Source organism: Vibrio sp. bablab_jr001 (genome assembly GCF_016464285.1).
Lineage (GTDB): Bacteria > Pseudomonadota > Gammaproteobacteria > Enterobacterales > Vibrionaceae > Vibrio > Vibrio fluvialis.
The window spans coordinates 1-57,671 of sequence record NZ_JACDWZ010000027.1; the positions used below are offsets into that span (position 1 = coordinate 1).

The window sequence follows — 57,671 nt, forward strand, 5'->3', positions numbered from 1 at the left end:
GCATCGATGTGCAAGGCAGTGACCTTGTGGCGGATGCGGACAGCACCATCGTGGCGAGCGTGAGTGGCACCGATGAAGCGGGCAACGCGTTCACGGCGACGACCGAGGCGAGCGGTGACCATAAAGACGGTGGTTATATAGTGGCCCCTATAGCCCAAGACGATACATCAACCAGTAACCACTGCTTCTCGGGTAAATATTATGCGTACGACGAGCGGACTGGTGGTTTGGGTAACATGGATTCGATAGCAGATGCTCTGGATCTTATTGCTAAAAATCAGCCGGACGTGACGTTTGATGTGTCTAACATTGATTACCAGTTAAGCAACGGGAATCAGAATGGTGGGTTAACGTCCAATTCGCAGCTGCAAGATTTCTTAGGTTCTGACGCGAGCTCGATGAAGGGTTCTGTACCGAGCAACACCACCGATGGCGTGATGTTGCTGACTGGTGCGGTTTACTTGGCTGCAGGGACTTATTCGCTGAAAGTGAATGCGGACGACGGTTACTTTATTAAAGTCGATGGTCAAGTGGTTGCTCAGTACGACGGTATTCAGTCTACGACCGAGCGTGTCCATGACACTTTTACATTGAGTTCTGATGGTTACCATAACGTTGAAATTGTGTACTGGGATCAAGGTGGCAATGCTGTTCTGGATGTTGCGATTGGACAGTATGAAGATGGCGCTTTGGTCGGTGGCTTCTCTCCACTGCTTGATGCGCCGGTGTTGGGCGATGAGTTATGTATGGTTCAAGACGGAAGTCTGACTATCGATCCTTCAGTCTTGTTGGCAAACGATTCTGACCCTGACGGTGACACATTGGAAATCACGTCGGTCGATTCTCCATCGACGGGCACTGTGACATTGAATGATGATGGCTCTATTAGCTTTAAGCCTGCGCCAGGTTTCGATGGCGACGCCACGTTTACTTATACCGTTAAGGATAGTGATGGGTTGACGGATACTGCTACCGTAACTGTCCACGTTGCGCCTATTTCTGATGGTCTATTGGTAACTGCGTCGCTCAGCAATAGTGACCATTACGTGTCCGATTACATTGAAAGCATTATCGCGAATAACCCAGATGCGGGAACGACTGGTACATCAGGCAACGATATCCTGATTGGAGACGACTCAACCCAACAGATTTTCGGTCATGAAGGTTCGGATATTTTGATTGGTGGCAACGTTACTAACTTAGTGATGTACGGTGATGAGCGTGGCAGTGGTGATGATGTGTTGATTTCTACTTCGATAGAAGCCACAACAACATACTATGGCGGTGAAGGAAACGATACGGCTTATTTGAATGCTTCATTGTCGGATCTTGTCTTTATTGCCCAAGGCGACAACCCGCTAGCACCACAGGCAGATTTTACCTTTAAGTATAAAGGTAACGATGCGTATCACGATTTTTATAGCATCGAAACTCTGTACCTCAACGATGGCAAGTACGAAATTCATGATGGTACTCTGACTAAAGTTACTGATTTTCTTGAATTGAACATCGATGTTGATCTTAACGATGCTGATGGCAGCGAAGTGATCACGGAGGTTATTGTATCCGGTGTGCCTGATGGCGTGACGTTGTCTATTGGTGAGGATCTTGGTAACGGCCGCTGGAGTATTCCGGCAAGCGCATTGGATTCTGATGGTAAAGTCACGCTAGTCGTAGAGGCTCCAGCGGGTACTTCTCCAGATCTTTCAGTTACGGTTGGTGCTCAGGAAGTCGATAGCAACGGCCAAGCTGCGGATCTGCCTAAATATGCTTCAACAGACATTGGTACCGTTGGCCTGCCGGATAGCGCACCTAACGGTGATAACACTGTAAATGGTGGCAAAGGCGACGATGTCCTGATGGGCGATATTGGCGGTTATGTTGTCAGCGTTCAGCCTGGTGTGGATTACAACATAGCGCTGGTCATCGATACATCGGGCAGTATGGATGACTCGATCGATGGTGGGTATTACAGCAAATCACGTGTAGATGTCGTTAAAGAAGCGTTGGTGAATCTGGTTGAACAGATCAGTCAACACGACGGAACAATCAACCTTAAGCTTATTGGTTTTGATTACTATATTGATGTGTCTTTTGAAGTCAGTGACTTGCAACCGAACACACAGGGCTACACTGACCTCATCAATCAGATTACGACTCAACTCAATGCGGATGGCGGTACTGATTATTATGTTGCGATGAAAGCTGCGAATGATTGGTTCGATAGCTTAAGCAATGACGGCCAGAATCTGACTTTCTTCCTGACCGATGGTGAGCCTAATAGCAGTACCCTACAAAGCGCTTTGGATGAATTCGCAGAGTTGAGTAGCAAGTCGACAGTCATGGCAATCGGCATTGGTGATAATATTTCGCAAGATACTTTGAAGTTCTTTGATAATACCAATACGACAGAAATGCAGAGTGTAGATAGCCTTGCTTCTACGAGTTTCCTCTACAAATTTAATAACTCTATAGAAGGCTATGTGGTTAGTGGCGATGGTAATGGTGAAGTGTACAAAGGACACAACAGTCTTGTTATGTCGGATATGGATACTAATGACAACACTATTCCCGTTGTCTATCGTTCGACTATCAAATATCTGGATGACGGCGAATCGGAAATTAAGTTTGACGTAAAAGTCGTAAACAGTACATTTGGTTGGAAACTCTATAATGACTCTTATCAGTTGGTGGCTTCAGGATCTCTTGACTCTAGTGGTAGTGTGTCAGTATCCGATCTGGCAAAAGATGGATACTTCTTCGAATTTTCACTAGACGGTCATATTACATGGCAGAGTGCTTGGGCTGAAATTGACAATATATACTCTGTATCTCCGACTTATGCGTTGGCTGGCGAAGTCCAAATTGTAAATTCAGCCGAGGATCTTCAGGCTGCTCTGCAAGGTGGTAAAACCATCACTGATATTGCGGAGATGGGCAACGATACGGTCAACGGTAACGAAGGTAACGATATCCTGTTTGGCGACTCAATTAATACTGACGAGCTACCATGGGGGCAAGATGGTAACCCGGATAAACCTTCCGACTTAGCCGATGGTGCGGGTTATGACGCTCTGGTGACATTCCTTGAGTTGCGTGATGGTTCTACACCGTCTCAGGTTGATATCTATGAGTTCATCAAAGACAACCATGAACTGTTTAACGTCGCCGGTGATAGTCGTGGTGGTGACGATATCCTAAATGGCGGCGATGGTAACGATATCCTCTATGGCCAAGGTGGTGATGACACACTAAACGGTGGTGCGGGGAATGACATTCTCATCGGCGGATATGGCAACGACATTCTGACGGGTGGTGATGGTGATGATCTGTTTGTCTTCGGTGGTGAAGGTGCTGCCAAAGCTGAAGATCAATTTAAGACCCATATGGATGTCATTACTGACTTCCATTCTGGCGATAAGATTGACTTGTCACAGATGCTGGACGAGACATCTTACAGTTCGATGGAAGATCTGTTGTCACACATTGAGGTAAAAGTCGACGGAACTGAGCTTGAGCTTAAAATTGAAGGCAATAACTATACTCAATCGATTGTATTGAATAATGGCGCGACCGAATTTGGCATCAGTGATAGCTCTTCAGGTACACAGATAACGAATCTGCTGCACGATATTATCAAGCAAGATAATAACTGATAGACAAAGCCCACCCATTGGTGGGCTTTTTTTTTCCCGATTCCTTCAGAAAATCAGGCTTAACATCTTGTTTAATAGCAGGTTGTGGTTGTTGTCTAATCAAACAATTGACATTAATTTTTCATAGCAATGGTCGTTTAGGTTATTATTGTGCGCAACGAAATCGGTGAGTGATAATCAATGCAGCTAAGTGCGAAGAAGACTGCACAATTTTTTATATCTAACGAATATCATCAAGTTGAGCTTGAAGATGAGCTGGTTGTGCTCTCGTCGCACCTCAGTGAAGAACGTATTCCGTTTAACGTCTGGAATGGGCAGATTAAAATTCATCGCGGGCTCGTTTGGGGCGCGCTTCAATTCTACGCCCACGAAGAACTCGGTGTGCAACGCTCTTGGTTGGTACAGGGATTACCTTGGCCGGAATGTCGCCAGTTTGCGCATAAGCTGGTTGCTATTTATCAGCAATGGCATAACCGTCAATGCGAGCAGCTCAGTCACTACTTACCGAAATGGCAAAATGAACTGATTCATTTGCAGCGTTTACCGTCATTTCTCCCCCATTCTTTGGTCGACAATTGGGTGACGTCTGTTTTTGACGATCTGGCAACCATGGGCATGACTCTCGAAGAGGCGCACAAACGCCTGCCAGAGCATATTGAACATCTCTCGCCCTGGCTGCTTGATACCAGTGAATCGCTGTTAGAGCGTAACCACCGCTGGATTGAAAACGAGCGGCTGAACTGGGAAGTGCTGTTCTCCAAACTGGAATCGTCACCGCTCAATGTGTCGCAGCAGCAAGCTGTATTGCTCAATGACGATCACAACTTGGTGTTGGCTGGTGCCGGCTCAGGAAAAACCAGCGTATTGACGGCAAGGGTTGCGTATTTGCTGCAAAGCCATCTGGCCAATGCGGAAGACATTTTGTTGGTGGCGTTTGGCCGCGATGCAGCAAAAGAAATGGAGCAGCGTCTGAGCGATAAGATTGGCTTGGCGGCTGAAAAGGCACGTGTTAACACTTTCCATCAATTGGGACTGTATATTCTTAATCAGGTGGAAGAGCAAAGCGTGGTGATTTCCCCGATTGCACTGGACGATAAGCTCAAAAAGGCGTGGTGCATCGATTGGCTCAAACGCCATTGGATGACGCCAACCAACTTCAAACGCTGGCAGAAGCATCTGGCGAAATGGCCGATTGCTTATCTGGCTGGAGACGATGAGCTGGGCAGCCATGTCGAGAACCCGAAACTGATTGCGTGGCTGGAAAAACAGTTGGATCAGTTGGCGCAGCTTAGTATCGGTAAGAAAGAGATATTGCAACGGTTGGTTGAACATCCTGATTACGCTCGGTTGAACAGCGAACTGTCGCTGACCTGGCCTTGTTATCAGGCCTGGCAGCAAATGCTTAAAGAAAGCAATCAGATCGATTTCAATATCATGATCAGCCGCGCAACGGATTACGTCCGAAAAGGCAAGTTCAATAGTCCGTGGAAGTTCATCATGATTGATGAGTATCAGGATATTTCGCCGCAGCGTTTAGAACTGATTCAGTCTCTTTGTGAGCAGAAACCGGATGCTACTAACTTGTTCGCCGTTGGTGATGACTGGCAGTCTATTTATCAGTTTGCCGGTTCTGATGTCAATTTGACGACGGGGTTTTCTGCGCGTTTCCCGCATTCGACGATCCATCATCTCGATACCACTTATCGATTTAATGACCAAATTGGCAGCGTTGCCAACCGGTTTGTGCAGGAAAACCCCAGTCAACTGCCGAAAGAGCTCAACAGTTTCAAAACCCAAAAACAGAAAGCGGTGTATGTGGCGCCAAGCAATCACGTCGAAAAAGTGCTCGATCAACTTAACCGCCAAGCGAGCGGCATGAAAACGGTCCTGCTGCTTGGCCGCAATCACTACCACAAACCAGAATTATTACGTGACTGGCAAAACCATTACCTGTCGCTGCGCATTGAGTTTATGACTTGCCACGCCAGTAAAGGCAAAGAGGCCGACTATGTGATTGTGTTGGCGGTTGATGAGGGACAGTTCCCGGCCAGAGTGAAAAGTTTACATCTCGACGGCGCACTGACGCAGTCTGATGATAGCTTCCCTTATGCAGAAGAGCGTCGCCTGTTTTACGTCGCGATGACTCGTGCGAAAGAGAAAGTATGGATAACGCACAGTGGCAATGGTTCTGCGTTTGTGCAGGAGCTCTTGGCCAGCGACTATCCGGTGGTGAAACAGAAATAACGTACATCTTTATCAAATAAGGACACATGATGAGCAAGACGCTGATTTTAGTTGATGTGCAAAATGATTTTGCGCCGGGTGGGGCATTGGCTGTGCCAGAAGGTGATGTAATTGTCCCTGTGATAAACCGGCTTTTGCCTCACTTTGAACACGTTATCGCGACGAAAGACTGGCACCCAGCCGGGCATGCCAGCTTTGCTTCCGTGCAAGGCAAATCGATTGGTGAAGTGGTTGATCTTAAAGGTGTCAGCCAAATCATGTGGCCGGATCATTGCGTACAGAAAACACCCGGGGCGGAGTTTATTCCCGGTTTGAATACCGACGCGATTGATTACGTGGTTTACAAAGGAACGAATCCGGATATCGACAGTTACAGCGGCTTTTTTGATAACCAACGTCTGCAAAGTACAGGGTTGGAGGATTACCTGAAAGATAAAGGGATTCGTGAAGTCTACATCGTTGGCTTAGCGACAGATTACTGCGTGAAGTTCACGGCACTGGATGCGGCATCACTCGGTTTTCAGACCTCAGTGATTGAAGATGCATGCCGCGGCGTGAATATGTCGCCGCAAGATTCTGAGCAAGCTTTGGCTGCGATGAAAGCGGCAGGCTGCCACGTGATCACTTCCATTGAGTTTCTGGCGCACTGCTAAACAAAAATCCCCTCAATTGAGGGGATTTTCTTATGTGCGATCAGCCAGGTAAGCTTGGTAATCGGGAATTTCAATGTCGACGTCTTGTGCCATCAGTTCAGAGTTGAACAGGAACTTGGCGGTGGCACGGTTGGTGGCAACCGGAATGTTCCACACACTGGCGATACGCAAAAGCGCTTTGACATCCGGGTCGTGCGGTACCGCGTTGAGTGGATCCCAAAAGAAAATCAGCACATCGATTTTACCTTCAGAAATCAGTGCGCCAATCTGTTGGTCGCCTCCCATCGGACCACTGATCATACTGGTGATCGCCAATCCGGTCTCTTTGCTTAACATGTGACCCGTGGTGCCCGTTGCGTACAACGAATGTTTCTCCAGTTTTTCGCGGTTTTCTTGCACCCAGCGCAGCAGCTCGCCTTTGTAGTTATCGTGAGCAACCAGTGCGACGTGTTTGCTCGCCGCCATCGTGCGCGTTGTTTTTTTCATTGGTTCCATTCCTAATGTTTCTTATCTTGGTGTGTAATAACCAAAAGCGCTTGGCTATTCAACGACTTTTACTTCAAAAGTTGGCCTGAACTCTGATGGAGATAACGATTCAGCAATAATCTGCTCACTCAGCGTTTCTGGGGTGAGTTTGGCGATCTCTGGTGCCGCGTGATGTTGGTACGATTCACCGCGTAAATAGTGCACGGCCTGACGAACCGATAAGCGTCCTTGTTCGACCATTCTGTCACTTGGAGCGAACGCCACGCGGTCTCGCAATAGTCCCCGATAGACGCCGTGACTGAGGTAGGTTGATACCAACTGAATCTGCTGTTGTTTGTTAGCATTTCTGAGTTCGCTGATGGCTGCTTCAATCGCAACGGCGCTGCCGACGATGTAATCAATACCTGGCTGTTCGATCACTTGTTGTACCAGATTGCGTTGCAGCTCTTTGTCGTTATCTGCCCACAGAGTGATGTCGATGCGAATATCGCTGCGCTGAATCGCATCATAAAAACCTTGTACCATGGGTTTCGTACCGCCACGCTGTTCTGGTCCGGGTAGCAATCCGATATGCGTAATTCCACTGCCTTGAGGATGAAGTTTGGCGAGGTAATCGCCAGCATAATACCCCATCCAGTACCAGTCGACGCCCACTTCTCCTTTGAGATGCGAACGCTGAGTATCGTCTAAAATCAGATGGTTGACGGTGGCAAATACGGGCACTTCGCCAGTCAATTGGCTCAAGTCATGCTGGTATAGATTGGGCGATACCGTGCCAAGCAGAATCGCCTGGGCACCCCATTCAATACAGTCTTTGATCTGTTGCTGCTGCTTAAGTTGGTTTGGGTAGCCACCAGCTTCCAGCACTTTGAGTTCGATGTGTTCTCTGCGCGCCTCATCAACCATGCCGTAGTTGATCGACAACCAGTAGGAATCCTTCAGATGCGGATAAAGAGCGCACACTTTAGGTTGCGCAGCCGCTATTCCACTGAAGGCAGAGCAGGCGAGGATCAACAGTGTGTGAAACAAGCGAGAAAAAAACGGATAAAGCATGAGGTTATTCATTGGCGAACAGTGGTAAACACTGCAAAATATAGCCTATTCCCACCCTTTAAAGAAGCGACTTAGCAGGTCAACAATATGCGAATCAGCAAAACCAGCATCGGACGTAAATTATTGTTATCGTTTATCGCGATGGCATTTCTGGTGCTGCTATCCGCAATTATCGGCGTGTTGGGTTTTTCGCAGGTTTCAAAAACCGAACGTCAGGTCGTCAACAGCGCCATTCCGGCCATGCTGGAAGCGCGTCAGGTGGCCGAACTCAGTAATCGCATCATTGGTTCGGTGCAAACGCTCTCTACTGCTACCAATGAAGAGCAGCGTAAGCAGGTTGGTAAAACCCTGTTTGAACAACTCGGCCAGTTGCTTGAACACGTTAAAACCCTGGGCCAGGACTCTTCCGATACTCAGTTGTTGAGCTCGCTGGAAGCGGATGTGCAAAGTGTGATTGATACACTGGGTCTGCTCGGACAAGAAGTTGAACGTAAACTGCAGCTGACGGAAACGCTAAACTACCAGGCGCTCAACATGCGCGCTTCGGCGCAAGAGCTTGAACAGCTCACCCGCACGCAGGTGCTCAACACCAGCACAGTGGCGGTGGCCAATGTCACACATATCTACGATTTGCTAAAGGAAAAACGCACGGCGCAGGTTTATAAGGCGCTCGATACCTTGGTCGAGGTCGATTTGGATTTGTCCGAACGCCTGCACGAATTACATCTGCTGGCCTACAAAGTGCTTAATGAAATTGAAGAGACCCGCACCGTCACGGATATTCAGCGTATCGTCGCGCTTCAGCAGGAATTTGTCACCAATATTGAAGTGATGCAACGCCGCGTCCAGGCGGTTGAAGATCCAACCCGTTCCAAACAGATGACTCTGCTGCTCACTCAATTGGAACAGCAGCAGACTCTGTTTGATGATTTGATCGCACGCCATAACAGTACGTTGCGCGCGCAGGATCTCGCCACTCAATCGCTGGACCAGTTCGCCTCTTTGAACCAGCGGGTCAACCAGTTGGTGGATACGTCTAACCAGTCGGCCACTGCCGCGGTGTATGAACTGTCGCGGACATTAAGTCTGGCGCAATGGACGTTGTCAGTTCTGAGCTTAGTTGGTCTGATCGCCACGACGATCATTGTCTGGCGCGTGGTGTATCAATCGGTGGTTAAACGCTTGGCGCGGCATACATCGGCACTGCTTTCGGTCGCAAAAGGACAATTACAAGTCGAAGTGGAAACGCAAGGCCATGATGAGCTGGCGGAAATGGGCCGCGCGATTGCGACGGCTCGTGACACCGCAAAAGCGCTGAAAGTTGTCGCGGAAAGCGAAGTTAAGGCCAAGCGAGAGCTGCAAGAGCACAAGGCGCATCTGGAAGATGTGGTTGAAGAGCGCACCTTACAGCTACGCGAAACGAACCAAAAGCTCAATCAGGAAGTACTCAACCATGCCAAAGCGCGTCTGGATGCAGAGCAGGCAAGTCGCGCTAAATCGGTATTCCTCGCCACCATGAGCCATGAAATTCGCACCCCAATGAACGGAGTATTGGGTACCGCGCATCTGCTGCAAGATACTCCGCTGTCTGACACGCAGCGTCATTATGTCAACGTGATTGACCGCAGCGGGCAGAACTTATTGGCCATTCTTAACGATGTTTTGGATTACTCAAAAATCGAAGCCGGACATTTACAGATTCGCCATGCCAGCTTTAATTTGCGTCACATGCTGCGCTGCGTGTATCAGCTGATGGAAAGCCGGGCGAAGGAAAAAGGTTTAGCTCTCAACCTGCACATTGATTCGGATTTGGCGGATTACTGGAAAGGGGATGAAACCCGTCTACAACAAGTTCTGAACAATTTAGTGAGCAATGCGATTAAGTTCACGCCGCAAGGGCATGTTGACCTGGCGGTTTATCCTGACCCGAATGACGAGTGCAACGTGCTGTTTGAAGTGTGCGATACAGGTATTGGCATCAGTGCTGCCGATCAGCAAACCTTGTTTGACGCCTTCACTCAGGCGGAGGCTGGGCTTGCAACTCAAGGCGGAACAGGGCTCGGTTTGGCCATCAGTTCTCGCTTGGTGGAAGCAATGCAAGGTGAACTGCAGGTTGAATCGAGCCTCAATGAAGGTAGTCGCTTTTACTTCTCTCTGCCTTTGGAACTCGGAGACGCGGTAACCGAACCGGCGGAGGTGCCGCTGACCAATACGTCATCAGTCAAGGTGTTGGTGGTCGAAGATAACGATGTTAACCAGTTGGTGGCGGAAGGTTTTCTTAATAGCCTGGGCCATCAAGTGGTGATCGCCGCCAATGCTAAACAAGCGTTGAGCGTGTTTGCCCAGCAGCGGTTCGATATTGCGCTGCTTGATATCAATCTGCCAGACGGAGATGGCGTGAGCCTGATGAATCAGCTCAGAGCACTGGAACAGCAGCAAGGGCAAACACCGATACCGATGGTGGCGGTGTCGGCTCACGTATTTAATGAAGAAGTGAACCATTATCTCGCTTCCGGTTTTGACGGTTATCTGCCCAAACCGCTGGTGAAGTCAGAATTGGCACGCATGCTGGTGCAACAACTGAGGCTGAGCGATACACCGCACAAGGCGACAAACAGCCAGTCTCATCAGGACAATATTCTCAATACTGCGCAATTGCATGACGATATTGAGGTACTTGGCATGGAGAAAATGGCCGAAATCGTCCGCTATTTCCGACAAGGCGCGCAGCACACATCGATGCAGTTTGCTGACCAAACGCTCAGCGAAGAGGCGATCAAGCAGGCTGCCCATAAACTCAAAGGATCGGCCGGAAGCTTGGGCTTAATACAATTGATGAAATTGTGTGAGGAGGTGGAGCGCGCTGCATCGCCACGCCAACGAGCGAGTGAGAAGCTGGATGAAATTAAGCAAACGATAGACGCTTCGCTCGCTGCACTAGAGGCAGAAATTAACTGGTCATAAAAAGGGCCTGCGACAAGCGCAGGCCAAAACCCTGTGGAGCAGGGGAGGGTGTGGTCACTATGTGAACCAGCGAGTGCGGTAAACCCTACAATTTAAGCCGCTAATTCTTTGGGAGTGGTGAGGCTCAGCAGGCGGCAGACATTCACGCTGCCCACCCCTTCAACGGATTCCAGTTGCGTCAGCAAAATAGACGAAATCTGCTTCTGCTCGGCTTGAGGGCGAAGCACGTTGAGCAATTGCTGTGATAGCTGGTCGGCATTTGGGTTGATGTTTGGCAAATAAATCGGCGTGACACCACGCAGCAGAGCCAGTTTGTTCAGTAGCTCAGGCTTATCTGAAATAGCCCAAATGGTTGCCTGGCTTTGGCAACGAGACATCAAAAGCGGTGTTTCACCCTTTTGAGTGATGATGGCTACGCCAAGATCTTTGTGTACTTTTGAGGCGGAAATCATCGATGAAAGAGCAAAACTTTTACCCGCATCGCTGCACAGATGATGCAGCTTGTCCCAGCAGTCCTGAGCACAAGACGCTTCGTTCTCCACGCCCGTCGCAATGCGAACCATGGCCTGAACCGCTTCGACCGGATACTGGCCTGCGGCCGATTCTGCCGACAACATCACTGCGTCTGTACCATCCAGAATGGCGTTGGCAACATCCAGCACTTCTGCGCGCGTTGGCAGAGGGTTTTCAATCATCGATTCCATCATTTGTGTTGCGGTGATCACTGGCTTGCCGTGATGTTTGGTGCGGGCAATCAAAGCTTTTTGCACACTTGGCAAACGTGCGTCGCCAATCTCGACCCCAAGGTCGCCACGCGCAACCATAATGACGTCGGAAGCTTGAATCATGTCATCCATGGCTTCGAGGCTGCTGACCACTTCAGCGCGCTCAACTTTGGCGACAATTTGTGCAAAGCAGCCTGCGTCTTGAGCTAACTTGCGAGCGTACTCAATATCCTGACCATTACGAGGGAAGGAGATCGCGAGAAAATCGGCATTCAGTTTGGCGGCGGTGATGATGTCCTGTTTATCTTTGTCCGTCAGTGCTGGTGCAGACAGGCCACCGCCCAGCAGGTTGATGCCTTTACGGTTAGAAAGTTTGCCACTGTTGAGCACTTTGGTGGTGACCTGTTGTTCGGCTTGATTGACGTCCAACACTTCCAGTTGAATGCGTCCATCATCGAGCAGCAGGATGTTGCCTGGCGTTAAGTCGGCAATCAGCTGTGGGTAATCGAGTCCGACACGTTGCTGATTGCCAGCTTGTTGACCCAATCGACCGTCCAATATGAAGATATCGCCAGCGGTGAGTTGTACCACATCATTTTCAAAGCAGGAGATGCGGATTTTGGGACCCTGAAGATCAACCAGCACTCCGACACTGACATTCAACGTTCGGGCAATGTCCCGCACCAGTTCGGCGCGGGCAATGTGTTCTTCTGCGCTGCCGTGTGAAAAGTTCAGGCGCACGACATTGACGCCGGATTGAATAAGTTGAGTCAGCTTTTCACGACTCTGACTGGCAGGGCCTAGCGTAGCCACAATTTTGGTTTTACACATCTGTAATTCCTAATAACGACGAAACAAAATACAAAAATGAAGAGCAGGAGCCAAAGCCCCTGCAAGATCAATAATTAAGAAGCGGTGCTGGTTTGCAGCTTTTTGCCTTCAACGTCGTCGATATCGACCACTTTCTTCGCATTCCAAACGGTGAGAGCAAGCAGAACAGAGACAATACTTGCGGCCAGCCAGAAGTACTGCGCGCTGCTGAAGTCGTACTTTGATACGCCATCCACTTCAGTGATTTTGATCAGCGACGCTGAAATCAGTTCTTGCGCAGAAGCGGCGATGTATGAACATAGGCCAATCAGACCTTTTACTGCGCCCACCGCGTTTTTCGGCATCAGGTCACACGCCATTAAGCCCGCAAGGAAGACAACCAGACCACCGATAGAGAAGCCGATCATGCTGAGCGCGGCTGCATCAACGAAGCGGTTGTCCGGGCCGAAGAACATCAGGCACATACCCGCCACGTTAGCCAGTCCGTACATCAGGTTAGGAATATTACGGTTACCTTTGAAGACTTTGTCAGACAGGATACCGGACAAAATTGCGCCCGCCAGACCAGCCGTTGGGTACATGGACATCGCAAAGCCAGCGTCAATCAGTGAGTAACCTTTAGACTCTTGCAGATAGAGAACCGCCCATGAAGACATCGCGTAGCGAGAGATGTACATCGCAGCACAAGCGAAAGCAATCAGCCACACCACCGGCTGTTTGAGAATGAACATCTGCGCGCGGCGAGTTTCTTTCGGATCAGAAGCTTTTTTGATCTCTGCTTCTTCACCAAATGCCGACGCGGGATCTGGCAGGCCGTAAGTTTGAGGGCGGTCTTTCAACAGCTTCAACATAATTAGCGCTGCAACTACTGCTGCGATACCCGCGCCGATGAAACCTGCACGCCAACCGAAGTAGCTCACCAGAGAAGCTGTCAGAATCCAGGTAATACCTTCGCCGATGTTCCGTGAACCACCCCAGATAGAGTAACGGCTACCACGCTGTGACGGCGAAAACCATTGGAACAGGGATACACAAGAAGGTGCGGAGCCGACAGATTGGAACCAACCGTTCAAGCCCCAAAGCAGAACGAAGAAGAAGCCGACGGTATTCATCCCCATGAAAACGGCGGTAACACCGGAGAACATCAAAGAGATCGACATGAAACGGCCGATGTTCGCATAGTCGGACAAGAAGCCATTGAGGAACTTACCGAATGCGTAGGTAAAGAAGAACGCAGAACCCATGATACCCAGTTCTTCGATAGTGACGATGCCTGCATCCAGCATCGGCTTTTTCACCACGCCAAGGCTCATACGTACGACGTAGAAGACAGCATAACCAAAGATCAGGCCAGAGAAGACCTGCCATTGAAAACTTTTGTAGCGTTTTTGCATCTCCGCACTGGAGCTGTCCGATAACGGCAGATCCGGGCGGGTTTTAAAGAAGTTGAACATAAATGCTCTCCATAAGTAACAACAATAAAGCGGATTACGTGTTTCGGGAGCATCATTGGTGAATTGCGCACAAGGTACAAAATGGCGGATTTGGGGCAAAACTGACCCAACTGACGTACTCAGGCGGGTCAAAAGTGGGAAGTTGACGAGGGGCAATGCGCCAAATATTGATAAAATTCATAATGTGGATGCGTCAGAGTTGACTCAATCTCTGACCAAGCAAATTTTGATGAATTGACGGGTATTTGATTGAACGCACAAAACTTAGGGATTTATCGCTTCGTCCGAGGGATTCGAAGTGGGTTGAGACTGCGCCATGTGATGGTGCTGGGCTCGCTTATGAGTTCATTGGCGGTGGGCAGTGAACGTGAATTGGTGATCCTGACCACCTTTTCGCGCGAACCTTTGTTGCCCTTAATCGAGGAATTTACCCGCCAATATGAAGGTGTTGATGTTCAGATTGTTCACCGCCGGGCGCAATCGAGCGTGCAGTTGCTCAATAAGAGCTACATCAACAATATTGACTTGGTGCTGAGCTCCTCGCCTTACCTGATGCAGCAGTTGGCGGAAAGTGGCCGGCTGGCAATCCTGCCCGATCGTTTTCAGACACCGGACTGGCTGCATCCGTTTGTGCTGCCGCCGACCAATAAAGTCGTCACCATTGGTTACTCCGGCGCGGGTGTCACCTGGAACAAAGATTATCTGGCCGCTCATCATCTGCCGACGCCGAAGACGTTCGCGGATTTAGCCAACCCGGTGTTTTTTGGCCACGTCACGATGAGCACGCCAGCGCGCTCGGGCACCACGCAACTGATGGTGGAAAGCGTACTGAAAAAATATGGCTGGGAAGCTGGCTGGCGTTTACTGATGAATGTTGGTGCCAACCTGGGAACTGTCTCCTCCCGCAGTTTTGGCGTCAGTGATTATATCGCGCGCGGCCAATTTGGTGCCGGGCCGACTATTGACAGTTACGCTCTGATCCTCGAGCGCAAATTCCCGCACGTCAGTTTTGCCTATGATGATGCGTTTACTCTGATGCCGACTTATGTCGCTCAGGTCAGCCAAAAGCAGAACGATGTCTACGCCAAGGCCTTTATTGATCTTTTGATGTCAAAAGGGGTGCAGGCCAACATGGACGCCAATGATTTCTCCAAACATGGCGTCAATGATGATTCGCTGTTCAGTGACAGTTTCACTCGCCTGTCGATGGCGACGATGATGCGCCGTGAAGAGTGCATGAACCTGCTGTTTGATCTGGCTATCACCAAACGTCTGCCTGCGCTGAAAGATACCTGGCTGATGATCATCAATGCGCGCGAGCAGTTTAAAAGTCAGCCGGAAGTATTAGCGCGTTTGCAGCAGATAGAGCGCAGCCTGTTTTCTGTTCCTATTACGGAATCGGCGTTGGACGGCGTCATCAATAGTATTTATCCGCTGGCCGATGAACAGGATACCGAATTGCAGGCGAACAAAGCCATGTTGCTGGCCAAGCTGAGTCACGAATGGAAAAAACAGTTGGAAGTCTCGCTCAACCGGGCCAATGCTGACATCAAACAACTGCTGAGAGAATCGGGCCAATGAGTTTACCCAAGTCTCACACCATTGGTGCCCGTTTATTGCTGGCCTTCGGTGCCAGTACCTTGGTGGTGATTGCTGTTTGTCTGGTTGCCTGGTTCAACTGGAACAAACTGGAATCGCAGGTCAGTGAAGTGCTGCAAAAAAGTGTGCCGAAGTTCAACGCCAGTTATGTGCTCGAAAGTCGCAGCTCTGAAATTCGCCGTCGGATACAAATAATCGGCAGTGCCACCAATAAGGTGGTGCTGGATTCTCAGACAGAGCGGCTACAACAAGATTTTCTGGTCATGGATCAGGTGTGGAATACGCTCGCGAATGACAGTGAGGTGCAAACGTTGCGCGTTGGCTATCAACGCTTACGCACCTTTACCGAACGCTACAGCGAGTTAGTCTCGCAGCGTATTGATGTTCAACGCCAAATCGATATGTTGATCGAGCAACTGCAATGGACGCATCAGGACATCAACTGGGAGCTAACGCCACTGCGTCAGGAACTGCAATGGCAACTGGAACGAGGCGACGCAGGGGAAATGTCTGGTGCGTTGCTGGCTAAAATCAATTTGATCCAATCACTGCTGGATAGTGAAGCGCAGATTTACACCTTCTCTCGCGAACTGATGTCGGCCAGCCATCAGACTCAGGTTGAAAACGGGATGAAGGTTTTGCAATACCGATTGGAAGAGCTGCAGACCGCCAGTCAGCCTATTTTCGAGATCCCAGCTTCGATTGCTTACCAACAGATGCTGGGCGAGCTGGCGGAGCTATTGGTCATTGATGGTCCTTTTCATCGGGGAATCAGCCAAATGGTGCGGCTAAACAATGAACTTGATGACCTGATGCAGAACATTCAGCAGCAGCTTTCCGTTCAGCACGCGGAAATCGCCAAGCTGGTCGAGCTGGCGGACAATACATTCACCGATGTGCAGAACGACACCACACAGATGATCCGCGAAGGGAACCGCGTGCTCTTAGCCTGCTTTGGTGTTTCGATCTGCCTGAGTCTGATTCTGGCGTATTACTTTGTGAAACGACGCATTGTGGCTCGGCTGGCCAACCTCAGTAATAGCCTGGATGCGATCATTCACAATGACTTGTCGCACCCTATTGTTGTGGATGGCAAAGATGAAATCGGCAAGCTCAGCAAACAGTTGATTGAGTACGGGCGCAAAGTGGAAGAGATGGAGCGCACCAACGCACTGAGCCTTATCAACAATACTCAGGCGAGTCTGATCACCTGCAATCTGCAAGGGGTGATCGAATCGGCTAACCCGAGTGCTCAAGCCACGCTGAAGCTGGAAGTGGGTAAGCTGCAACAAACACTGTGGCGCTGTTTTCCTGAAAAATTGCGAGCCTCGATCGAAGCTCTGTTTGCTCCCAATGATGACCTGATTAGAAAAGGGGCGCAAAGCGTGACTCTGTCGTTAGGCTGCGAAGAGAAACCGCATTACCTGCGGCTTTACCTGCGCAAGTTCAATCAGGGCCTGAGCGACAAGATCATTGTAACCATTACCGACGTGACGGATCAGGAACACGCCAATCGGCTGCTTGAAGAACGGGTGCGGGAGAAAACCCGTAACCTGATCGATAAAAACGAGCAGTTGCAGGCTGAAGTGGAAGAGCGTGAACGTGCTGAAGCGTACTTGAAACGCACGCAGAACGAACTGATTCAGGCCGCAAAGATGGCGGTAGTCGGACAAACCATGACCAGCCTTGCACATGAACTTAATCAGCCTCTGAGTGCGATGTCGACCTACCTTTTTACCGCGCGTTTGGCGCTGGAACAGGCAGAACATTCGCAAATAGCCATGAGCCTCGATCAGGTTGAAAGCCTCACTGAGCGAATGGGAAAAATCGTCAATAGCCTGCGTAACTTTGCCCGCAAGAGCCGGGTTGACGAACCGCTGCAAGCGCTCAGTCTGCAACTCGTCGTGGAGCAGGCCTTAACTCTGGTGCAGGCCAAAGCGAAGCGCCAGCAAGTGGCGCTGAGTTCAGAACTTGCGCCGGATCTTCGCGTTATGGGGGATGCGCTCGGATTGGAGCAGGTGTTGATTAACTTACTGGTCAATGGTTGTGATGCCGTCAGCAATAGCGAGGTCAAACGAGTCACCTTAAGTCAGATTGGCAGTGATGATCACTGGCATCGTATTGCGGTTGAAGACTCCGGGGCCGGCTTTGCTCATGACGTCGTCGGACAACTGTTTACACCGTTCACCTCAACCAAAGAGGTGGGCTTGGGCTTGGGGCTGAGTATTTGTCAGTCCCTGATTGAAAAAATGAATGGCAATATTTACCTGGCGTCGACGTTAGACAAAGGGGCAATGGTGGTTTTGGAGCTCGCGCATGACTAAAAGTACGGTGTTATTGATTGATGATGATCAGGATGTGCTCGATTCCTATCAGCACCTGATGGCGATTTCCGGGCTGACTTCAAAAGCGCATTTAGATCCTGTTGAGGCTATGACTCAGCTCTCTGAAGACTGGAATGGCGTGGTGCTGCTGGATATGTACATGCCGACGATGCATGGTATGGACGTGTTGAAAGCCATTAAGCAGATCGATGAGCGGATCCCGGTGATTGTCGTGACTGGACATGGAGATATCCCTATGGCGGTGGAAGCGGTGAAACTTGGCGCGTGTGACTTTCTCGAAAAGCCGATTAATCCACCTGTATTGCTGACGCTGGTGAAGCAGCATATTGAGCAGCGCAGGCATTACATCGAGCAAAAGATCTCTTTGGTCCGTACCGTGAAACGTGAACTGGTCGGCAAATCCGCCCAGATCGAGCGTATTCGCTCGCATGTGACGCAGTATGCGATGTTGGACAATCACATCGCTATTTGTGGTGAATCCGGCGTAGGGCGTCATACGATTGCCTATCTGGTGCACCAACTTACTTCTGCTGCGCACAGCAAACCTTTGATTGAACTGGCCGTGACGGCAGAGACCAGCACCGAACAACTCGATGATAAAGTTAAACAGGCGCAAGGTGGCACGCTGGTTTTGGATAACGTGGAACAGCTCTCTGAAACGATGCAGCGTCATTTGAGCCGCATTTTGCTGCATCAGGAACGAATGAGCATGCCGAAAGTTCGGGTGATAACTATTATCGGGCCGGATCCGGAGCAATTGATTGCAGAGGATCGGTTACTGCCGGAGCTCTATTATCTGCTGAATCAAGGCACGATTGACGTGCCGTTGCTGCGTCATCGTCCGGATGATATTGCTGCGTTATTCCATTATTTCCTCAAACAAAGCTGTCATAAGCTTGGTAAATCAATGCCTTCGGTTGACAGCAGTTATCTGGCGCTGCTGCGTGCCCATCAATGGCCGGGAAATGTTCGAGAGCTGCGCAACGTTGCGGAGTTGTATGCCATCGGCATCGTTAAACTGACGGGTAAAGAGCGAATTTACAATCAAGTGGAGATGACCTCTCCGCTTGATGAGCTGGTGGATGATTATGAGAAGCAGATTATCGAAGATGCGTTGTTTCTCTATTCGGGGCGCGTAGCGGATGCGGCCAATTACTTGCAAATCCCGCGTAAGAAACTCTACCTGCGCATGAAAAAACACGGTCTGGAAAAAGAAGAGTTCAAATCAAAAGGCTGATCAGGAATCGAGTACCGACAGCGTGAGTAGTGCCTGTGCTGTGTAGTAGGTGAACATCACGACATGGCGCGAGAACTTGGACGACGAGCGGAAACGATCGATAGCCAGCACCAGATCCGACACCATAAAGATGCAGGCGCCGGTGAATGCCAGCCGGGCGGAACTGCTGTTGTAACTGAGCCAGTATTCTGCGGTGGCGGAGCCCATCGCAACAATAATCAGAATGTAAATGGCAACGGGCAACGTCATGGTGCCGAGGTTAGGCAGGAGCAGTAAAAAGGCCAGAATCCCGAGAGCCAGGATCATGACGGGTATCCACCAGGATATGGTGTTCACCATGCCAATAAAACCAAGAACATAGCAGATGTGGGCAAGCAGGAAACTGCTCAGGCCGCTGATAAATTTATCTTTGGGAAGAGAAAGCAGTACATCGCCAATGGCGGAGAGAATCAAACCACTGAATATCCAGAATGCAAGGTTGGCATCCACCGTCGGATTGAGCGTAATCAGAGCCGCCATCAATAAAACGGGTAGGGGCTTTGAGCCATAAAATAGCCAACGCGGCCCGCGTTCTATGGTGAACAGGTGAATGCTAGACAGCAGCAGGATGGTTGGCCACATGTGATTTCCCAAAAAATAAAGGCAGCGCGAATGCGCTGCCAAATATTAACAGGAATACTAGGGTTATAGTAGGCCTTTAACTTATTGTTAGCTTTGTCAGAGACTTACACTAAAGCACTGGAAAGAATTTCACGTGATTCTTTAAGTGTGATCGCGTGGTTTTCGCCCAGTTTCAGCATGCCGTGACTTTCCAATTGAGCAATGACCGCGTCAACCGCTTCAGTGTGAGACAAGCCGTGGTCGGCAAACTGAGTCGCTACATTCAGCTCATGATAGAAGGCTTCAATCGCATCGATGGTGCGTTCAGCGAGATCCGCTGTCTGCTCCAGACCAAATACGTTTTTACCCATCTGCTCCAGTTTTGCACGTTTCGCTTCAATCTGATTACGCAGTAAAGAAGGTTGAACGATAGCCAGAGAACGAGCGTGGTCCACATGCCACAGTGCTGTCAGTTCATGACCAATCATGTGAGTTGCCCAGTCTTGTGGCACCCCAGTACCAATCAGACCGTTCAGTGCCTGGTTGGCAGTCCACATCAGGTTTGCGCGCCATGAATCGTTGTCACGACCTGCAAAGTTACGGCCCAGCACTAGCAGATTTTTCAGCAACGTTTCCGCGTAACCGTCTTGAACCATCGCATCAGCTGGCAGAGTGATGTACTGCTCGCATACGTGTACCCAAGCGTCAACGATACCGTTAATCAGTTGGCGTTCTGGCAAAGTTTTCATCACATCCGGGTCCATTACCGCAAATGTTGGCTGCACGAATTTAGACATAAATGCCAGTTTGTCTTGCGTTTCCGCTTTGGTGATTACAGCACCTGAGTTCGATTCCGAACCGGTTGCTGGCAGAGTCAGGATCGCACCGATTGATGTAGCGTCAGACACAGCGTGTTTGCCGGTAAGAATATCCCATCCGTCACCGTTGTATTTGGCGGCGGCTGCAACGTATTTAGAACCATCAATAACTGAACCACCACCAACGGCAAGAATGTAGTCGATACCTTGTTCTTTGACGATCGCGACGGCTTTATCCAGCGTTTCTTTTGTTGGGTTTGGCTCAACGCCTGAAAACTCGACCCAAGTGTGGTCTTTCAGCGCGGCAACCACTTGGTCGTAAACGCCGTTACGTTTGATCGAGCCTCCACCGTAGATCACCAGAACTTTTTGATTTTGTGGAATTTCGTTCTGAATCTTTGCGATTTGCGCCTGACCAAAATGAATACGTGTAGGGTTAACATAGGTAAATTGCATTGTTCTCACCTCGTGCATCAAAAAAGGGGGAAATTTCCCCCAAAGGCAGTGTTTCCTGATCCACGCGCTACACATGTTCAGGAAGTTACGAAATGCATAATAGTCTTTGATTGTTGCTCTTAATAGAGCGATTTCTGCAAATAAATTGCCTATTTCTACAAGATGTGGCAATTTGGCGCGATATTGAATACGGAGTGAACAAGCATGACTGAGTTGGCTGAACTGATGCAACAGTATGTTGAGCGTCAATCATTACATCAATTAGAAGGCATTGCTGAAACCGAGATTCCGGGTGTCTGGTTTTATCGCAGCAGTGCTGGTAATCAGCGTCGTCCGTTTATCTATCAGTCGGGCATCATCATTCTCGGTCAGGGGCAGAAAAACATCCACATCGGACCCAACCCGGTGCAATACGGCCCGAATGACTATCTGGTGGTTGGCGTTCCGATGCCGCTGGAATGCGAGGCGATTGTCGAAGATGGCAAACCCATGTTGGGTTTGAGTATCGATATTGATCATTCGATTCTGCTTAAACAGGTCGACATGTTGGAACAGGCAGGTTTCAAACCGTGCAATCAGGATAAAGAGAATCAGTGTGGCCTGAAATCGGTGCGAATGGGTGAAGAGATGCTCAATACCTGTAAGCGATTAATGAATGCTCTTAATGACGGTTTGGAAGCGCAAATTCTCGGTTCGTCACTGATGGAAGAGATGGTGTATCGTGCGCTGACCAGTTGCGAAGGCCATGTTTTGTTCGACCTGGCCCATCATGAGGGGCATTACGCTCGTGTTGCGAAAGCGCTGAGCAAAGTGCACCGCGAATATGATCAGCAGTTAACGGTGCAGTTACTGGCGGAAGAGGCCAATATGAGCGTCTCTGCCTTCCATCAGGCATTTCGCGGTGTGACGATGGAATCACCTTTGCAGTACCTGAAAAAAGTGCGCTTGAATAAAGCGAAAGAGTTGATTCAGGTTGAAGGCAAACGGGTGAACGATGCGGCGCGTTTAGTTGGTTACACCAGTCCGTCGCAGTTCAGCCGCGAATATAAACGTCATTTTAATGAAACGCCACGAGGTGCCAAAGCGGCTTAAAAGGGGAAGTGTATCTGCGAATGTTTACTCTTTTCTAACATTTGCATCGCGACCATACTCCCCCTACCCCTATAGAGCATTCAATGTGCTCCTGATTGAGATGCCCGTATTTATCGTTAGATACGGGCTTTTTTTTGTTTCCATGAATACCAAAAATTTAGTTGTTGCTGCAAATTAACACTGTGACATTTGTGTGATTTGGCGTTCTGTTTGCGAGTGATTTTGAAGTTTTGCACTTTACTCGGTGCCAAATTCGCCAACTCACCTAAAGTTGTTTTACGAAAAAAAATTAAAGTTTTCAGAGTAAGGACTGAAAGCTTTATTCCCGTGAAACAATAACTTAAGGAAATGAAAATGCGCTTAGATCGAGCTAAGGTGACGAAGAGTATCTTTACTCTCAGCACTTTGACGGCTTCGTGCCTGATGGCGTTCAACAGCTATGCAGCGGTGGATTGTTCTTCGCTAAATGAGTGGCAAGCTGGCACCATTTACAATGGCGGTGATCAGGTTCAATACAAGGGGTCAGCTTATCAGGCCAATTACTGGACTCAAAACCAAGACCCGGAGCAATTCTCGGGCGATTACGCACAGTGGAAACTTCTCGACACTTGTACGACTGGCGGCGGCAGCGAAAATCAAGCGCCATCGGCAACGTTAACTTCTCCTTCGGCAACGGATGCGCTGACGGTGGGTGATGCGGTCACGCTGGCTGCGAATGCAGCAGACAGCGATGGCACTGTCGCCAACGTAGATTTTCTGGTGGACGGCGTTGTAGTCGGTCAGGCAACGTCAGCACCTTACAGCGTTGTTTGGACAGCGGTTACAGGCAGTCATCAAATCAGCGCCATTGCGTATGATGATAAAGGTCTGGCGAGCGTTGCGAGCCAAGTGACGGTATCGGTCAGTGACAGTACACAACCGGGTAATGAAGCTCCGAGTGTGAGCCTGGCCTTGTCTGCGACGAGCGTCGATGTCGGCGGTGTAGTGACCTTAACCGCTAATGCGGCCGATGCTGATGGCACGGTAGATAAAGTTGATTTCTATGTGGCTGGCACGCTGGTTGGCACCTCTGCCACTGCGCCTTACACACTCGACTACACAACGACCAAATCTGGCTCACTGGCAGTCTTTGCACGCGCAACAGACAACCTGGGCGCGACAACTGACTCGGCGCTAAGCACTCTGAGCGTGGCGGCAGGGCCTGTGGTGAGTAATTGTCGTCCGGATGGTCTGTATCAAACCGAAGGGGTAAACGTACCTTACTGTACGGTTTACGATGAAGATGGCCGCGAGAAAATGGGCGCGGACCACCCACGCCGTGTCATTGGCTACTTCACCAGTTGGCGTGCCGGAGACGACGATCAAACGGCGTATCTGGTTAAAGATATTCCTTGGGAACAGCTCACACACATTAACTATGCCTTCGTCAGTATCGGTTCAGATGGCAAAGTGAACATCGGGGATGTTAATGATCCGAATAACGCAGCAGTAGGCAAAGAGTGGAATGGTGTTGAGATTGACCCGACACTTGGCTTCAAAGGGCACTTCGGTGCGCTGGCCACATACAAGCAGAAATACGGTGTGAAAACGCTTATTTCGATTGGCGGTTGGGCAGAAACCGGCGGTCATTTTGATAACAGTGGTAACCGTGTTGCGGACGGCGGCTTCTACACCATGACGACCAATGCTGATGGTTCAATCAACCAGCAAGGTATCGAAACATTTGCCAATTCAGCCGTAGAAATGATGCGTAAATATCGTTTTGATGGTCTGGATATCGACTACGAATACCCAACGTCGATGGCCGGCGCGGGTAACCCGGACGACAAAGCTTTCTCTGAATCTCGTCGTGCTTACCTGATGAATTCCTACCACGAATTGATGCGTGTGCTGCGTGAAAAACTGGATGTCGCCAGCTCGCAAGATGGCACGCACTACATGCTGACCATTGCGGCGCCTTCCTCAGCTTACTTACTGCGCGGCATGGAAACCATGGCGGTGACGAAGTACCTCGACTACGTCAACATCATGTCTTATGACTTGCACGGTGCGTGGAACGATCACGTGGGTCACAACGCCGCGCTGTATGACACAGGTAAAGATTCTGAACTGGCACAGTGGAACGTGTACGGCACTGCGCAGTATGGCGGCATTGGTTATCTGAACACCGACTGGGCATTCCACTATTTCCGTGGTTCGATGCCTGCGGGACGTATCAACATCGGTGTTCCGTACTATACCCGTGGCTGGCAAGGCGTAACGGGTGGTGACAATGGCTTATGGGGGCGTGCAGCGCTGCCTAATCAGAGCGACTGTCCGGCTGGAACTGGTGAAGGTGAGAAGAACAACTGCGGTTACGGTGCAACAGGCCTGGATAACATGTGGCATGACGTTAACGCCGCTGGCGATGAAATGGGCGCGGGTTCTAACCCAATGTGGCATGCGAAGAACCTGGAGCATGGTATTTGGGGGTCTTACCTGGCCGCCTATGGTCTGGATCCGGCAACGGCTCCGCTGGTGGGCACCTATGCGCGTCATTACGATAACGTAGCGGTAGCGCCTTGGCTGTGGAATGCGGAGAAGAAAGTATTCCTTTCAACTGAAGACAAGCAGTCTATCGATGTCAAAGCGGATTACGTTATCGACAAAGAGATCGGCGGCATCATGTTCTGGGAACTGGCAGGCGACTACAACTGTTACGTGTTGGACGCGAATGGTCAGCGCACCAGTGTGGATACCTCTGAGCAGGCGTGTGCAAGCGGTCAGGGTGAATACCACATGGGTAACACGATGACCAAAGCCATCTACGACAAGTTCAAAGTGGCGACGCCATACGGTAACAAAGTCGCGACTGGCGCGATCCCTACAGAAACCGTGGACATCACTGTTTCGATTGCTGGCTTTAAAGTGGGTGATCAGAACTATCCGATCAACCCGAAAATTACCTTCACCAACAACAGCGGTGTGGAGATCCCAGGAGGTACAGAGTTCCAGTTTGATATCCCGGTTTCTTCGCCAGACAATGCCAAAGACCAATCAGGCGCAGGCCTGAGTGTGATTGCTTCAGGCCATACTCGCGCTGACAATATCGGAGGCCTGGATGGCACGATGCACCGCGTTGCGTTCTCTCTGCCAGCGTGGAAAACACTGCCAGCAGGCGATAGCTATGAGTTGGATATGGTGTATTACCTGCCAATCTCCGGCCCGGCTAACTACAGCGTGAAGATCAACGGCGTGGACTACGCATTCAAGTTTGAGCAGCCTGAGCTACCTGTTGCTGATTTGTCTGTGGGTAACGGCGGTAACACTGGCGGTGGTGATACGGGTGGTGGTACGACTCAACCGGGTGATGTGGTTGAGTGGGTTCCGGGATCAACACAAGTCAGCAATGGCACAACAGTTAGCTATAGCGGTAAATGCTTTATCGCGAAAAACAGCCCGGGTGTGTGGGAAAGCCCAGCACAAACCAACTGGTTCTGGGAAGAGGTCACCTGTCCTTAATGGGTAGATGAGTCTATGAAAACCGCCTTTCGAGGCGGTTTTTTTATTTTTCTATCTGAAAACTACGAAAGAATGACTTATGTTGACTATATTGTCATTTAAGGGCGGTAGTAAGTCTACTGCCAGCCTCAGTGTGAACAGAAAATCCCAACAAGAAGTTGCCGCTTAGCAACCGAGTGGTTCGGTTCGTCGCACCACAAACACCCCGTAAAGCGTTTTACAAGGAGGGGGTATGGCGAAATATCGACAAGCGTTGCCGCAGCTGCAACACAGTTTCTTTATGACGGATGGTGGCCTTGAAACCACGCTTATCTATCTCGACAATTGTGAACTGCCGTATTTCGCGGCGTTCCTGTTGTTCCAGTCTGAAGAGGGAGAAGAGGCGCTGCGGCGCTACTTCAAATCTTATGCTGAACTTGCTCGCAAACACGAAATTGGTTTGATCCTGGAAACCGCTACCTGGCGTTCCAATCCATACTGGGGCGGAATTCTGGGGTACAGCCTGGCAGAGCTGGAAGAAGAGAATCGTAAGGCTGTCAGTTTACTGCTGGATGTGCGTCAGGAATATGAGTCATCACATACGCCTGTGGTCATCAGTGGCTGCATTGGTCCACGAGGAGACGGCTATGTTGCCGAAGAGCGAATGTCTGACGAGGAAGCCGAGGATTACCACGAATTTCAGATCCATACGTTTGCGGAAACGGCGGCGGATATGGTCACCGCATTGACGCTGACCTATGCTGATGAAGCGATCGGCATAGTACGAGCAGCCAAACGCATGCACATACCGGTTGTCATTTCATTCACCGTCGAAACGGACGGGCGTCTCCCATCGGGTCAATTACTCCAAGCGGCGATTCAACAGGTCGACCTAGAGACCCAATTCTATCCGGCTTATTACATGATTAATTGCGCCCATCCGCAGCATTTTATCGCTGCGGTCAGCACCGACGATCTTTGGGTCAGGCGAATTCATGGTGTTCGTGCCAATGCCTCCAAACTGAGTCATTCTGAACTCAATGAATGTGAAGAACTGGATGATGGCGACCCGGTAGAGCTGAGCGAGGATTACAGTCGGCTGCTAGGTAAGCAGCTGACCAACGTTAATATTGTCGGTGGATGTTGTGGGACCGATCAACGGCACGTTGATCATATTGTGTCGGCGTGTCTGCCAGTATTTCTGCGTAGAGCTAGCTAATGAATGACTAAGCCTTAACGCACGCTGTTAAGGCTTAGATGAGGTCAGTTATTGTTTCTGGAACTGATAGCTTTCCGGAACAACCACAATACCTTTTTCAGAGATCTGAAAACGCTGTGCATCTTCGATGCGATTGAGGCCGATTTGAGTGTGTGGCGGAATTTTCACGTGTTTATCGATGATGCAGTTCACCAGTTGGCAACCGTCGCCCACTTCAACATCATCAAACAGAATACTGTCGACGATTGTCGCGCCGTCGTTAATGCGTACGCCGGAAGAAACAATCGAGTGCTGCACCGAGCCACCGGAGTTAATCACGCCATTGGAAATGATCGAGTTGATGAAAATACCTTCGTTTCCTGTCGCGGATGACACGGTGCGTGCAGGGGGAAGCTGTGGCTCGTAAGTGCGAATAGCCCAGTTTTTCTGGTACAGGTTCATCGGTGGTACGGGTTCCAGCAGGTCCATGTTCGCTTCATAGAAAGAATCGATGGTGCCAACATCGCGCCAGTAACAGTCTTTGGCTACACGACCTTTATCGTTGCCGAATTGATACGCGTAAACGCTGCGTGTAGGAATCAGCTTAGGAATGATGTCTTTACCGAAATCATGACTGGAACAGCTGTTTTCCGAATCTTCGTTCAGTGCCTGCTGCAGAGTATCCATGTTGAAAATATAGATACCCATAGAAGCGAGGCTACGGTCAGGTTGTGAAGGCATTGATGGGGGATCGCTCGGCTTCTCAACAAATGACGTAATAAGGTGTTCATCATCGATCGCCATGACACCGAACGCTTTGGCTTCTTCTCGCGGCACATCCATACAGGCGATGGTCAGTGTGGCACCTTTTTCGATGTGTTCTTCAAGCATGGCAGCGTAATCCATCCGATAGATATGGTCACCAGATAGAACAACAACGTGTTTGGCGTCGCTGCGTGAAAGCAGCCACATATTATGGAACAACGCATCTGCGGTTCCTTCGTACCATTTACCACCTTTACGCATTTGTGGGGGGACCACAGTGATGAACTCGCCCAATTCGGGGTTGAAAATGGACCATCCATCGCGCAGGTGTTTCTGCAATGAGTGCGATTTGTATTGTGTCAGCACCAGAATTCGGCGTAAGCCGGAGTGAAGACAGTTAGTGAGGGTAAAATCGATGATCCGGTATTTGCCGCCAAACGGTACCGCTGGCTTAGCTCGGTCATCGGTGAGGGGGGAAAGTCGTGAGCCCATACCGCCGGCCAAAACGACTGCTAAGGTATCTTGCATCTTTTACTCCCTAATTATGTGCAATTCATAACCACTTTAGAGAGTAGTACAAGTTTCACGCCACAATTGGAAAGTCCGTCAAATATAGCGGTATATTAGTTAAGTTGTCGCTAATGCACTTAAATGGCGCAAAAACAGCACAAAATTTGCACCTAATTAGTGCTTAAGCGAACTGTTCCATTTCCGTGCTGGTCAGTATCGAAATGACGTTGCGGCCGCACTCTTTGGACTCATACAGCGCCATGTCAGCACGCTGATACACTTCTTCCGGAATCTCTGTAATATCAGTGACTCCGCCGCTGATTGATAATGATTCTTGATGCAGATTATACACCGCTAAGCGCAGGCGATTGAGTACCGCTTCAGCTTCTTCAATCGGAGTATGAGGGAGGATGATGGCAAATTCTTCGCCACCAATTCGTGCAAGGAAATCTGATTCACGCAGTTCATTGCGCAAACATTGGGCAACTTCAACAATCGTTTTATCCCCTTTTGCGTGCCCGAACTTATCGTTGATACGTTTAAAGTGGTCAATATCAATGATTGCCAGACAAGACTGCTCATGGGCGGGGTAGCGTTTCACCCGAACACACTCGGAACGGAACTCCTGATCAAATTTTCGTCGGTTCCAGATGTTGGTCAGGCCGTCTTTCTCACTCTGATCGCGAAGCTGATCTTCAAGCTGCTTTCGCTCGGTAATATCAACAAAGGAGGCAACATAAAACTGAATCACCTCTTCGTCGTCCAGAATGGTCTGGATACGCAGGATTTCAGTTTGCATTGAACCATCTTTACGCTTGTTCACCACTTCACCTTCCCAGAATCCATCTTCTTGCAGGGCTTTCCACATTTCCAGATAGAACTGGGGATCATGTTTACCCGACGCAAACATTGACGGCTGGTGGCCTTCTACCTCTTCGAATGAATAGCCACTCAGACGTGTGAACTCGTTGTTGACTTTGATGATGCGATTTTGTTTATCGGTAATGATCACCGCTGACATACCGTTCATTGCCGCGCGAGCCAGTTTACTCTCAATGCTGTTTTTCTGGTGGTTGTTGTTCCAAAGCACAAATATCGAGGCAATCAGGCTGATTAACGCAAACAGCGCGAACATCTGCACCGTTAAGGTGTTCTTATTGATGCGCACAAATTGGCGAATCTCGCTGCTTTCGACTTTATCCAGAAGCACCACCGTAGGCATGTTCGACAGAGCGGTATTAAGCGAAACCTTCACGAAACTGTACCACTGACCGTGGTCTGAAACGGTGCCTTGATCGCGTGACATCAGCGTTGCCCACAGTGTTGGGTATTGCTGTGCGACATTGGTATAGGGTTGCTCTGCGTCAGTCTTGCGTTGGCTCATTAAAACATCGCCACTCAGGTTAAGGATATCCGGTAGCGGTTCCGTGTTGTTGCTGCCTGCGATTTGTTGATAGATGTAGGTCAGGTTGATATTAGCGACAAAATAGCCCTGGCGCTGTCCATCCAGCTCTATCGGGGCGACAAAATGCAGTGATGGCTTTATCGGAGTCATCTGCTGGCCAGTTGACTGCATACCAAATACGCCAATTTGACCCGTCTTAAGGCTTTGGCCATAAAGGAAGTAATCTTGTTTCGCGCGATTTTGCAGATAAGAACCGTTCAGTATCTGCGCCTGGCCATCTTCATAGTCAACGCGTATTTGTTCTTGCCCATGAGTATCAATGAAACGTAAACAGGAGTAGAAACCTTGAGCGCGGGCAACCAGCAACCAGAAATCTTCAACGCTGGCGACGTTAAGTAGGGAAGGCTGACGCACGGCCTGATGAAAAATGCCGTTGTTGATCAGCGTGGATATCGATTTGTATGATTCGTTCAGCGATGAGACCAGCTCGTGCTTGCTAAATTCCAGCTTGACCCGATGTTTCTGCTCGATGAGGGCGATCGCGCGTTCATCCAACTTTTTGAACTCTTGGATGAAGTAGAGAGAAGGAACGAACCCAATGACAAACAGCACGATCAGAAATTGGCTGAAAGATTTAGCAAATGAAGAAGACATGGCGGTTTAATCAAATAATCAGGCGCACAGTATATCGCTTGTAAATGAGATTTCGCTTCCAATTTTTCCAGATCGTGGCTTAGCTCAAACTTAAATGGTCACTTTTTGACATATCTACCCGATGCATATGCGAGCGCGAATTATTCTCACGAATAATAGGGTCATTATCGGACAAATGAAGATCAATTTACAATGTAAAGCAGAGGTACCAATTGGTGCGAAGACGCTTTGTTTTGGGCATGTTTCCGCGGACTGAAAAGAGACCTATGGTTTCTCTTCCGTAGTTTGCATGACCTCGGTCAGCGTCACCACTTCAAATTCGTAATAATGGCGCATGGTAACCAGATATTGGCGCAGATTAATGATTTCGATATTGAGCTCTTTATTGGCTTTTAAATAGAGTTCAGTGGCGAAAAAGTTGCTCATTAATCCTTCCTGTTTGCAATCTTCTCCGATGGCGTACCATTTATCCCACTGTTTCTGAATATAGGGCGGCGTGTTGTCTAACAATGCGAGCAAACTGTCGATATCTCGTGTGGCCTTCTCTGCACTTTCCAACTGCATGGTTAACGTTGTTTGAAAATCGTTGTTATTGTTGCGCCACAAGTAGTCGAGCTCGGGGCGGGAAAACTCCTGATGGAGAAAAATCGCCTGTTTGAAATTAGGCAGCCAACTGTTGTATTGAGAAGCGAGCAAGTTGTACCTATGGTCTAAAATCTGTTGAGAAGTGAGGGCTTTATTCCAATCTTTTTCATTGCACAGATTAGCGTGACTTTGCGAAGGTAAAGTCATACCAACTATGGCCGTTAATAGAAATAAGCTCGCTCGTGTACCTGTCATCGTTTGAGACCATTAATGAGTCTAGCTTTAGTATAGGAAAGGATAAGTGAGCGCTATGCCTCATTTTTGTGTCTGAGATAACGGAGCAACAACATCAATGAAAAAACTAGTGATGATCGTGATTCTGCTATTAGGTTTGGGTGGTGCAGGGGCTGGCTATTATCTTTTCTACTATCAGCCGCAGCAGGCCGCAAAAAATGCTGCTAACGAGCACACTGACGAAGCGGCAAGTGAAGACGTGTCTGAGGGTTCGACAACGAAAGCTGTCGTGAAAAAGCCTGAAGTTTGGGATTACTACGTCGACCTTCCAAAACTCGGCATTCGCGAAGCGCCGAGCGAAGAAGCGTTTGTTGAACGTTTAATGTATCGCGGCGACAAAGTGCACCTATACGAGAAGAAAGACGGCTGGGGCCGAATCACCCAATATTTCGTGTATCAGGAAGGCGGGCCGGAAGTGGCAGAGTGGGTACCGTTATCCGGGCTGGTGGAGCAACCGCCGGTCATCACTCCGGACGAACGCAAGAAAACACTTTTAGGTTACATTGAAAAATCCGACGATTTACTTCAATTTGAAACCGTATTTGTCCAGAAGACCGATGAGTTGTTGAAAGAAGGAACGTGTTCTCCGGACGACTTTGAAGAACTGGGCGGATGGGTACGTTCGGTGAAATATCAGGATCGTGATGTGTACTTCGTCTATTGCGGTGGTATGAAACAAGCCAATAAAATCTATCTCAATGTGCAGACTGGCGAGATATTTTATCGTTAGTGTTCGTCAATCCAGTTCAATATCCAGCGATTGGCCAATGAATGCTGTTCAAAATTTTACTTGAGCGAAGTCACACTCAGACATACACTGCCTCTAGTCACTGAAGTAGGCGCTGTATGTCCTGGCATTTAATTCGTATTTTCTGGTTATCGCTGTTTGCGTTGGTATTACCCGCGCAGGCTTTGGCGTGTCTGGAAGAGCAATCGGCCACGACAAATTTATCGGCACCACCTTCTGTTGTTCAGACGCTAAATCAACAACCCACAGCAAACGAACACAAGCCTGTTCAGTCGACGCCAGCGACTCAATCTCACTATGCTGGCTCTGGCCTGGCTATCCTCAATTCTGTTCGCTGGAACATCAGTGAGCGTTACAGTTTCAGCGATGGCGATCCGGATGTTCTCGATACCGTTCCGCCGTTTTATCCGATCGTTGATACCAGTCTGGTTTTGCGTTTTCTCCAACGCTCGACGCCAGCAGCCTATCAGGAATTTCATCCGTCCTACCGTCTTTCCGGTTGGAAAGAAACGAATGCCATGTATGTGGCATTAAACAGCCAGTACTTCATCTGATACTCCCCAATTGTTAGGTGACATTGTCACATTTCTTGTTTTTTGACTCGGCTTACGCTGAGGGGATATTTATGAAGAAAAGTAAATCAAAAGCACCGTCGCGAGTGCTTAACCACTATTCGACCTGGAAATATGTGGTCCTCGTGGTAACGGTAGTGGTACTGGCCTTAAGCGCAATTCCGACCTGGTATGGCGAGCAACCATCCATTCAAATTCAATCCTCTGATCCGAGTGGTCAGCTGGCAAACGTGGTATCTGTCAATCGCTATCTGAAGCAGCAAGGAGTGGATGCGCAGGAAATCACGCAACAAAAAAATCAAATCGTCTTAGTCTTTGGCAATGAAACTGATCAGACGCATGCTCGTGAAGCGCTTGATAAGTTGGTCAAAGAGGGGGACAGCATTACCTATTCTTACGTGTCGGTGGCGCCTAAATGGTACGGAAAACTGGGTTTTAGCCCAATCAAGCTGGGTCTGGACTTGCGAGGTGGTGTTCAGTTCCTGCTTAACGTGGATGTCGACAAAGCATTTCAGGAGCAGCGCGACACCATGGTAGACGAGCTGAAAGACATGTTACGCAGCGAGCATCTGCGTGGTGTGCGCCTTGCACAGCAAGGAATTGATGGTTTCAGCGTTGATACAAAATCTGGAGAGGCAATCAGTAAGGTCTCGAGCTACCTGAAGCAAAACTACTCAGGATGGGACGTTAAACGCGGCTCCGACAGCCTGACCGTGACGCCAACTAAACAGAATAAGCTGGATTTCCAGTCAGCGACACTGCAACAAAACCTCAAGATCATGCGCGATCGTATTGAAGAACTGGGCATTACCGAAGCGCTGGTCCAGCGTCAGGGTGAGCACAGTATCCGCATTGAATTACCAGGTGTTCAAGACCCATCGCAAGCGAAAAAAGTGATTGGTGCAACTGCGAGCCTGGCATTCTACGAAGCGAAAAGCGGGTCAGAAGCGGTGTCGGGTGATGATCTGGTGCTGAAAGACAACAACGGCAGAACCGTTATGTTGAGCAAACGTCCGGTACTGACTGGCGATCATATTGTCAATGCCCGTGCGGGTATCGATAAAATGGGCTTCTCCGAAGTGAATATTTCGCTTGATCATGCAGGCGGAAAAATCATGAGTGACTTTTCCGGCAAGCACATCGGCAAACCAATGGCGACGGTCTATCGCGAATACAAAACCAATGCCCGTGGCGAAACGGAACGCAGTGAACGCGTGATCAGCGTCGCGACCATTCAGTCCCAGCTTGGTAGCCAGTTCCGTATCACGGGAGCCGGATCTACTGAGGAAGCGCAGCAACTGGCTCTGCTGCTGCGCGCAGGTTCATTGACTGCCCCTGTTACGATTGTGGAAGAGCGCACTATCGGCGCATCTCTGGGTGCAGAAAACATTGAAAACGGTTTCTCGGCGCTGGCGCTGGGTATGGCAATGACGCTGACGTTCATGGCCCTGTGGTATCGCCGTCTGGGCTGGGTTGCGAACGTCGCTCTGATCGCCAACATGATCTGTTTACTGGGTTTGATCGCACTATTGCCTGGTGCGGTGCTGACGCTGCCGGGTATTGCGGGTCTGGTATTGACGGTCGGTATGGCGGTAGATACCAACGTACTGATTTTTGAAAGAATTAAGGACAAACTTGCGGAAGGGCGCAGTTTCGCGCAGGCCATTGATTTGGGCTTTAGCAGCGCGTTCAGTACCATTCTTGATGCCAACATTACCACCATGATCACTGCACTGATTCTCTATTCGATTGGCAACGGGCCTATTCAGGGCTTTGCGTTGACTTTAGGACTGGGTCTGTTGACCAGTATGTTTACTGGCGTATTCGCTTCACGTGCATTGATTAACTTGGTTTGGGGACGCGACAACCGTCGTGATGTAAGGGTGTAAATCATGATTGAATTTCTGAAATCTCGCATTCGTAAAATCCGCTACATCACCAGCTTTGTTTCGATCGCGCTGATGGTGATTTCATTGGCAGCGTTTGCCGTTCGTGGCCTGAACATGGGCCTCGATTTTACCGGTGGTATGGTGACTGAAGCGGTGGTCACCAGTTCGGTAACGAATCACCAACTGCTGGATGCTTTGAAACCAGTGTTGGGTGATTCAACTTCTGTGACTCAGTCTGGAGAAGATGGCCGCTGGGTGATTCGCTATCCACTGGCGGCAGAAGGACAGGAAACGCCGAACGTTGATCAGCTGTTGCACAAAGTATCGAGCAACGTTGAGATCATCAGCAACAGCATGGTTGGTTCACAGGTCGGTGAGGACTTGGTCGACCAAGGTGGTTTAGCGCTCTTGGTGTGCATGCTGTGTATTCTTGGCTATCTCTGTTTCCGTTTTGAATGGCGTTTAGCCAGTGGAGCATTGCTGGCACTAGTGCACGATGTTGTACTGGTATTGGGCTTTTTCGCATTAACCCAAATGGAGTTCAATCTGACGGTGTTTGCCGCCGTGTTGGCGATTCTCGGTTACTCGCTCAATGACTCGATCATCATTGCGGACCGCATTCGTGAGTTGCTGGTAGCGAAACAGAAAACGCCAACTCCCGATATTAATGATCAAGCGGTTATCGCGACATTCTCACGTACCATGGTGACGTCAGGGACCACTTTGATCACTGTTGCCGCGCTATGGTTAATGGGTGGTGCTCCTTTGGAGGGCTTTGCCACTGCGATGTTTATCGGGATTATCTCCGGTACTTGGTCATCCATTTCGATTGGTACTGTTTTGCCAGAATGGCTAAAGCTTCAACCAAAACATTATTTACCTGTTGAAGTTGATTTAGCACCATAAGATATTGTTTTATCAGGCCGACTTATGTCGGCCTTTTTTTTGTTGGAGATGCTGACTGGTATAAGGTCAGACCTCAAAACTGACTGTGTTATATTTACTTCTGACTGTTTTATCGATTTATAACTATCTATCTAATTTCCAATTATTATAAATATCGGCGTCATTTCATGGATGATAAGCATCATTAATTAAATGCTAATTAATTTTATTTGGAATATTCCTTCACCATTCTTGTGCGAAAGTCTTATTGCAATCACCATGAAAGTGCAATTTATTTGTAATGTTTTGGTGCAAACGAACCAAAATGAGCAGTAGGTGCTTGATGATAATTCACTGATTAATAGGTATATTTACCATATTGTGTGTAACACAAATATAAAAACAAAAACCTTTTAAATCAGTTTGTTATAAAAATTAGTGCAAAAAATCCAGAAATAAAACTCCGTTAAATCAACAACCTGTATTTTGTTAACATTTATTCTACATTTCACCCGCATTGAGAACTAAATCAAATTTATTAGAAAACCCTAAACTTTAATTTGAATTGTCACAATCACCCATTAATTTAAATAAGTAGCGACAGACAAATTATTCTTTGCAAAGAAATATAAACGTCCGTTGATGCTATATATGTAGTTGGCATCACGTTAACAATGATTTGTAACCTACAAGTTGTTTTTGAATGGAGTCATCAATGAAAAAAGTCGCTTTGATCACGGGATCAAAAGGTGGAATCGGTTCGGCTATTTCTTCGAAATTAGTGGAAGACGGTTATCGTGTAATTGCAACCTATTACACAGGAAATTATCAGTGTGCGTTGGACTGGTTCAACGAGAAACACTTCACTGAAGAGCAGGTTCGCCTATTCGAACTCGATGTGACGGACACTCAGGAGTGTGCAGAACGTTTGAGTGTACTGCTTGAAGAAGAAGGCACTATCGACGTTGTGGTCAACAATGCCGGAATCACCCGTGACGGCGTATTTAAAAAAATGACGGCGGCTTCATGGAAGGAAGTCATCGATACCAATCTAAACAGCTTGTTTAACGTCACTCAGCCTCTCTTCGCCGCCATGTGTGAGAAGGGGAATGGCCGTGTCATCAACATCTCATCCGTGAACGGCCTGAAAGGCCAGTTCGGTCAAACCAACTATTCTGCGGCAAAAGCCGGCATGATCGGTTTTTCCAAAGCGCTGGCCGCAGAAGGTGCGCGCAGTGGTGTAACGGTCAATGTTATTGCCCCGGGTTACACAGCCACACCGATGGTAGAGCAAATGCGTCCAGAAGTGTTGGAATCCATTGTTCAAACTATCCCAATGCAACGCCTGGCTAAACCAGAAGAAATTGCTTCAGCAGTGAGTTTTCTTGCAAGCGAAGCAGGTGCTTATATCACTGGTGAAACGCTGTCGGTCAACGGCGGCTTGTACATGCGTTAAGGGAGCGATCAGATGGAAAAAGTATTTATTGTTGCAGCGAAACGTAGCCCAATCGGCGCCTTTGGCGGATCACTAAAAAATGTATCAGCGGGTAAGCTCGCCGCTGATGTGATTAAGGGTGCGATGCAGGCTGGTAATGTCGATGCCAATCAAATTGATGAAGTGATCATGGGGAACGTGATCAGCGCAGGTCAGGGTATGGGTGTTGGCCGTCAGGCTGCCATCTATGCGGGCATTCCGGAAGAAGTGCCAGCCTATGGCGTCAATATGGTGTGTGGTAGCGGCATGAAAACGGTGATGGAAGCCGTGGCACATATTCGTGCGGGTGACGTCTCTGTTGCTATTGCTGCCGGTGTTGAGGTGATGTCTCAAATTCCGTTCGCTACACCAAGCACACTGCGAGATGGCAACAAAATGGGCGGATTCGAGATGAAAGATCTGCTCATCAATGATGGTTTGACTGACGTGTTCAACCAATACCACATGGGTGTCACGGCAGAGAATATTGCCAAGCAGTTTGAGATTTCTCGCGAAGCGCAGGACGCCTTTGCTCTGGATAGCCAGTTAAAAGCGGTGGCGGCGATTGAAGCGGGCAAGTTTAACGATGAAATCGTGCCAATTTCAGTGCAGCAACGCCGTGAGACTGTGACATTTGCCATCGATGAATATCCGAAAGCCGAGGCGACTCTGGCGGGCTTGCAAGGCCTGCGCCCAGCGTTCGACAAAGAAGGTTCGGTCACGGCGGGTAACGCATCCGGTATCAATGATGGTGCCAGTGTCATCATCGTTGCATCACAATCTGCGGTTGATGAATACGGCCTGGAGCCTCTGGCAGAAATTCTGGGTTACGCCCAAACCGGTATTGACCCACGCGTTATGGGTTTAGGGCCGGTAAGTGCAGTGACCCAAGCGCTGGAAAAAGCAGAGCTTTCTATCGAACAAATCGATCTGTTCGAACTGAATGAAGCGTTTGCAGCGCAGGCGCTGGGTGTCATCCACGGCCTGTCAGCGGAACATCATGTTTCAACCGAATCCATTTTAGCCAAGTCGAATGTCAATGGCGGTGCCATCGCTTTGGGACATCCGCTAGGCGCTTCGGGTAACCGCATTCTGGTTACTCTGGTTCACGAATTAAAACGTCGTGGTGAGAATTACGGTGTCGCATCACTTTGCGTAGGTGGTGGTATGGGTACCGCAGTGGTCATCAAAGCGTTGTAATAACGGTTCAGATATTTATTTCAATCACTAGGAGATACGTCATGTACACGGATTTTTTCAAAACTTTCACTGACCAAACTGAAAAAACACTCGAACCATATGTGAAATTCAACAAACTGGTTGCGAAAAATGTTGAAGTACTTACTGAGCTGCAACTGAGCTCAATCCGTACTTACAGTGAAATGGGTCTGGCGCAAATGAAAGCCGCCAGCGAAGTGAAAGACACAGCAACGCTTACCGCATTCAGCTCTCAGCAAATGGGCGTGCTGACTAAACTGTCTCAGCAAATGATGGATGACAGCAACAAGCTGCAATCAATCGCTAAAGAGTTCAAAGAAGACATCGACAAACTTGCTTCAGAAAACCTTAAGTCAGTGACTCCTGCTTAACACTGCAATTCTGCGCCGCCTCAGGGCGGCGCTTTTTCTGTTTAAGGAGTAAGTCTATGTTTCAACATGTCTTTACCGACTATCTTGTGAAGCTGCAAGAAGCCAACCACCAGTGGTGGCAAGACTTCGAAGTCAACAAGGCAGTGGTCAATACCCCCCTGAATAAGGCGCTACAAGAAGTGAACTGGGACGACTCAGTCCAGTTCCTTGAAAAGGCGGCTAATCAGCCTGCCGCTCTTTTGCAGTTGCAAACCGAGTGGTGGGAACAACAACTGAAAATCTGGCAAACGGTGGTGCTGGAAGGCAAAAAAGAGTCGGTGGTCGAAAGCGAACACGGTGATAAACGTTTCGCTGGTGAGTCATGGCAATCCGACCCGTTTTTCAGCTTCATCAAACAATCCTACCTGCTTTACAGCAAAACCTATCTGGACACCATTAACTCGATTGAGGGTTTGGATGAGAAAGCCAAAGAACGCATTCTGTTCTTTTCGCGCCAAGCTATTAATGCGCTATCACCAAGCAACTTCATTGCAACTAACCCAGAGCTGCTGAAACTGACTGTTGAACAAAACGGTGAGAATCTCCTTAAGGGACTGGAACTGCTGAAAGAAGATGTGGAGTCGAGCGCGGAAATTCTGAAAATTCGCATGACCAACAACAACGCGTTCCGCCTGGGTGAAGACGTGGCGAATACGGCAGGCGAAGTGGTGTTTAAAAATGATCTGTTTGAACTGATTCAGTACAAACCACTGACGGAAACCGTTCACTCTACACCGCTGTTGATTGTTCCGCCGTTCATCAACAAATACTACATTCTCGATTTGCGTGAAAAGAACTCACTGGTACGTTGGCTGGTTGAGCAGGGACATACGGTATTTATGATGTCCTGGCGTAACCCGGGCAAAGCTCAGGCTGCAGTCAACTTCGAAGACTATGTGCTGGAAGGTGTTGTTAAAGCGGTAACGGCGATAGAGTCGATTACGGGCCAGGAACAGATCAATGCGGCAGGCTACTGCATTGGCGGCACCGTTCTGGCAACGACGATTGCTTACTACGCTGCGAAGCGCATGAAAAAACGCATCAAGTCAGCCAGTTTCTTTACGACGCTACTGGACTTTTCACAGCCAGGTGAAGTGGGTGCCTATATCAATGACACCATTATCAGAGCGATTGAAATGCAGAATAACGCCAAAGGCTATATGGATGGTCGCTCGTTGAGCGTGACATTCAGTTTACTGCGTGAAAATAGCCTGTACTGGAACTATTACGTTGATAACTACCTGAAAGGCAGCAGCCCGGTCGACTTCGATCTGCTGTACTGGAACAGCGACAGCACCAACGTTGCTGCTTCAACGCACAACTTCTTGCTGCGCGAACTGTATCTGGACAACAAACTCGTTCAGGACAAAGGCGTGAAAGTCGGTGGTGTGTGGATTGATCTGGATAAGATCAAAATCCCGAGCTATTTCATCTCGACCAAAGAAGACCACATTGCTTTGTGGCAAGGGACTTATCGCGGTGCTCTGAAGACCGGTGGCAATAAAGTGTTTGTGTTGGGTGAATCGGGCCACATTGCGGGTATCGTCAATCATCCGGACAAAAACAAATATGGCTTCTGGACCAATGATACGTTGGAAGATTCTGCCGAAGAATGGTTGGAAAGTGCGCAGCGTACAGACGGTTCTTGGTGGAAGCATTGGAACGAGTGGCTTACCGCGTTCAGCGCCAAAGAGCAGGTGGCGCCGTACGCCATTGGTAACGATGAATATCCGGTGATTGATGTTGCACCGGGGCAATACGTGAAACAGGTTCTGCCGATCCCCGATTCGGAATAGTTGACCTTTATCAGCGCCATTGAATCCCCCTCATGGCGCTTTTTTAATTCGAGTAAATAAAGCAATAATCTCCCTAATTGTTTCCTGTTTTAAGGTAATTCGTTAGTGCATGATCCGCGTGGTTATCGTCGTGGCAGGGAACGCACTGGGACTCAGGGTTTGAGCAAGATAACCGTGTTGTTTATTCACCTGAGAATCCATTTATGTCTAAAAATTTACTTCTGCTTGCCACTGCGGCAAGTCTCTTTTCTCTCTCTGCTCAAGCCGAGTGGTATGTGGGTGGTGCGTTGGGTCAGGCTCGTTTTGATGACGCCAGCGTAAGTGGCAAGGTGATGGGGTACTCAACGACTCAAGACCTGTCTCTGGAAGATGATAAATCTACGACGGCCTCAATTTTTGGTGGCTATCAGTTCAACCGCTATATCGCGCTGGAAGGCACCATTACCGGGATTGATGCGCTCGATGGCTCTGTGGTGACGGTTGGCGATATGAGCTACATTGCACTTCAGCCAAAATTCTCCCTTCCTGTGACTGACCAGGTGAGCCTTTTTGCCAAAGCTGGTTTGGCCTACTTCAATGCCGAAATCAAAGTCAGCAACTCCGTTGCCGGGTATTCAGGTTACAGTACATTTTCAGATTCAGACGTAACGGGGATTTTGGGATTGGGTGTTGAAGTAGCTGCGACTGACAACTGGCACATTCGCGCGTCATGGGATTATTTGAGACCGGAACTGGATGTCGTCAACGTGGGCTACGCGAGTGCGACGGTTGAAACGGATATCAATGTTTTCTCCCTCGGGGTCAGCTATCATTTCCATTAATTGTTAAACCAATGCCCGTTAAGGGCATTGGTTGTTTCTGCCCTAAGCTAAATGAACACTCAAAACGACGACGATGAATGACACGTACCTAAGAAGACTGAATCAACTGCTACAACATTATCCGACTGGTGCTGTTCATTCCGTCAGTATTGATAAGCTGGAGGAGGTGCTTGCCACCTCGCGCAGAAATACCTCGTTGATCCTCAAGCATCTGGCAAATATCGGCTGGGTAACGTGGAAACCAGCGGTAGGTCGCAGCAAAGCCAGTCAATTAATGGTGTTGGTGTCTTTTTCTGGTGCGTTGCTTGACGTGATCATTCAGGAACTGAGCAAAGGCCGCTTTACGTTGATCACGCGGTTGTTGGAACTCTATGGTGACGACACGGTGCTGGCGCTCGCCTCGGCAACCTTGAAGCAGAATCAGTGGAATGAATCAAACAATCATCTGCTCATCACCCGATATCCTGCCGTCGATACCTTGGATCCGCTGAAGACGCTACGTCTGGCTGAGCTTCAGGTGATTAAAAGTGTCTATGACACGTTGTTGAAGCAAGATATGATGGGCAACCTGATTCCCGCATTAGCACACTTTTGGAAACAGGAGGAGTGCCAGTTAATTCTATGGTTGCGGCCGGATGTCGTTGCTCATAATGGTCAAAAACTGGTGGCTGAAGATGTCGTATGGAGCCTGCAGCGGCTAAAGAATACGTCTGGACCTGTGCAGCATCTGTTCGAATGCATGGTGGCGGTGAATGCGGAATCTGACCACAGAATCGTCATTGAGTTGAACGCGCCGAATGCCTTCTTTCCTTATGCTCTTGCGATGTCCAACAGCGCGATTTTATGTCGACCGCAACGTAATGGTGTGGATCCACGTAAATGCGTGGGGACAGGACCGTTTAGTGTCGGAAGCTGGGACGATGAAAAACTGACACTCATTCGCCATCAACATTACTACTCAAGCAAAGCACTGATTGAACAAATCACACTGTCGCACAGCGATGAACAGGTGATTCGTGCGATGAGTTTTAACCAGAAAAATGGGGCAACCGAAAGCTCGGTCATCAGCGCGTTGTCCTACCTGACATTTAATCCTCGAGGCAAATGCGGCGTGGATGCAGATACACTGACGCAGCTGTATACTTATCTGGCCCGAGAAAAGTATCAGTTTGATGCCGACAATTGCGTTGAAAATTTGGCCTGTGATAGCCGTGGTGCAGCGGACCACCACAATGCAGTAGCCTGCGTAGCGCCAACCCTGAAAGGCAACATCGTTTTGGCAGAACCGATCTGGACGATACCGTACCTTCAAACGGTGGCGGATTGGCTACACGATGCTATTCGTCGCACCGGATTGGAACTGGAAGTTATTGAGCTACAAGCGATCAGCGAACCGCACAGCGTTGCTCATCTGGCGGATATGATGTTGATTGAAGAAGTAGTGGAGCAACCGAAGCACTACGGATTATACGAGTGGTTATTGGTGTCGACGGGGCTGCGCTTTACGTTTACTGAAGCGGAAATGGCGCAGCACAAGCAAGCTCTCGCGCAGGCTGTGAGTGATCCCGAGCCCTATTGCCGATTACAGAAACTGGAACAACAGCTTTATGAACAACGGCGCTGTTTGCCACTGTTTGTCGGACGAGAGGAAGTGACGTGTACCCAGCAAGTGCAGGGCATACAGGTTAATAGCACTGGTTACAGTGATTTTTATAAACTCTGGATTGGCGATTAATAAGAAACAAAAAAAACCGGTGAAACGTCACCGGTTTTTTTTATGGTTTCAGTTCATTACAACTGTTTGTCTTTGGTCAGCGACAGTAGCCAGATACAGAATACTGCGACAGCAAGAAATCCACTCAGGATAATGACTGGCATCGCGCTGTAACCCAGAATGTGCCAGATAACCGATTCAAGTGTACTCATCGTGTGCGCTCCTTATTCCCAGCCTTCAACGCCGTGCATGTCCGGCAAGTTGTGTGCGATACCTTTGTGGCAGTCTACACAGGTTTTCTCGCCAGATGCCAGTGCTGTTGAGTGTTGATTGCGGCTACGTTCACTTTGTTCAGAGAAATCCATGTATTCAAACTGGTGACAGTTACGACATTCCAGCGAGTCGTTCTTCTTCAACCGCGCCCATTCCCGTTCTGCCAGATGAGACCGGCGAGCCTGGAATTTTTCTGGCGTGTCTATGTTCCCCATAAAGTGGGCAAACAACTCTTTCGAAGCCTGAACTTTACGCACGATTTTGTCTGTCCATTCATGCGGTACGTGACAATCAGAACAGATAGCACGTACGCCTGAGCGGTTTGAGTAGTGGATGGTTTCCTGAATTTCAGCGACGATAGGCGCGTGACAGCCAGAACAGAATTCTTCTGAGTTCGTGGCTTCCATGCCGGTGTTGAATGCGCCCCAGAACAGAAGACCACCAGCAAAACCCATGAACAACACCACACCAACGGCGGCTTTGCTCGGGCTTGTCAGTCTCTTCCAAAACGCTTTTAGTAGTTTCATAAATCGCCTCTTAATTTAATGCGGTGCCTGATTAGCGAAGCGAATCAACGCGTTCAAACTCGTTCTTAACCAGAGGTTTTGCCTCTGCCTGAGGAACGTGACATTGCAGACAGAAGTAGCGGCGTGGCGACACATCGGCCAGTACAGCGTCTTCGCGGTTGATGAAGTGGGTTACGCTGATTTTAGTCGCGCCCATTTCTTTCGCGTTTTTCCAACTGTGGCAAGACAGACACTTGTTGGCGTTCAGAGAAACTTCGTAGTTGCGAATATTGTGTGGGATCAGCGGTGGCTGATACACGTAATCGCTATCCAATGCTTGCTCACGAGGGTACTTTTTCATTTCATCCGCTGGGCGAGTTGACTCAATCAGCGTTGCGCCGCGCAGCGATTCCACGCCACCGACACCGCCCGGGTTATCGAGTTCAGCTTGTGCAACCCCGGTGATGAGTGCACTTACAGACAACAGTGCAATAAGTAATTTTTTCATCGTACATTCTCCGCCTAATGGCTCAATTCCTGACTGGGGCAGCAGCAAACCGCTGCCCCGAACATTCTGTTAACGGCTTACGCCACTTTGGTGATCTTGACCGGACATTTCTTAAAGTCGGTTTGTTTCGACAGTGGATCGGTCGCATCAAGAATCAGTTTGTTAATCAGAATGCGCGCGTCAAAGAACGGCACAAACACCAGACCTTTTGGCGGCTTGTTACGGCCACGAGTTTCCACTCGGGCACGCACTTCGCCACGTTTATTGGCAATGACCACTTCATCGCCACGGCGCAGGCCGCGAGCCTGAGCGTCATCGTGATGCATGAAGCAAACCGCATCCGGGAACGCTTTGTACAGTTCAGGAACACGACGGGTCATGGTGCCAGTGTGCCAGTGTTCCAGCACACGGCCGGTACAGAGCCACAGGTCGTACTCTTCATTCGGCACTTCTGGTGGCGCTTCGTATGGCGCAGAGATGATCCATGCTTTGCCATCAGGTTTACCGTAAAAATCCCAGCCACTGCCTTTTTTCGCATAAGGGTCAGAGCCTTCTTTGAAGCGCCACTGGGTCTCTTTACCATCAACCACTGGCCAGCGCAGGCCTCGCACTTTATGGTACACATCGTATGGTGCCAAGTCGTGACCATGGCCGCGGCCAAAGTTTGCGTACTCTTCGAACAGACCTTTCTGTACGTAGTAACCGAAGTGGTGCGCGTCGTCGTTCAGTTCACGAGCTTCAGCGATAGGGAACTGGTCAACCTGACCGTTGCGGAACAGCATGTCGTACATGGTTTTGCCGCGGTACTCAGGCGCTTTCGCCAGTAGATCTTCCGGCCAAACGTCTTCCATTTTGAAGCGTTTGGAGAATTCCATGACCTGCCATAAATCCGATTTCGCATCACCGACGGTTTTCACCTGTTGGTACCAAGCCTGAGTACGACGTTCAGCGTTACCATACGCACCTTCTTTCTCTACCCACATAGCGGTTGGCAGAATCAGGTCAGCGGCTTGCGCTGTCACCGTTGGGTATGGATCGGAAACCACGATAAAGTTCTCAGGATTACGGTAACCCGGTAGACGCTCTTCGTTAATGTTCGGGCCTGCTTGCATGTTGTTGTTACATTGCACCCAGTAGCAGTTCAATACGCTGTCTTTCAACATACGGTCTTGCAGAACCGCGTGGAAGCCCGGTTTTGGTGGAATGGTGCCTTCTGGCAGTTTCCAGATTTTCTCAGCGATCTGGCGGTGTTTCGGGTTGGCAACCACCATGTCCGCAGGCAGACGGTGTGCAAATGTACCGACTTCACGCGCAGTACCACACGCAGACGGTTGGCCTGTCAGCGAGAATGGGCTGTTGCCCGGAGTCGCGATCTTACCCGTCAGCAGGTGCAGGTTGTAGACCAGGCTTTGCATCCACACGCCACGGGTGTGTTGGTTCATACCCATGGTCCAAAGTGACATCACTTTGGTGTTTGGATCGGCATACTGTTTCGCCAGCGTGATCAGTTTCTCAACGCTCACGCCGGACATTTCAGACGCTTTTTCAGCCGTATATTCCGCGACAGATTTTTTGTACTCTTCAAACGAGATGTTGGTCATTTCGCCGGAGTTGGCATTCTTTGCCTGCTTTTGCAGCGGGTGGTCATCACGCAGACCGTAACCGATATCGGTCACGGCTTGCTTGAAGTGGGTGTACTTGTTCACGAAGTCCCAGTTCACCGCATCGTTCTGAATGATGTAGTTGGCAATGAAGTTAGCGATCGCCAGGTCAGATTGAGGATGGAAAATGTAACCGTGGTCCGCCAGTTCAAATGAACGGTGATAGTAAGTCGACAGCACGTTCACTTTAACGTGAGGATGGCTTAGGCGGCGGTCAGTGATGCGAGTCCACAGAACCGGGTGCATTTCAGCCATGTTCGAACCCCAAAGCACGAATGCGTCGGCGTTTTCAAAGTCGTCGTAACAGCCCATTGGTTCGTCAATACCAAAAGTACGCATAAAGCCGACAACCGCAGAAGCCATGCAGTGACGCGCGTTCGGGTCGATGTTGTTTGAGCGGAAACCCGCCTTCATCATTTTCGCCGCTGCGTAACCTTCCATGACTGTCCACTGGCCAGAACCGAACATACCGACGCTGGTTGGGCCTTTTTTCTTCAGTGAGGCTTTCCATTTTTCCGCCATCACATCAAAGGCCATATCCCATGAAACTGGAGTGAAGTCGCCATCTTTGCTGTATTGACCATCTTTCATACGCAGTAAAGGCTGTGTCAGACGATCCTGGCCGTACATGATTTTCGAGAGGAAGTAACCTTTGATACAGTTCAGACCTTTGTTTACCGGCGCTTCAGGGTCACCTTGAGTTGCCACGACGCGGCCATCCTGCGTACCCACTAAAACGGAACATCCGGTACCACAGAAACGACAAGGAGCTTTGTCCCAGGTAATTTTGGTTTGATCTGAGCTGGCAATCAGGTTAGTTGCGGATGCTGGCAGAGTGATACCTGCTACCGCCGCTGCTGATGCTGCCGCGTTTGCTTTCACAAACGCACGTCTTGTCATTTTCATACTTCACCCTCGAGTTGGGAATGTTGATTTCCAGTGTCTGAATCTAGCTCGTCCAGGTTGGTTTCAATTTGGTGGTACACCAGAACCGCACTCAGGACGTTTGGCAAGTTGTTGATGGCATCGATGGTGTCGGTGACAAACCCCTGGTTCTGAGTTTCAAGCACCACAACGATTTTGCCTTCCGGGCTGTCGCCGTAAATTTCCGCGTTCTCGAACTGCTCGATTTGCGCCTTTACGGTTTCCAGATGTTCCGGAAGAGCGTGAACCACCAAACTTGAAATGTGCACTTCATTGAGTGACATAGTTATCTCTCGTTCTTATTCAATATTGCTCACACTGATGGCTGAAGTGGGGCAGAGCGATACACACGCGCCGCAGCCAGTACATTCATCAAGGTGGATAATTGGCTGTGCAACTTTTCCGGCTTGCAGTTGGAACTGAATTGCCATTGGGTCGCAGGTTTCTCCGCAGCTCCGACACTCAACGTTCTGCTTAGCCAGGCATTGGTCGTTGATGGCGGCTTTGGCCAGCCATGCGGTATTGGTTTGCGGTAAAAAAATCGGTTCTGGGCAAACTTCTGCGCATTGGTAGCAGAAGGTGCATTCATCAATTTGAAAATCGACAGTGGGATAACCCCCATCGCCGTTGACGATAATTTTCATTTCACAGGCATCGCGGCAGCGGCCACAACGCGTACAGTCGTCAATAAAGGATTCTGGATTGGCAATCCAAGGTAAACGTACCTTTGATGTGTCGACGGAACGACGTGCAAATAAACGCCGCTTGGAAAGATCTACCACTGAATTCACCCAGCATGCTGAAAGATTATTAATAAAGCGTAGTTCACAATTTCTATTAATAAACTGTCATTTATCCATACACAAATTGTAGTTTTTGCCATATTTGTATAAATACCCCTAAGGGGTTAATTAGGATGGAATATTGTTTTGGATCAATAAATTCGGGCGAGTATGATCACATATTGATACCATTATGAAAAAGCCAGACTAGAGCATGCGAAAGTGCGTTTAAAAAGCGCCGTTGGGGAAGGTGAATTGGGGATAAAAGTTGAGAAGTCGGTGACCAGCACGATTGCGAAATCGATGCTGTTGATTCTATTGCTTTCGATAGCCACCACGGGTTTTGCCATTATCACTCTGGCATCTTCTCTGAACGATGCTGAAGCCGTTAACGTCGCAGGCTCGATGCGGATGCAAAGCTACCGATTAGCGCACGATATTCAGAGTAACTCAGTTAACTATGTTGAACATATCGCGGCATTTGAACACTCATTATATTCGCCGTCGATGAAAGCGCTCCAGAAATGGAATGTACCGTCAGACATTACTCATGATTACTACACGTTAATCGCCCGCTGGCACGAATTGAAACAGGTTCTTCGTAGTGAAGATAACCGCGACTATCTCACGCTGGTCGCGGGGTTTGTCAGCCAGATCGACAGTTTTGTCTTCAAGTTACAACGCTTTTCGGAACAAAAGCTCATCAATCTTGCCTGGGTCGGTGGGCTTGGTTTGGGGGCTGTTTTGTTCATTTCACTGTTTGTTATTCACTACATTCGCAAAGAGGTTGTGCGCCCTCTGCGAGCATTGGTGGTGGCGAGTGAGCAGATTCAGAATCGCGAATTTGATATTGAACTCAGTACCAACAGTCAGAACGAAATGGGCATTCTGACCCGCACGTTTAACGTTATGGCCGGAGAACTGGGCAAGCTTTATCGTGGCCTGGAGCAAGCGGTTAACGAAAAAACACGTAAGCTGCAACACGCCAATCAGTCGCTGCAGGTGCTGTATAACTCCTCTCAGGAGCTGACGGCTTCACGCATCAGTCAGGACAATTTTCAGGCAATTTTGAAACATATTGTCAGTATTGAGGGTATCACTGCGGTGCAACTGGAGATCGAAGAAGAGGCAGGCAAAGGTCTGCTGCTTTCTCAAGGCAATATGTGTGGTGAAAATCCGAACCATCAGGCGCTAATGTTGGATGGTATCCAGCTTGGATACTTACACTGGGAAGCGGGTTTACCTTGTCCGGATAAAGCGCTCATTGATAACTTTGTCCAGATTTTATCGCGAGCGGTGTACTACAACCGAGCTCAGAAGAAAGCCGAACAGCTTTTACTGATGGAAGAGCGTGCGACCATCGCACGAGAATTGCATGATTCATTGGCGCAATCGCTCTCTTACCTGAAAATTCAGGTGTCATTGCTGAAACGCGTGATGTCAAAGCTTGAACACAATCAATATTCCGAGAAAACCGATGAGATTATTGTCGATATCGATCAAGGATTGTCCGGCGCTTATACACAGTTACGTGAACTGTTGACCACGTTCCGCCTGACCATCAAAGAGGGTAATTTTGGCCAGGCCTTGGTAGAGATGCTGAACCAGCTCGGAGAACAAACCAGCGCAACGATTGCGCTGAATAATAACCTGTCATCGATGGAGCTGGATGCCCATCAGCAGGTGCACTTGATACAACTGATTCGTGAAGCGACCATCAATGCAATCAAGCATGCAGACGCGACTCGAATCAACATTGAATGCAACGAAAGCGATGGTGACGTCGTAGTGAGTATTGAAGACGATGGCGTCGGCTTTGAACAGAACAATGCCAAGTTGAATCACTACGGGATGAGCATCATGCAAGAAAGGGCAGCTAGATTGAACGGTGATTTGAGCATAGAAACCTCACCGGATACTGGCTGCAAAGTCACACTCAAATATACAAGATCAAAGGATACACATGTTGACGAAATGTAGAGTAATGCTGGTGGATGATCATCCTTTGATGCGCAGAGGAATCAATCAGCTTTTAAGCCTGGAAGATGAATTTGAAGTGGTTGCAGAGGCCAGTAATGGTACTGAAGCCATTGCGTTAGCCCATGAAGTGGAGCCGGACATGATTCTGCTCGACCTCAATATGAAAGGCATGTCCGGTTTGGACACGCTGAAAGCGCTGCGGACCGACGGCTCCAGCGCAACGATTGTGATTCTGACTGTATCAGACAGTGCGGCGGACATTGAGGCGATTGTACGTGCGGGGGCCGACGGTTACCTGCTGAAAGATACGGAGCCGGATCAACTGGTTGAATTGCTCAAAGATGCCGTTCACGGTAATAAAGCCTACAGCGATGTCGTGGCGGCTTATCTACGCGATCGCCAGGATCAAACCGATGTGTTTGACCTGCTCACAGAGCGTGAAGCGCAGATTCTGGGTGAGGTGGCGAAAGGGTATCGCAACAAACAAATCGCTGACCGCCTGTTTATCTCGGAATCAACCGTGAAAGTACACATGAAGAGCTTACTGAAAAAATTAAGAGTGCCTTCGCGCACAGCCGCAACTGTGCTGTTTCTTGAGCGCTATGGCGAGCTCAAGTAATCCGATTCAGAAATAAACAAAAAGGGCGCTGAAATCAGCGCCCTTTTTTATAGACAGATTATCAGTTGTACATCGGAACCAGAACCATGGTACCGATAATAACAGTAACCAGGCCTGCCAGTACGGGTACAGAAGTACGTTTTACGACTTCGAACGGGCTGATGTGGCCCATACCAGCCGTGGCAACAACTACGCCCGAAACCGGAGAAATGGTACGGCCCAGGTTAGATGCCTGCAGCATTGGAATGATAAGGAACGCTGGGTTGATGCCCATTTTCGCTGCCAGAGACGGTGCCAGTTCAACAAACGCGTAGAAAGGTGCGTTACCAGAACCCGTTGCAATCGCTGCGGCAACCGTCAAGCCAGTCAGGATCAGCATCAGTGCCATACCACCTGCGCCAGCAGTCTCTGCCAGATGCAGCAGGTTATCGATAGCGCCAATCGACATCAGGCCCTGAGCGAATACACCCGCGGCTACCAACAGCATCACCACGCCTTTGAATGCCTCAGCCATACCTTCGTAGCAAGATTCTAAGTCTTCCAGCGTTTCTTTCCCTTTGAATCGTTTGGTGACGAAGTCTACCAGTGCACCAATAAAAATGGACAGAACGACGATGGTGTAGATATCCAGATACAGACCTTTAATCGTTTCACCGTTGAACAGGAAGACACCGATGATAGGCAGGAAAGGCAGCGCTGCGTAGTAGGAAGGCGCTTTTACTTCAATCGCCGATACATCAACGCGTTCCATCGGTGTGTTGTCTTTCTTATCCAGATATTTGTTCCAGAAAAACGCGGCGACAGCCATCACGATGATCGCACAGATAGAGACTGGCAGAACTGTTTCAACGGCAAAAACGTGCAGCGGAAGGCCGGACTTTTCGGCTGCAATCACGACGTCACCTGACGTTGGCGACAGGATGATTGCTGCTGGCGACGCACACACAGCTACTGCAGCAGGACGAGAGATACCCATTGCTGTCATCATCGGGAACAGGGTTGCCATCAACAGAACGCCAAGGCCGGTAGCTGAGCTCACCGCCAGTGACATCAAACAGGCAACGATATAAGCCGCAACCAACAAAATGTAAGGCGAGTTGATGACTGACAACGGCTTAGAAAACTGTTTTACCACCACATTGTTGGCACCGATATGAGTCATATAAGACGCAAAACCACACAACAGCATGATTTGCATACCCAAACCGCCGCCACGGTTTTGCAGCATGTATTTCACGTATTCCAACGAGTCGGTCACCATGTTACCCGTGGATGTCATTTTTGCAGGCAACACCGAATGGCCAAGTACGCCAGTCAGTAGCAATAGCACAATCCCTGCTGTTAGCAGTACACCCGCTGGTTTATAGCCTTTTACGATGAAGTAACCCACTGCAATCGTAACGACTAAGCCGATTAAGAGCTCGAGCATAGTTGTCTCCAGTTAAATATTTTAAGTTGTCAAAAAGTATTTCAAGGTATGAGCTGAATTTACTGAAAACTGACTTGTAGCACGAGGTCAACTTGAGCTTCTCATGATCTAAAACAAACAAAACTATTAATTAGTTTTGCGGAGTAAAATCCTATTGAAATAAATATATTTTAGAGGTAAATGCCGTGTTAAATGCATTATCCAGTGTTATTAAATGGATTGAAATTTCTAATGTGAAACGAGGAGGTATAAAAAAAGTGACGTTTAAACGTCACTTTTTCACGATTGTAGATATTTAAGCGTATTGAGCAATCGTTTGCTGCCAACGCTGCCTTTTTTCAAGAAACTCAGATTTCACAGACTGATAACGAGCTTTAAGCACGGAATGTTCGTAACGCTTAAGTGCCGAATTTTTCTTGCTTTCCAGCAGTTGCTTTTTCACATCGTAGTAGTTGTGCAATTCGTGAATAAAAGCGTCAAATTCGGCTTGAACGTTCGCCAGTATCACCAGATGGTTTGGCAGATGAGCGACACGTTCAGCGGCGTATTTCAGGCTCATCTCCGCCCGCGCTTTCTCTATCTTGATAGCGGGAGCGGTGCGTAGTTTCTTCGCCAGACCAAGCCAGGCACAGCTTTTTATCAACCACTTGGTTGGATCGTATTGCCACCAGTAAATGCCGTTGCGATAGTCATTTTCAAAGATGTGATGGTAATTGTGGTAGCCTTCACCAAAGGTGAAAAAGGCCAGAATACCGTTATCGCGCGCAGTGTTCTTGTTGGTGTAAGGCTGTTTACCCCAGATGTGCGCCAGCGAGTTAATAAAGAAGGTGGTGTGGTGATTGAGTACCAGACGGACGGCACCGACGATCAGCAACATTCCCCAGATATCGTTGTAGTACCAGCCCAGAGCGATAGGCACACCAAAGTTCATGATCAGCGCAAGTGGTACGTAGAAGCGATGTTGCCACATGACAATCTTGTCTTTATGTAGATCGCGACAGTTGCTGTAGTCGTCGTAGGTCACCGAGTTGTAGTTTCTCAGCATCCATCCCATATGCGAAAACCAAAATCCGCGTTTGGCAGAGTAAGGATCTTTGTCGTTCTGATCGACAAACTTATGGTGAACACGGTGATCGGATGCCCAATGCAGTGCGCTGTTTTGTACCGCAAATGCGCCGCCAAGCGCGCACAATAGGCGAACCAACCAGTGAGCCTCAAAAGCTTTGTGTGACCACAGGCGGTGATAACCCGTCGTGATCGACAAGTTGCAGAACGAGAAGCAGACAATCAGCCAAATCAGGTGTTTCCATCCATAACCAAATTGCCAGCCATACCAAGGCGCGACAACAGCGGCCAGAACAAAGCTGACGGCGAAAATCGTAATATTCAACCAAATCAAAGGCGGTTTATTTGCCATTTAAAGACCCTTTAAGCTTACAACTGTGCGCCAGAATATCAGCGAACATGTGTAAGTCAAATATGTTTAACTGAATTGTGATCAGGATGTTTTGCTTTTTAACTCTAAATGCATAGTATGAAGAGTGGTTAAAAATCCTTACAGGAAGTTATAAGGACTATTAAATGGAAATTAAGGTAGCTGAATATAGCGATTTTGAGCGAATTGCCCATCTGCACGCACTAAGCTGGCAGATCAATTACGCTGACATTTTGGACAAGGATTATCTCGCCAACGAGGTGCTGCAAGACCGTTTGTTGATCTGGCAAACGCGTTTGACCAACCCACCTTTTAATCAACATATTCTGCTCATTGAAGAGGGTGGCGTGCTGTGTGGTTTTATTTGTGCGTTCGGCAATCATGATTTTGAAAAAGGCACAATTATCGAATCCCTGCATATTGACCCTAAACACCAGGGGAGTGGTTTAGGCCGTTTGCTGGTAAAAGAGATGGCAACTTGGATTGAGCGTTATTTCCCGGACAACGGTGTTTACCTTGAAGTGCTGGAGAAAAACCAACAAGCCATCGATTTTTACGATCACATTGGTGGTGAACTGCTGACGGAAAAGATGTGGCACGCGCCGGGAGGCGTTGATGTCCCTGAGCGGGTATATAGCTGGAAAACACCCAAGGCGCTTATGGCGGCGATGGAATAAAGGAAAGGGCGAATAGCCCTTTTTTTCTTGGCGTTGAATAGATTAGAGCATTCTGTTGTAGTAACCACATTCAAATGAAAAGGATAAGTAATGAACCGCAACGTGTGGCTTTTGTCGCTCTGTCAGGCGCTGCTGATGACCGGCAACATACTGTTAATCTCTGTGATTGGTCTGATTGGTAAGGTAATTGCGCCGAGCAGCAGTATGATTACACTGCCAGTCGCTCTCCAATTTCTCGGCTTAATGTCGGCCACTATTCCCGCGTCGCTGATCATGGGCAGGTTGGGGCGCCGTCTGGGATTTAGTATCGGTAACAGCGTGGGAATTATCGGCGCGTCTCTCGCCACTTACGCACTGTATCACCAGTCATTCTGGCTATTTTGTACTGCGACTTTCCTGTTGGGGATCGGCATTGGCTTTGGCACTCTGTATCGTTTTGCGGCGATTGAAGTGTGCGATGCTCATCTGCGTCACAGAGCAATTTCGGTATCGATGGCTGGCGGTGTGCTGGCTGCGGTACTGGGGCCGAATCTTGCCATCTATTCTCAACGTTGGAGCGAGGGCGGTTTGTACATTGGTGCTTTCGCCGCGCTGATTGGCCTTAATCTGCTGGCGCTGACCTTGCTGCAGACGATTCAGTTTCCCAAGCCCGTTCGCCATGACAGCCAGCCAGCGACGGATAAGTTGTCGGTGATTGCCAAAGGGACCAATTTCAAAGCGTCCGTCTTTGCTGCCATGGTCTCTTATGCGGTGATGAACATCCTGATGACCGCAACACCGCTGGCGATGATTGGCTGTGGTTTTGATTTCACCAAAGCCGCTGGTGTCATTGAATGGCATGTGCTGGGCATGTTCGTTCCGGCGTTCTTTACGGGGCGTCTAATTGAAAAGTTTGGTCCGCAACGCATGATATTGGCCGGCGGCTTGCTGTTTATATTGTGTGTGACTATCAATATTCATGGTCAGTCCATCTGGCATTTCCGAGCGGCTCTGGTGCTACTTGGCGTTGGCTGGAACTTTATGTTTATTGCGGCGACGGGTTTGTTTAGTCAGTCTTATCAGGAACACAACAAACCCAAAGCACAGGCGTTTAATGAGTTTTCCGTGTTCAGTTGTGTCACCATGACTGCGCTGCTTTCTGGTTGGCTTGAATCTACCGTTGGCTGGCAAGCGTTGAATATTTACGTGCTACCTTTCGTACTGATTGTGATTGGCATCTTCGCTTTTCAGGCAAAAAAGAGTCGGTTGGTGATCAATTAAAAAAAGCCCGGTTAATCCGGGCTTTTTTGTGCGCGCTATCAAGCTGGCATTAGCGAGTCTGAAACTCAGATACCGCTTCATCCATTTGCCGGGCTTGTTGTGAAACACTGTCGACTTCTGACAACACTTCCTGAGCAGAATGCATGTTGTTTTCAGAGATAGTATTGAGCTCTGCAATCGAACCGCTCACCTGATTCATCACAATCCCTTGTTCCTCAATGGCTGACGCTATACGTTCGGAGTTGGCCTGAATCGTCGACATGTCAGTGATGATCTGGCGCAGGCTCTCATCAAGCTGGTGCGAAGCGTGCAGCGTTTCCTGGCCCTGCGAATTGCACTGGTCGATGTCGCTGATCACCAAACTCATTTGTGCCTGAATCGCAGAGACCACTTTCGTGATCTCCTCGGTCGATTGATGAGTGCGTGTCGCCAGGGAACGAACTTCGTCCGCCACTACCGCAAATCCTCGGCCTTGTTCGCCTGCTCGTGCCGCTTCGATGGCCGCATTCAGTGCCAGTAAGTTCGTCTGTTCAGCGATGCTTTGAATGATGGTGACCGCACCGCCGATTTTTTCGACGTGATCATTGAGTGAAGCAATCGATTGTTGGCTTGATTGCAGAGTAGTAGAAAGCTGGTCAATATTCTTCAACGTCGACTCGACAACGCTGCGTCCATTCTCTGCATTTCTTACCGCCTGCTGAACACCTTCTACCGCCACATTGGTGCTTTCTGAAATCTCGCCAATGGTGGCAACCATTTCTTGCACTGACGTGGCCATCATGGTGGTGTGATCGGCTTGAACATGGAACTGGTTAATCACTTCCTCAAGCTCGTTATGCATGCTGGTCGTACTGCTGGTCAGCTGATGTGACTTAGCTTGTGATCCCGAGATCAAGTGTTCGAACTTATCCAACAGTTGGTTGAAGTAGGTGCCAATAGAAGTGAGTTCATCGCGCCCTTGTAAATCGGTTCTTAGTCCAACGTTGTTAGTGCTGGCAATGTTCTGCATGACTTGTAACAGTCGTTGCACCTGAAGGTTGATCGAGCGTGAAATCTGCCAGATGAAACCGAGGATCACAATCACGACGATGACAGTCACAATCTGCTTAATCACATCCAGTTCGCTGCGCATTTTGCTGACTTCAGCCGTCAGCGTTTCCGAGAAGGTTTTAAACTGCTCTTCAACGTTATGTGACAAGCTGCGAGTATTGCCAAGGTAACCTTCGTTGTAGGCAAGACCGATCAACTTTTCCTGCTCGATGACCCCTCGGGCGGCTTGTACCAGAGCGGAATATTGAGAAAGCACTGGCATGTCGAGCATTTTGCCTGCTTTCACCGCTTCATCAAAGTTGGCCAGAGCCAGCAGCGTTTCGGCATCCGACCCATTTTCAGCTTGTGCCAGCAGGGCATGATATTTCGCCAACAACGCATCACCGTCGCTTAATCCCAGTACCTGATAAGCGCCGACCAATTGCTCAAAACCTTGTTTATACTTCAGCAGATCCGCTTTTAATGCTGCAGAAGACGCCAGATTGTGATTGGTTAAGATGGTTGAAAGCTGGCTTTCCATAGAAAGGAACAGCTCGCTGTTTTGTTTGAAGGTGTCCAGATATTTGGCGTCTTTACGTAGCAAAAAGTCTTTTTCATTCCGGCGCAGATTGAGAAGGCGAATTTCTAACTTCTCTACCAAACCGATTGCGGACGACAGCTCGTTGGTTTGACGAGCAAAGTGTGTTGTGGTGATCACCAATGAGATAATGCCCATTACGGCGATAAAACCAAGCAAGTATAGCTTCTGTTTAATATTCATATGTAGACCAATGAATGAGATATATTGATAGATGTAATTATTATGTGTGAAGTTTAGATGGCAATTGCATCGCCAGCAATAAACAATAGAATGGGTTTGTAAGACTGATTCCATCATTAGCACAGTCATATGGAGTTTTTATGAACTTAGAGCGCTATAAAGGGCTGATTTTCGATATGGATGGTACATTGATTGATACCATGCCTGCGCATATCGAAGCTTGGCGTGCAACCGCAAAATTTTACGACTTTCCGTTTGAGGCCACTTGGCTGAATAGTTTGGGCGGTATGCCGAGTTTTAAAATTGTCGGCGAGATTAACCAGAAATTTGGCATCGATTTGATTCCGCAAGATGTGGCTGAATACAAAATGAAAGCCTTCGCTGCAATGGATGAGAAAAGTGACCTGATTCCCGATACGTTTGCGGTTTTTCAGCGCTTTCTGGGCAGTAAAAAACTGGCCATCGGAACCGGTAGTCAACGTCAGAGTGCCGAGAAATTGCTAACACGCGTTGGCGTGCTGGATAAGCTGGATGCGGTGGTGACGGCCACTGACGTTGAGAACCACAAGCCACATCCTGAAACATTTCTGCGTGCGTGTGAGCTGATTGGTTTAACGCCGAATGATTGTGTGGTGTTTGAAGATACCGAGCTGGGTAAGCAAGCAGCGCATGCAGGTGGAATGGATTGCATCATGGTCACCGAAGAGGGATTAAAGTTTTTCCCGCTGCCATAACGATATCGCCAATGAAAAAGAGCTGCCAAAGCAGCCCTTTTTTTATCCTCATTCAGTGCAAATTTACTGAATTTCCAGCAGTTCTACTTCAAAAATCAAGGTAGCTGACGGTGGAATCGGACCGGCGCCATTTTTGCCGTAACCGAGGTTCGAAGGAATATAGAGACGAACTTTCTCACCAACGGTCATCAGTTGCACACCTTCTTGCCAACCTTTGATTACCTGATTCAAACCAAATACGATGGGCTCGTTGCGTTGGTATGAACTGTCAAACACGGTGCCATCCAGCAGACGTCCTTCGTAATGAACTTTTACCCGGCTGTTTGCTTTTGGATGTTCAGTTCCGGTGCCTGGTTCTAAAACTTCATACTGCAGACCACTCTCTGTGGTTTGAATGTCAGGTTTCTTTGCGTTCTCGATCATGAACGCTTGTCCTTCTGCG

Annotated in this window: 44 protein-coding genes (1 of these 44 running past the window's edge); 25 read left to right on the forward strand and 19 right to left on the reverse strand. The window is 48.9% G+C overall.

Going from position 1 to position 57,671, the window contains the following annotated elements:
• The first annotated feature begins 26 nt into the window (after window positions 1-26).
• The 3 genes from JIG40_RS01620 to pncA all read left to right on the forward strand — a co-directional run bounded on the left by JIG40_RS01620 (window position 27) and on the right by pncA (window position 6,553).
• Entirely contained in the window at window positions 27-3,656 is a 3,630-nt protein-coding gene (locus JIG40_RS01620) for a cadherin-like domain-containing protein (RefSeq protein ID WP_348541332.1), read from the forward strand.
• Between the two features lie 180 nt (window positions 3,657-3,836).
• Window positions 3,837-5,900: a DNA helicase IV gene (helD, locus tag JIG40_RS01625; RefSeq protein WP_165880715.1), complete on the forward strand. Its 2,064-nt coding sequence runs from the start codon at window positions 3,837-3,839 to the stop codon at window positions 5,898-5,900.
• A 29-nt stretch (window positions 5,901-5,929) separates the two neighbouring features.
• A complete protein-coding gene (gene pncA, locus JIG40_RS01630) occupies window positions 5,930-6,553 on the forward strand; it encodes a bifunctional nicotinamidase/pyrazinamidase (RefSeq protein WP_199464663.1) in 624 nt (207 codons plus the stop codon).
• Window positions 6,554-6,583: 30 nt separating this feature from the next.
• Here the strand turns inward: pncA and JIG40_RS01635 are convergent, their stop codons facing one another.
• Both JIG40_RS01635 and torT read right to left on the reverse strand, forming a co-directional pair.
• Window positions 6,584-7,039, reverse strand: a complete 456-nt coding sequence (locus JIG40_RS01635; protein WP_020433155.1) for a methylglyoxal synthase — start codon at window positions 7,037-7,039, stop codon at window positions 6,584-6,586.
• 54 nt (window positions 7,040-7,093) lie between these two features.
• Window positions 7,094-8,104: a TMAO reductase system periplasmic protein TorT gene (gene torT, locus JIG40_RS01640; protein ID WP_199251558.1), complete on the reverse strand. Its 1,011-nt coding sequence runs from the start codon at window positions 8,102-8,104 to the stop codon at window positions 7,094-7,096.
• Between the two features lie 75 nt (window positions 8,105-8,179).
• On the opposite strand from torT, the gene torS reads away from it, so the two are divergent.
• On the forward strand, window positions 8,180-11,056 hold the full coding sequence (gene torS, locus JIG40_RS01645) for a TMAO reductase system sensor histidine kinase/response regulator TorS (protein ID WP_199464664.1): 2,877 nt from the start codon (window positions 8,180-8,182) through the stop codon (window positions 11,054-11,056).
• 92 nt (window positions 11,057-11,148) lie between these two features.
• Here the strand turns inward: torS and pyk are convergent, their stop codons facing one another.
• Both pyk and JIG40_RS01655 read right to left on the reverse strand, forming a co-directional pair.
• Window positions 11,149-12,612 (reverse strand): pyruvate kinase, encoded by a 1,464-nt coding sequence (pyk, locus tag JIG40_RS01650; RefSeq protein ID WP_199464665.1) that lies wholly within the window; start codon window positions 12,610-12,612, stop codon window positions 11,149-11,151.
• Between the two features lie 74 nt (window positions 12,613-12,686).
• The gene (locus tag JIG40_RS01655) at window positions 12,687-14,066 is read right to left on the reverse strand and encodes an MFS transporter (protein WP_020332452.1); all 1,380 of its coding nucleotides are present in this window, start codon (window positions 14,064-14,066) and stop codon (window positions 12,687-12,689) included.
• 321 nt (window positions 14,067-14,387) lie between these two features.
• Between JIG40_RS01655 and JIG40_RS01660 the strand changes: the two genes are divergently transcribed.
• From JIG40_RS01660 to JIG40_RS01670, 3 genes are read left to right on the forward strand one after another with little or no spacing between them, the layout of a single operon-like run.
• Complete coding sequence (locus JIG40_RS01660) at window positions 14,388-15,647, forward strand: ABC transporter substrate-binding protein (RefSeq protein WP_244662621.1); 1,260 nt, start codon at window positions 14,388-14,390, stop codon at window positions 15,645-15,647.
• A complete protein-coding gene (locus JIG40_RS01665) occupies window positions 15,644-17,989 on the forward strand; it encodes an ATP-binding protein (RefSeq protein WP_199464666.1) in 2,346 nt (781 codons plus the stop codon). The genes JIG40_RS01660 and JIG40_RS01665 overlap by 4 nt, the downstream gene beginning before the upstream one ends.
• Window positions 17,982-19,247, forward strand: coding sequence for a sigma-54 dependent transcriptional regulator (locus tag JIG40_RS01670; protein WP_047462164.1), 1,266 nt, complete (start codon window positions 17,982-17,984; stop codon window positions 19,245-19,247). Before JIG40_RS01665 ends, JIG40_RS01670 begins: the two co-directional genes overlap by 8 nt.
• Here the strand turns inward: JIG40_RS01670 and JIG40_RS01675 are convergent, their stop codons facing one another.
• Together JIG40_RS01675 and JIG40_RS01680 are read right to left on the reverse strand one after the other, a co-directional pair.
• A complete protein-coding gene (locus JIG40_RS01675; RefSeq protein ID WP_024375215.1) occupies window positions 19,248-19,868 on the reverse strand; it encodes a lysoplasmalogenase in 621 nt (206 codons plus the stop codon).
• Window positions 19,869-19,972: 104 nt separating this feature from the next.
• Window positions 19,973-21,121 (reverse strand): iron-containing alcohol dehydrogenase, encoded by a 1,149-nt coding sequence (locus tag JIG40_RS01680; protein WP_032082577.1) that lies wholly within the window; start codon window positions 21,119-21,121, stop codon window positions 19,973-19,975.
• Window positions 21,122-21,325: 204 nt separating this feature from the next.
• Between JIG40_RS01680 and JIG40_RS01685 the strand changes: the two genes are divergently transcribed.
• From JIG40_RS01685 to JIG40_RS01695, 3 genes are all read left to right on the forward strand, one after another.
• The gene (locus JIG40_RS01685; RefSeq protein WP_020332446.1) at window positions 21,326-22,213 is read left to right on the forward strand and encodes an AraC family transcriptional regulator; all 888 of its coding nucleotides are present in this window, start codon (window positions 21,326-21,328) and stop codon (window positions 22,211-22,213) included.
• A 354-nt stretch (window positions 22,214-22,567) separates the two neighbouring features.
• Entirely contained in the window at window positions 22,568-25,714 is a 3,147-nt protein-coding gene (locus tag JIG40_RS01690; RefSeq protein ID WP_199464667.1) for a glycosyl hydrolase family 18 protein, read from the forward strand.
• Window positions 25,715-25,946: 232 nt separating this feature from the next.
• On the forward strand, window positions 25,947-26,912 hold the full coding sequence (locus JIG40_RS01695; RefSeq protein WP_154182106.1) for a homocysteine S-methyltransferase family protein: 966 nt from the start codon (window positions 25,947-25,949) through the stop codon (window positions 26,910-26,912).
• 48 nt (window positions 26,913-26,960) lie between these two features.
• Here the strand turns inward: JIG40_RS01695 and glgC are convergent, their stop codons facing one another.
• From glgC to JIG40_RS01710, 3 genes are all read right to left on the reverse strand, one after another.
• Window positions 26,961-28,184 (reverse strand): glucose-1-phosphate adenylyltransferase, encoded by a 1,224-nt coding sequence (gene glgC, locus JIG40_RS01700; RefSeq protein ID WP_199464668.1) that lies wholly within the window; start codon window positions 28,182-28,184, stop codon window positions 26,961-26,963.
• Between the two features lie 163 nt (window positions 28,185-28,347).
• Window positions 28,348-30,225 (reverse strand): sensor domain-containing diguanylate cyclase, encoded by a 1,878-nt coding sequence (locus tag JIG40_RS01705; RefSeq protein ID WP_199251265.1) that lies wholly within the window; start codon window positions 30,223-30,225, stop codon window positions 28,348-28,350.
• 264 nt (window positions 30,226-30,489) lie between these two features.
• Window positions 30,490-30,921 carry a hypothetical protein gene (locus JIG40_RS01710; protein WP_020433137.1) on the reverse strand — a complete coding sequence of 144 codons (432 nt, stop codon included), beginning with the start codon at window positions 30,919-30,921 and terminating at the stop codon, window positions 30,490-30,492.
• Window positions 30,922-31,162: 241 nt separating this feature from the next.
• Between JIG40_RS01710 and JIG40_RS01715 the strand changes: the two genes are divergently transcribed.
• From JIG40_RS01715 to JIG40_RS01760, 10 genes are all read left to right on the forward strand, one after another.
• Window positions 31,163-31,834 (forward strand): hypothetical protein, encoded by a 672-nt coding sequence (locus JIG40_RS01715; RefSeq protein ID WP_199464669.1) that lies wholly within the window; start codon window positions 31,163-31,165, stop codon window positions 31,832-31,834.
• A 116-nt stretch (window positions 31,835-31,950) separates the two neighbouring features.
• A complete protein-coding gene (locus JIG40_RS01720; RefSeq protein ID WP_158126337.1) occupies window positions 31,951-32,406 on the forward strand; it encodes a hypothetical protein in 456 nt (151 codons plus the stop codon).
• 71 nt (window positions 32,407-32,477) lie between these two features.
• Complete coding sequence (secD, locus tag JIG40_RS01725; protein WP_199464670.1) at window positions 32,478-34,313, forward strand: protein translocase subunit SecD; 1,836 nt, start codon at window positions 32,478-32,480, stop codon at window positions 34,311-34,313.
• 3 nt (window positions 34,314-34,316) lie between these two features.
• Window positions 34,317-35,219: a protein translocase subunit SecF gene (secF, locus tag JIG40_RS01730; protein WP_158152181.1), complete on the forward strand. Its 903-nt coding sequence runs from the start codon at window positions 34,317-34,319 to the stop codon at window positions 35,217-35,219.
• A 694-nt stretch (window positions 35,220-35,913) separates the two neighbouring features.
• Window positions 35,914-36,654, forward strand: coding sequence for an SDR family oxidoreductase (locus tag JIG40_RS01735; RefSeq protein ID WP_024375584.1), 741 nt, complete (start codon window positions 35,914-35,916; stop codon window positions 36,652-36,654).
• Window positions 36,655-36,666: 12 nt separating this feature from the next.
• On the forward strand, window positions 36,667-37,872 hold the full coding sequence (locus JIG40_RS01740) for an acetyl-CoA C-acetyltransferase (protein ID WP_158152180.1): 1,206 nt from the start codon (window positions 36,667-36,669) through the stop codon (window positions 37,870-37,872).
• Between the two features lie 41 nt (window positions 37,873-37,913).
• Window positions 37,914-38,261: a phasin family protein gene (locus JIG40_RS01745; RefSeq protein WP_020332434.1), complete on the forward strand. Its 348-nt coding sequence runs from the start codon at window positions 37,914-37,916 to the stop codon at window positions 38,259-38,261.
• Between the two features lie 56 nt (window positions 38,262-38,317).
• Window positions 38,318-40,096: a class I poly(R)-hydroxyalkanoic acid synthase gene (gene phaC / locus JIG40_RS01750; RefSeq protein ID WP_199464671.1), complete on the forward strand. Its 1,779-nt coding sequence runs from the start codon at window positions 38,318-38,320 to the stop codon at window positions 40,094-40,096.
• A 203-nt stretch (window positions 40,097-40,299) separates the two neighbouring features.
• A complete protein-coding gene (locus tag JIG40_RS01755; protein WP_020332432.1) occupies window positions 40,300-40,917 on the forward strand; it encodes an outer membrane beta-barrel protein in 618 nt (205 codons plus the stop codon).
• Between the two features lie 73 nt (window positions 40,918-40,990).
• Complete coding sequence (locus tag JIG40_RS01760; protein WP_199464672.1) at window positions 40,991-42,652, forward strand: ABC transporter substrate-binding protein; 1,662 nt, start codon at window positions 40,991-40,993, stop codon at window positions 42,650-42,652.
• A 56-nt stretch (window positions 42,653-42,708) separates the two neighbouring features.
• Here the strand turns inward: JIG40_RS01760 and JIG40_RS01765 are convergent, their stop codons facing one another.
• From JIG40_RS01765 to napF, 6 genes are all read right to left on the reverse strand, one after another.
• A complete protein-coding gene (locus JIG40_RS01765; RefSeq protein WP_020332430.1) occupies window positions 42,709-42,843 on the reverse strand; it encodes a TIGR02808 family protein in 135 nt (44 codons plus the stop codon).
• A gap of 12 nt (window positions 42,844-42,855) precedes the next feature.
• Complete coding sequence (locus tag JIG40_RS01770; RefSeq protein ID WP_020332428.1) at window positions 42,856-43,431, reverse strand: NapC/NirT family cytochrome c; 576 nt, start codon at window positions 43,429-43,431, stop codon at window positions 42,856-42,858.
• A 31-nt stretch (window positions 43,432-43,462) separates the two neighbouring features.
• Window positions 43,463-43,918 carry a nitrate reductase cytochrome c-type subunit gene (locus JIG40_RS01775; RefSeq protein WP_020433122.1) on the reverse strand — a complete coding sequence of 152 codons (456 nt, stop codon included), beginning with the start codon at window positions 43,916-43,918 and terminating at the stop codon, window positions 43,463-43,465.
• 77 nt (window positions 43,919-43,995) lie between these two features.
• Entirely contained in the window at window positions 43,996-46,485 is a 2,490-nt protein-coding gene (gene napA / locus JIG40_RS01780; RefSeq protein WP_199464673.1) for a periplasmic nitrate reductase subunit alpha, read from the reverse strand.
• On the reverse strand, window positions 46,482-46,787 hold the full coding sequence (locus JIG40_RS01785) for a chaperone NapD (RefSeq protein WP_020332424.1): 306 nt from the start codon (window positions 46,785-46,787) through the stop codon (window positions 46,482-46,484). Before JIG40_RS01785 ends, napA begins: the two co-directional genes overlap by 4 nt.
• Window positions 46,788-46,802: 15 nt before the next feature.
• Entirely contained in the window at window positions 46,803-47,285 is a 483-nt protein-coding gene (gene napF, locus JIG40_RS01790; protein ID WP_024375533.1) for a ferredoxin-type protein NapF, read from the reverse strand.
• Window positions 47,286-47,540: 255 nt separating this feature from the next.
• Between napF and narQ the strand changes: the two genes are divergently transcribed.
• Window positions 47,541-49,265, forward strand: a complete 1,725-nt coding sequence (gene narQ, locus JIG40_RS01795; protein ID WP_032081938.1) for a nitrate/nitrite two-component system sensor histidine kinase NarQ — start codon at window positions 47,541-47,543, stop codon at window positions 49,263-49,265.
• The gene (locus tag JIG40_RS01800) at window positions 49,252-49,884 is read left to right on the forward strand and encodes a response regulator (RefSeq protein WP_024375531.1); all 633 of its coding nucleotides are present in this window, start codon (window positions 49,252-49,254) and stop codon (window positions 49,882-49,884) included. Before narQ ends, JIG40_RS01800 begins: the two co-directional genes overlap by 14 nt.
• A gap of 61 nt (window positions 49,885-49,945) precedes the next feature.
• On the opposite strand, the gene dcuC is transcribed toward JIG40_RS01800, so the two are convergent.
• Both dcuC and JIG40_RS01810 read right to left on the reverse strand, forming a co-directional pair.
• The gene (dcuC, locus tag JIG40_RS01805) at window positions 49,946-51,313 is read right to left on the reverse strand and encodes an anaerobic C4-dicarboxylate transporter DcuC (protein WP_199464674.1); all 1,368 of its coding nucleotides are present in this window, start codon (window positions 51,311-51,313) and stop codon (window positions 49,946-49,948) included.
• Between the two features lie 295 nt (window positions 51,314-51,608).
• Window positions 51,609-52,730, reverse strand: coding sequence for a fatty acid desaturase (locus tag JIG40_RS01810; RefSeq protein ID WP_199464675.1), 1,122 nt, complete (start codon window positions 52,728-52,730; stop codon window positions 51,609-51,611).
• Between the two features lie 164 nt (window positions 52,731-52,894).
• Here JIG40_RS01810 and JIG40_RS01815 point away from each other — a divergent pair, with 164 nt between their 5' ends.
• Together JIG40_RS01815 and JIG40_RS01820 are read left to right on the forward strand one after the other, a co-directional pair.
• Window positions 52,895-53,425, forward strand: coding sequence for a GNAT family N-acetyltransferase (locus tag JIG40_RS01815; RefSeq protein WP_199464676.1), 531 nt, complete (start codon window positions 52,895-52,897; stop codon window positions 53,423-53,425).
• Between the two features lie 90 nt (window positions 53,426-53,515).
• Complete coding sequence (locus JIG40_RS01820; protein WP_032082478.1) at window positions 53,516-54,685, forward strand: MFS transporter; 1,170 nt, start codon at window positions 53,516-53,518, stop codon at window positions 54,683-54,685.
• 49 nt (window positions 54,686-54,734) lie between these two features.
• On the opposite strand, the gene JIG40_RS01825 is transcribed toward JIG40_RS01820, so the two are convergent.
• Window positions 54,735-56,495, reverse strand: coding sequence for a methyl-accepting chemotaxis protein (locus JIG40_RS01825; protein WP_199464677.1), 1,761 nt, complete (start codon window positions 56,493-56,495; stop codon window positions 54,735-54,737).
• Window positions 56,496-56,635: 140 nt separating this feature from the next.
• Between JIG40_RS01825 and JIG40_RS01830 the strand changes: the two genes are divergently transcribed.
• Window positions 56,636-57,229 (forward strand): beta-phosphoglucomutase family hydrolase, encoded by a 594-nt coding sequence (locus tag JIG40_RS01830; RefSeq protein ID WP_047462903.1) that lies wholly within the window; start codon window positions 56,636-56,638, stop codon window positions 57,227-57,229.
• A 63-nt stretch (window positions 57,230-57,292) separates the two neighbouring features.
• On the opposite strand, the gene JIG40_RS01835 is transcribed toward JIG40_RS01830, so the two are convergent.
• Window positions 57,293-57,671, reverse strand: the 3' portion of a protein-coding gene (locus tag JIG40_RS01835; protein ID WP_024375634.1) for an FKBP-type peptidyl-prolyl cis-trans isomerase. It continues 95 nt past the right edge of the window; 379 of the gene's 474 nt are visible here — the last part of the coding sequence; its start codon lies off the right edge, out of view; its stop codon occupies window positions 57,293-57,295.

Bases quoted from the DNA above. Each gene is read 5' to 3' on its own strand.
- helD (WP_165880715.1), top strand. From the start codon at position 3,837: ATGCAGCTAAGTGCGAAGAAGACTGCACAATTTTTTATATCTAACGAA.
- pncA (WP_199464663.1), top strand. From the start codon at position 5,930: ATGAGCAAGACGCTGATTTTAGTTGATGTGCAAAATGATTTTGCGCCG.
- JIG40_RS01635 (WP_020433155.1), bottom strand. From the start codon at position 7,039: ATGAAAAAAACAACGCGCACGATGGCGGCGAGCAAACACGTCGCACTG.
- torT (WP_199251558.1), bottom strand. From the start codon at position 8,104: ATGAATAACCTCATGCTTTATCCGTTTTTTTCTCGCTTGTTTCACACA.
- torS (WP_199464664.1), top strand. From the start codon at position 8,180: ATGCGAATCAGCAAAACCAGCATCGGACGTAAATTATTGTTATCGTTT.
- pyk (WP_199464665.1), bottom strand. From the start codon at position 12,612: ATGTGTAAAACCAAAATTGTGGCTACGCTAGGCCCTGCCAGTCAGAGT.
- JIG40_RS01655 (WP_020332452.1), bottom strand. From the start codon at position 14,066: ATGTTCAACTTCTTTAAAACCCGCCCGGATCTGCCGTTATCGGACAGC.
- JIG40_RS01660 (WP_244662621.1), top strand. From the start codon at position 14,388: ATGGTGCTGGGCTCGCTTATGAGTTCATTGGCGGTGGGCAGTGAACGT.
- JIG40_RS01665 (WP_199464666.1), top strand. From the start codon at position 15,644: ATGAGTTTACCCAAGTCTCACACCATTGGTGCCCGTTTATTGCTGGCC.
- JIG40_RS01670 (WP_047462164.1), top strand. From the start codon at position 17,982: ATGACTAAAAGTACGGTGTTATTGATTGATGATGATCAGGATGTGCTC.
- JIG40_RS01675 (WP_024375215.1), bottom strand. From the start codon at position 19,868: ATGTGGCCAACCATCCTGCTGCTGTCTAGCATTCACCTGTTCACCATA.
- JIG40_RS01680 (WP_032082577.1), bottom strand. From the start codon at position 21,121: ATGCAATTTACCTATGTTAACCCTACACGTATTCATTTTGGTCAGGCG.
- JIG40_RS01685 (WP_020332446.1), top strand. From the start codon at position 21,326: ATGACTGAGTTGGCTGAACTGATGCAACAGTATGTTGAGCGTCAATCA.
- JIG40_RS01690 (WP_199464667.1), top strand. From the start codon at position 22,568: ATGCGCTTAGATCGAGCTAAGGTGACGAAGAGTATCTTTACTCTCAGC.
- JIG40_RS01695 (WP_154182106.1), top strand. From the start codon at position 25,947: ATGGCGAAATATCGACAAGCGTTGCCGCAGCTGCAACACAGTTTCTTT.
- glgC (WP_199464668.1), bottom strand. From the start codon at position 28,184: ATGCAAGATACCTTAGCAGTCGTTTTGGCCGGCGGTATGGGCTCACGA.
- JIG40_RS01705 (WP_199251265.1), bottom strand. From the start codon at position 30,225: ATGTCTTCTTCATTTGCTAAATCTTTCAGCCAATTTCTGATCGTGCTG.
- JIG40_RS01715 (WP_199464669.1), top strand. From the start codon at position 31,163: ATGAAAAAACTAGTGATGATCGTGATTCTGCTATTAGGTTTGGGTGGT.
- JIG40_RS01720 (WP_158126337.1), top strand. From the start codon at position 31,951: ATGTCCTGGCATTTAATTCGTATTTTCTGGTTATCGCTGTTTGCGTTG.
- secD (WP_199464670.1), top strand. From the start codon at position 32,478: ATGAAGAAAAGTAAATCAAAAGCACCGTCGCGAGTGCTTAACCACTAT.
- secF (WP_158152181.1), top strand. From the start codon at position 34,317: ATGATTGAATTTCTGAAATCTCGCATTCGTAAAATCCGCTACATCACC.
- JIG40_RS01735 (WP_024375584.1), top strand. From the start codon at position 35,914: ATGAAAAAAGTCGCTTTGATCACGGGATCAAAAGGTGGAATCGGTTCG.
- JIG40_RS01740 (WP_158152180.1), top strand. From the start codon at position 36,667: ATGGAAAAAGTATTTATTGTTGCAGCGAAACGTAGCCCAATCGGCGCC.
- JIG40_RS01745 (WP_020332434.1), top strand. From the start codon at position 37,914: ATGTACACGGATTTTTTCAAAACTTTCACTGACCAAACTGAAAAAACA.
- phaC (WP_199464671.1), top strand. From the start codon at position 38,318: ATGTTTCAACATGTCTTTACCGACTATCTTGTGAAGCTGCAAGAAGCC.
- JIG40_RS01755 (WP_020332432.1), top strand. From the start codon at position 40,300: ATGTCTAAAAATTTACTTCTGCTTGCCACTGCGGCAAGTCTCTTTTCT.
- JIG40_RS01760 (WP_199464672.1), top strand. From the start codon at position 40,991: ATGAATGACACGTACCTAAGAAGACTGAATCAACTGCTACAACATTAT.
- JIG40_RS01765 (WP_020332430.1), bottom strand. From the start codon at position 42,843: ATGAGTACACTTGAATCGGTTATCTGGCACATTCTGGGTTACAGCGCG.
- JIG40_RS01770 (WP_020332428.1), bottom strand. From the start codon at position 43,431: ATGAAACTACTAAAAGCGTTTTGGAAGAGACTGACAAGCCCGAGCAAA.
- JIG40_RS01775 (WP_020433122.1), bottom strand. From the start codon at position 43,918: ATGAAAAAATTACTTATTGCACTGTTGTCTGTAAGTGCACTCATCACC.
- napA (WP_199464673.1), bottom strand. From the start codon at position 46,485: ATGAAAATGACAAGACGTGCGTTTGTGAAAGCAAACGCGGCAGCATCA.
- JIG40_RS01785 (WP_020332424.1), bottom strand. From the start codon at position 46,787: ATGTCACTCAATGAAGTGCACATTTCAAGTTTGGTGGTTCACGCTCTT.
- dcuC (WP_199464674.1), bottom strand. From the start codon at position 51,313: ATGCTCGAGCTCTTAATCGGCTTAGTCGTTACGATTGCAGTGGGTTAC.
- JIG40_RS01810 (WP_199464675.1), bottom strand. From the start codon at position 52,730: ATGGCAAATAAACCGCCTTTGATTTGGTTGAATATTACGATTTTCGCC.
- JIG40_RS01815 (WP_199464676.1), top strand. From the start codon at position 52,895: ATGGAAATTAAGGTAGCTGAATATAGCGATTTTGAGCGAATTGCCCAT.
- JIG40_RS01820 (WP_032082478.1), top strand. From the start codon at position 53,516: ATGAACCGCAACGTGTGGCTTTTGTCGCTCTGTCAGGCGCTGCTGATG.
- JIG40_RS01825 (WP_199464677.1), bottom strand. From the start codon at position 56,495: ATGAATATTAAACAGAAGCTATACTTGCTTGGTTTTATCGCCGTAATG.
- JIG40_RS01830 (WP_047462903.1), top strand. From the start codon at position 56,636: ATGAACTTAGAGCGCTATAAAGGGCTGATTTTCGATATGGATGGTACA.